General features: G+C 45.6%; 51 protein-coding genes. 41 read left to right on the top strand and 10 right to left on the bottom strand.

Annotated features, from left to right (window positions below; genetic code table 11):
• Positions 1–463 precede the first annotated feature (463 nt).
• Positions 464–652, bottom strand: a complete 189-nt coding sequence (rpmB, locus tag BAU14_RS03285) for a 50S ribosomal protein L28 (RefSeq protein WP_161868756.1) — start codon at positions 650–652, stop codon at positions 464–466.
• Positions 653–1,006: 354 nt separating this feature from the next.
• Here rpmB and BAU14_RS03280 point away from each other — a divergent pair, with 354 nt between their 5' ends.
• The 10 genes from BAU14_RS03280 (at position 1,007) to BAU14_RS03235 (ending at position 14,581) form a co-directional block, all read left to right on the top strand.
• Complete coding sequence (locus BAU14_RS03280; RefSeq protein ID WP_161898651.1) at positions 1,007–1,369, top strand: Asp23/Gls24 family envelope stress response protein; 363 nt, start codon at positions 1,007–1,009, stop codon at positions 1,367–1,369.
• A 92-nt stretch (positions 1,370–1,461) separates the two neighbouring features.
• Entirely contained in the window at positions 1,462–3,111 is a 1,650-nt protein-coding gene (locus tag BAU14_RS03275) for a DAK2 domain-containing protein (protein WP_420022074.1), read from the top strand.
• Positions 3,112–3,344: 233 nt separating this feature from the next.
• Positions 3,345–5,378, top strand: coding sequence for an ATP-dependent DNA helicase RecG (gene recG, locus BAU14_RS03270; RefSeq protein ID WP_161898649.1), 2,034 nt, complete (start codon positions 3,345–3,347; stop codon positions 5,376–5,378).
• Positions 5,379–5,634: 256 nt separating this feature from the next.
• Positions 5,635–6,651: a phosphate acyltransferase PlsX gene (gene plsX, locus BAU14_RS03265; protein ID WP_161898797.1), complete on the top strand. Its 1,017-nt coding sequence runs from the start codon at positions 5,635–5,637 to the stop codon at positions 6,649–6,651.
• 114 nt (positions 6,652–6,765) lie between these two features.
• The gene (acpP, locus tag BAU14_RS03260; protein WP_161898648.1) at positions 6,766–7,011 is read left to right on the top strand and encodes an acyl carrier protein; all 246 of its coding nucleotides are present in this window, start codon (positions 6,766–6,768) and stop codon (positions 7,009–7,011) included.
• Between the two features lie 780 nt (positions 7,012–7,791).
• Positions 7,792–9,792 carry a peptide ABC transporter substrate-binding protein gene (locus tag BAU14_RS03255; protein WP_202622157.1) on the top strand — a complete coding sequence of 667 codons (2,001 nt, stop codon included), beginning with the start codon at positions 7,792–7,794 and terminating at the stop codon, positions 9,790–9,792.
• Between the two features lie 309 nt (positions 9,793–10,101).
• Entirely contained in the window at positions 10,102–11,592 is a 1,491-nt protein-coding gene (locus tag BAU14_RS03250; RefSeq protein ID WP_161898646.1) for an ABC transporter permease, read from the top strand.
• Position 11,593: 1 nt separating this feature from the next.
• A complete protein-coding gene (oppC, locus tag BAU14_RS03245; protein WP_337248031.1) occupies positions 11,594–12,532 on the top strand; it encodes an oligopeptide ABC transporter permease OppC in 939 nt (312 codons plus the stop codon).
• 14 nt (positions 12,533–12,546) lie between these two features.
• Complete coding sequence (locus BAU14_RS03240) at positions 12,547–13,653, top strand: ABC transporter ATP-binding protein (RefSeq protein WP_161898645.1); 1,107 nt, start codon at positions 12,547–12,549, stop codon at positions 13,651–13,653.
• Positions 13,646–14,581 carry an ATP-binding cassette domain-containing protein gene (locus BAU14_RS03235; protein WP_161898644.1) on the top strand — a complete coding sequence of 312 codons (936 nt, stop codon included), beginning with the start codon at positions 13,646–13,648 and terminating at the stop codon, positions 14,579–14,581. Before BAU14_RS03240 ends, BAU14_RS03235 begins: the two co-directional genes overlap by 8 nt.
• 127 nt (positions 14,582–14,708) lie before the next feature.
• Here BAU14_RS03235 and BAU14_RS03230 read toward each other — a convergent pair whose 3' ends face one another.
• A complete protein-coding gene (locus BAU14_RS03230) occupies positions 14,709–15,152 on the bottom strand; it encodes a hypothetical protein (RefSeq protein ID WP_161898643.1) in 444 nt (147 codons plus the stop codon).
• Positions 15,153–15,476: 324 nt separating this feature from the next.
• Here BAU14_RS03230 and rnc point away from each other — a divergent pair, with 324 nt between their 5' ends.
• The 7 genes from rnc (at position 15,477) to gshAB (ending at position 26,589) form a co-directional block, all read left to right on the top strand.
• Entirely contained in the window at positions 15,477–16,166 is a 690-nt protein-coding gene (gene rnc / locus BAU14_RS03225) for a ribonuclease III (protein WP_161898642.1), read from the top strand.
• Positions 16,167–16,369: 203 nt separating this feature from the next.
• Positions 16,370–19,951 (top strand): chromosome segregation protein SMC, encoded by a 3,582-nt coding sequence (smc, locus tag BAU14_RS03220; protein ID WP_161898641.1) that lies wholly within the window; start codon positions 16,370–16,372, stop codon positions 19,949–19,951.
• Positions 19,952–20,104: 153 nt separating this feature from the next.
• The gene (locus BAU14_RS03215) at positions 20,105–20,932 is read left to right on the top strand and encodes a Cof-type HAD-IIB family hydrolase (protein ID WP_161898640.1); all 828 of its coding nucleotides are present in this window, start codon (positions 20,105–20,107) and stop codon (positions 20,930–20,932) included.
• Between the two features lie 32 nt (positions 20,933–20,964).
• Entirely contained in the window at positions 20,965–22,539 is a 1,575-nt protein-coding gene (gene ftsY, locus BAU14_RS03210) for a signal recognition particle-docking protein FtsY (protein WP_161898639.1), read from the top strand.
• 135 nt (positions 22,540–22,674) lie between these two features.
• The gene (locus BAU14_RS03205; RefSeq protein ID WP_161898638.1) at positions 22,675–23,349 is read left to right on the top strand and encodes a CPBP family intramembrane glutamic endopeptidase; all 675 of its coding nucleotides are present in this window, start codon (positions 22,675–22,677) and stop codon (positions 23,347–23,349) included.
• Between the two features lie 10 nt (positions 23,350–23,359).
• Positions 23,360–23,737 carry a hypothetical protein gene (locus BAU14_RS03200; protein WP_161898637.1) on the top strand — a complete coding sequence of 126 codons (378 nt, stop codon included), beginning with the start codon at positions 23,360–23,362 and terminating at the stop codon, positions 23,735–23,737.
• Between the two features lie 563 nt (positions 23,738–24,300).
• Positions 24,301–26,589 (top strand): bifunctional glutamate--cysteine ligase GshA/glutathione synthetase GshB, encoded by a 2,289-nt coding sequence (gene gshAB, locus BAU14_RS03195; RefSeq protein ID WP_161898636.1) that lies wholly within the window; start codon positions 24,301–24,303, stop codon positions 26,587–26,589.
• A gap of 259 nt (positions 26,590–26,848) precedes the next feature.
• On the opposite strand, the gene BAU14_RS03190 is transcribed toward gshAB, so the two are convergent.
• From BAU14_RS03190 to BAU14_RS03180, 3 genes are all read right to left on the bottom strand, one after another.
• On the bottom strand, positions 26,849–27,988 hold the full coding sequence (locus BAU14_RS03190; protein ID WP_161898635.1) for an LCP family protein: 1,140 nt from the start codon (positions 27,986–27,988) through the stop codon (positions 26,849–26,851).
• A gap of 199 nt (positions 27,989–28,187) precedes the next feature.
• On the bottom strand, positions 28,188–28,601 hold the full coding sequence (locus BAU14_RS03185; RefSeq protein WP_161898634.1) for a hypothetical protein: 414 nt from the start codon (positions 28,599–28,601) through the stop codon (positions 28,188–28,190).
• Positions 28,602–28,709: 108 nt separating this feature from the next.
• Positions 28,710–29,174 (bottom strand): YueI family protein, encoded by a 465-nt coding sequence (locus tag BAU14_RS03180; RefSeq protein WP_202622156.1) that lies wholly within the window; start codon positions 29,172–29,174, stop codon positions 28,710–28,712.
• Between the two features lie 194 nt (positions 29,175–29,368).
• Between BAU14_RS03180 and BAU14_RS03175 the strand changes: the two genes are divergently transcribed.
• The 10 genes from BAU14_RS03175 (at position 29,369) to BAU14_RS03130 (ending at position 35,570) form a co-directional block, all read left to right on the top strand.
• Positions 29,369–29,938 (top strand): GNAT family N-acetyltransferase, encoded by a 570-nt coding sequence (locus tag BAU14_RS03175; RefSeq protein WP_161898632.1) that lies wholly within the window; start codon positions 29,369–29,371, stop codon positions 29,936–29,938.
• A gap of 69 nt (positions 29,939–30,007) precedes the next feature.
• Positions 30,008–30,403, top strand: coding sequence for an iron-sulfur cluster biosynthesis family protein (locus tag BAU14_RS03170; RefSeq protein ID WP_161898631.1), 396 nt, complete (start codon positions 30,008–30,010; stop codon positions 30,401–30,403).
• Positions 30,403–31,329: a metallophosphoesterase gene (locus tag BAU14_RS03165; RefSeq protein ID WP_161898630.1), complete on the top strand. Its 927-nt coding sequence runs from the start codon at positions 30,403–30,405 to the stop codon at positions 31,327–31,329. Before BAU14_RS03170 ends, BAU14_RS03165 begins: the two co-directional genes overlap by 1 nt.
• A gap of 110 nt (positions 31,330–31,439) precedes the next feature.
• Complete coding sequence (locus tag BAU14_RS03160) at positions 31,440–31,661, top strand: DUF2829 domain-containing protein (RefSeq protein ID WP_161898629.1); 222 nt, start codon at positions 31,440–31,442, stop codon at positions 31,659–31,661.
• Positions 31,658–32,446 (top strand): 3-oxoacyl-ACP reductase, encoded by a 789-nt coding sequence (locus BAU14_RS03155; RefSeq protein ID WP_420022072.1) that lies wholly within the window; start codon positions 31,658–31,660, stop codon positions 32,444–32,446. Before BAU14_RS03160 ends, BAU14_RS03155 begins: the two co-directional genes overlap by 4 nt.
• Positions 32,443–33,015, top strand: a complete 573-nt coding sequence (locus BAU14_RS03150; RefSeq protein ID WP_161898628.1) for a nucleotidyltransferase family protein — start codon at positions 32,443–32,445, stop codon at positions 33,013–33,015. The genes BAU14_RS03155 and BAU14_RS03150 overlap by 4 nt, the downstream gene beginning before the upstream one ends.
• Positions 33,016–33,128: 113 nt before the next feature.
• Entirely contained in the window at positions 33,129–33,641 is a 513-nt protein-coding gene (locus BAU14_RS03145) for a QueT transporter family protein (protein WP_161898627.1), read from the top strand.
• Between the two features lie 249 nt (positions 33,642–33,890).
• Complete coding sequence (locus tag BAU14_RS03140; RefSeq protein WP_161898626.1) at positions 33,891–34,313, top strand: DUF4809 family protein; 423 nt, start codon at positions 33,891–33,893, stop codon at positions 34,311–34,313.
• Positions 34,314–34,439: 126 nt separating this feature from the next.
• Positions 34,440–35,042, top strand: coding sequence for a DUF1054 domain-containing protein (locus BAU14_RS03135; RefSeq protein ID WP_161898625.1), 603 nt, complete (start codon positions 34,440–34,442; stop codon positions 35,040–35,042).
• Between the two features lie 255 nt (positions 35,043–35,297).
• Entirely contained in the window at positions 35,298–35,570 is a 273-nt protein-coding gene (locus BAU14_RS03130; protein WP_161898624.1) for an HU family DNA-binding protein, read from the top strand.
• A gap of 273 nt (positions 35,571–35,843) precedes the next feature.
• Here the strand turns inward: BAU14_RS03130 and BAU14_RS03125 are convergent, their stop codons facing one another.
• Positions 35,844–36,395 carry a biotin transporter BioY gene (locus BAU14_RS03125; protein ID WP_161898623.1) on the bottom strand — a complete coding sequence of 184 codons (552 nt, stop codon included), beginning with the start codon at positions 36,393–36,395 and terminating at the stop codon, positions 35,844–35,846.
• Positions 36,396–36,695: 300 nt separating this feature from the next.
• Here BAU14_RS03125 and BAU14_RS03120 point away from each other — a divergent pair, with 300 nt between their 5' ends.
• The gene (locus tag BAU14_RS03120; RefSeq protein WP_161898622.1) at positions 36,696–37,127 is read left to right on the top strand and encodes a hypothetical protein; all 432 of its coding nucleotides are present in this window, start codon (positions 36,696–36,698) and stop codon (positions 37,125–37,127) included.
• Between the two features lie 78 nt (positions 37,128–37,205).
• Here the strand turns inward: BAU14_RS03120 and icd are convergent, their stop codons facing one another.
• Both icd and acnA read right to left on the bottom strand, forming a co-directional pair.
• Positions 37,206–38,474: an NADP-dependent isocitrate dehydrogenase gene (icd, locus tag BAU14_RS03115; protein WP_161898621.1), complete on the bottom strand. Its 1,269-nt coding sequence runs from the start codon at positions 38,472–38,474 to the stop codon at positions 37,206–37,208.
• A gap of 113 nt (positions 38,475–38,587) precedes the next feature.
• Positions 38,588–41,284: an aconitate hydratase AcnA gene (gene acnA / locus BAU14_RS03110; protein ID WP_161898620.1), complete on the bottom strand. Its 2,697-nt coding sequence runs from the start codon at positions 41,282–41,284 to the stop codon at positions 38,588–38,590.
• Between the two features lie 311 nt (positions 41,285–41,595).
• Between acnA and BAU14_RS03105 the strand changes: the two genes are divergently transcribed.
• The 3 genes from BAU14_RS03105 to BAU14_RS03095 all read left to right on the top strand — a co-directional run bounded on the left by BAU14_RS03105 (position 41,596) and on the right by BAU14_RS03095 (position 43,975).
• A complete protein-coding gene (locus BAU14_RS03105; protein ID WP_161898794.1) occupies positions 41,596–42,984 on the top strand; it encodes a citrate/2-methylcitrate synthase in 1,389 nt (462 codons plus the stop codon).
• 219 nt (positions 42,985–43,203) lie between these two features.
• Positions 43,204–43,683, top strand: coding sequence for a glutathione peroxidase (locus BAU14_RS03100; protein ID WP_161898619.1), 480 nt, complete (start codon positions 43,204–43,206; stop codon positions 43,681–43,683).
• A gap of 94 nt (positions 43,684–43,777) precedes the next feature.
• Positions 43,778–43,975 carry a hypothetical protein gene (locus BAU14_RS03095; protein ID WP_161898618.1) on the top strand — a complete coding sequence of 66 codons (198 nt, stop codon included), beginning with the start codon at positions 43,778–43,780 and terminating at the stop codon, positions 43,973–43,975.
• A gap of 1,048 nt (positions 43,976–45,023) precedes the next feature.
• Here the strand turns inward: BAU14_RS03095 and rpsD are convergent.
• Positions 45,024–45,635, bottom strand: coding sequence for a 30S ribosomal protein S4 (gene rpsD / locus BAU14_RS03090; protein WP_161898617.1), 612 nt, complete (start codon positions 45,633–45,635; stop codon positions 45,024–45,026).
• 235 nt (positions 45,636–45,870) lie between these two features.
• Complete coding sequence (locus tag BAU14_RS03085) at positions 45,871–46,386, bottom strand: topology modulation protein (RefSeq protein ID WP_161898616.1); 516 nt, start codon at positions 46,384–46,386, stop codon at positions 45,871–45,873.
• A gap of 362 nt (positions 46,387–46,748) precedes the next feature.
• Between BAU14_RS03085 and BAU14_RS03080 the strand changes: the two genes are divergently transcribed.
• The 10 genes from BAU14_RS03080 to msrB all read left to right on the top strand — a co-directional run bounded on the left by BAU14_RS03080 (position 46,749) and on the right by msrB (position 57,605).
• Complete coding sequence (locus tag BAU14_RS03080) at positions 46,749–47,546, top strand: formate/nitrite transporter family protein (RefSeq protein WP_161898615.1); 798 nt, start codon at positions 46,749–46,751, stop codon at positions 47,544–47,546.
• Positions 47,547–47,606: 60 nt separating this feature from the next.
• On the top strand, positions 47,607–48,260 hold the full coding sequence (locus tag BAU14_RS03075; RefSeq protein WP_161898614.1) for a DNA alkylation repair protein: 654 nt from the start codon (positions 47,607–47,609) through the stop codon (positions 48,258–48,260).
• A 119-nt stretch (positions 48,261–48,379) separates the two neighbouring features.
• Positions 48,380–49,156: an HAD family hydrolase gene (locus BAU14_RS03070; protein WP_161898613.1), complete on the top strand. Its 777-nt coding sequence runs from the start codon at positions 48,380–48,382 to the stop codon at positions 49,154–49,156.
• A 131-nt stretch (positions 49,157–49,287) separates the two neighbouring features.
• On the top strand, positions 49,288–49,710 hold the full coding sequence (gene mgsA, locus BAU14_RS03065; RefSeq protein ID WP_161898612.1) for a methylglyoxal synthase: 423 nt from the start codon (positions 49,288–49,290) through the stop codon (positions 49,708–49,710).
• A gap of 394 nt (positions 49,711–50,104) precedes the next feature.
• Entirely contained in the window at positions 50,105–50,902 is a 798-nt protein-coding gene (locus tag BAU14_RS03060; protein ID WP_161898611.1) for a TIGR00282 family metallophosphoesterase, read from the top strand.
• A gap of 5 nt (positions 50,903–50,907) precedes the next feature.
• Positions 50,908–51,297: a YlbF family regulator gene (locus BAU14_RS03055; protein ID WP_161898610.1), complete on the top strand. Its 390-nt coding sequence runs from the start codon at positions 50,908–50,910 to the stop codon at positions 51,295–51,297.
• A 243-nt stretch (positions 51,298–51,540) separates the two neighbouring features.
• The gene (mutS, locus tag BAU14_RS03050) at positions 51,541–54,105 is read left to right on the top strand and encodes a DNA mismatch repair protein MutS (protein WP_161898609.1); all 2,565 of its coding nucleotides are present in this window, start codon (positions 51,541–51,543) and stop codon (positions 54,103–54,105) included.
• 74 nt (positions 54,106–54,179) lie between these two features.
• Positions 54,180–56,273 carry a DNA mismatch repair endonuclease MutL gene (gene mutL, locus BAU14_RS03045; RefSeq protein ID WP_161898608.1) on the top strand — a complete coding sequence of 698 codons (2,094 nt, stop codon included), beginning with the start codon at positions 54,180–54,182 and terminating at the stop codon, positions 56,271–56,273.
• 68 nt (positions 56,274–56,341) lie between these two features.
• A complete protein-coding gene (locus tag BAU14_RS03040; protein WP_161898607.1) occupies positions 56,342–56,896 on the top strand; it encodes a Maf family protein in 555 nt (184 codons plus the stop codon).
• Between the two features lie 277 nt (positions 56,897–57,173).
• Positions 57,174–57,605 (top strand): peptide-methionine (R)-S-oxide reductase MsrB, encoded by a 432-nt coding sequence (msrB, locus tag BAU14_RS03035; RefSeq protein ID WP_161898606.1) that lies wholly within the window; start codon positions 57,174–57,176, stop codon positions 57,603–57,605.
• Positions 57,606–57,671: the final 66 nt, after the last annotated feature.

Genomic DNA, 57,671 nt, shown 5'->3' with positions numbered 1-57,671 from the left:
AAAATAATCCCACTGTTCAGTTTACCATATCAACAGCCGAAATTGAAAAAGCTGCGCTGGTTTACGCAACCCTTCTGAAAGCTTTCCAGCAAAGTATAAAAAATACTTCTTTCTGTGACTGAATAATTTGTGATAGTTATTTAATTTTTTTAAAAAGGAGAGAATTATGGGATATGTATGTATTTTAGATTAAAAAATATCTTGACTTTTAATTTTAGCTGTTGTATTTTAATAGTATAAAAAACATATTATTTTGCGCTGGCGAGGCGGCACATATACTGAAACTGTCGGGGACTTTTAGTCTGCGGCAGTTTTTTTATTAAAGACAACGCCGATTTTGCTGCGCCTGGTACTGGGGATGAACTAGTTTCATGTGGGTGGACAACTTCTCGATGACACGAGCAGACAGCAATAAATAATAAAAAAACCGCCTGCAGATGCAGACGGTTTGAAGGTCGTAAGATTAAACGCGCTCAACTTTTCCTGATTTCAAAGCACGAGCTGAAACCCAAACTTTCTTAGGTTTGCCATCGATCAATACGCGTACTTTTTGCAAGTTAGGTTTAACTGTGCGTTTTGTAGCGTTCAGCGCATGGGAGCGGTTATTTCCACTTTTTGTTTTACGTCCTGTAAAGTAACAAACTTTAGCCATGTTAATTGTTCCTCCTTTGCCTTGATGTCAGAGCGCATAAATTCGCTCATACCAAAAGAATTTATCACAATTCTCCAAGTTTTGCAAGAGGATTTTCTGTGAAACATTGACATTTACCGACAAACCATGTAAATTTAAGTCCGTCCTGTGACTGTTGTGCCCTAGAAAGACAGGGGGCTCGGCTTTTATTTAAGACATCCCTATGATAGAATACTATAGAAGAAACGGGCGCTTTTTCCTTTGAAAACAGTCTTTTGAGACTTTGTCATTTTTGAGGGTTGAAAAGGCGCATTTTGCAGTAAACTGATTTTTATCAGGCAATGATCAGAATAATTTCAGCAAGGGGGCTATTACATGGCTGTAAAAATCAAGACCCAAGCCGGGACCATCGAAATCACCAATGACGTGATCGCCACAGTAGTAGGCGGCGCGGCTACGGATGTTTTTGGGATCGTTGGCATGGCCAGCAAAAAGCAGATCAAAGACAACATCAATGAAATCCTGAAACGGGAAAACTACTCTCGCGGCGTAGTCGTACGTCAAGAGGAAAATGGCATTGCAGTAGATGTCTATACGATTGTCAGCTACGGTACGAAGATCTCCGAGGTCTCTCGCAACGTGCAGGAAAAAGTAAAATACAACTTGGAAACGATGCTAGGCGTGACGGCTAACTCCGTCAATGTTTTTGTCCAAGGGGTACGTGTACTGCCTGACTAGAGAGGCAGCCATCCGCCTGTTAGTGAGGGGGATGGATTTGAAGGAGGATTACTGTGAATCAAACGAATATCACTGCCGGCCAGTTCTCTGAAATGGTGCAGGCGGGCGCAAACCGCTTACAAGCAAATGCTGAGTATGTCAACTCATTGAACGTTTTTCCGGTGCCGGACGGCGATACCGGAACAAATATGAACATGTCCATGCAATCCGGTGCCAAAGCCGTGTCTGATTCCCCTTCTGAAAAAGTTGGCGAATTGGCGCAAGTTCTGGCACGGGGTCTTTTGATGGGGGCGCGGGGAAATTCCGGCGTTATCCTGTCACAATTGTTCCGCGGCTTTTCCAAGCAAGTCGTGACCGTTGATGAGCTGAATGCGACTCAACTGGCACAAGCCTTTACCCACGGGGTGGAAACAGCGTATAAAGCTGTGATGAAACCGGTGGAAGGAACTATTTTGACGGTTGCTCGAGTAGCAGCTGAATTTGGCGAGCGTAAAGCTGCTGAAACCGAAGATGTCATCGAAGTGATGAAGGCGGTTGTCAGCGGTGGTAAGCGAGCATTGGCTAAGACACCTGACTTGTTGCCGGTTTTGAAAGAAGTTGGCGTCGTGGACAGTGGCGGTCAAGGACTGCTTTATGTCTATGAAGGGTTCTTGGCAGCCTTGACTGGTGAATACCAAGCTGACGAAACCTTTGAACCAACACCGGCTGCAATGGAAGAAATGGTGAATGCCGAGCATCATCGCAGCATTCAAGGACAGTTAGCCACTGAGGACATCAAGTTCGGTTACTGTACTGAAATTATGGTGAAAATTGGTGAAGGCCCAACAGTCGATGACAATTTCGACTACGAAACCTTCCGTAATTATTTGAATGAACTGGGGGATTCACTGTTGGTGGTCAACGACGATGAAATCATCAAAGTCCACGTCCACACGGAACACCCGGGTGAAGTCATGAACTACGGCCAAAAATTTGGCTCACTGGTGAAAGTGAAAGTCGACAATATGCGTGTGCAGCACGAAACAATTTTGGAACATGACCAACAAGTGGAAGCTTTCACTGGTGACGCTGCACCAGCGCCACGTATTCCTTATGCGGTAATTGCGATTGCAGCGGGCAATGGGGTTGGTGAACTGTTCAAGAGTCTGGGAGCGAGCTACATCATCAATGGCGGTCAGACCATGAACCCTAGTACAGAAGATATCTTGAAGGCCATTGAAGAAGTCAATGCCGATAAAGTTATCATTTTACCAAACAATAAAAACATCTTCATGGCCGCTGATCAAGCAGCTGAAGTAGCTGAAATCCCGGTAGTTGTTGTGCCAGCTAAGACAATTCCTCAAGGGATGACTGCGATGCTTTCCTTCAACGAACAAGCGGATTTGGAAGCCAACAAAGAAGCGATGACAGAAGCCTTGGAAAGTGTTGTTTCCGGCTCTGTGACGCATGCGATTCGCAACACGTCTATTGACGGTATCGAAATCACAGAAGGCGACTTCATCGGTATGGTGGACAGCAAGATTGTGATTTCCGAAAAAGATCGGGTGCAGACAGCGGTAGATACATTGAACAAAATGCTCAATGAAGACACCGAAATCGTAACTATCATCTTTGGGGATGAAGCAAAAGAAAAAGAAGCACAAAGTATTGCAGATCAGCTGACTGCGGCTCATCCAGATTTGGAAGTAGAGATTCACCAAGGCGATCAACCGGTTTATCCGTATTTGTTTGCTGCTGAATAAGAAAGATTCGGTCGGGCCTTTCCAGGTGTGTTTGAAAACGCCCGGTCCGGACGGGAAATAATGCAAGTTTGTGGACCGCTGAAAGTCTCCGTCACATATGGAGATTTCCAGCGGTTTTCTGCATGAAGGACAATAAGGCCAGAAATATTTCAAGAAAACCTTATTTAAAAGCTACATATTGGTGGCAGGTATGGCGAAAAATTTCGTAAAAGAGAGTTAACGGAGGTGAGTACATGAGCGGCTTGGAACAATCTGTCCAGTATTTGAAAGGTGTCGGGGAAAAGCGCGCCCAGGACTTGGCTAGTTTAGGAATCGAGACAATCGGGGATCTGCTGGGGTATTATCCGTTTCGCTATGAAGATATCCAGGAACGGAGCATCGAAGAGATTGGTGATCAGGAAAAAGTGACGTTAAAAGGGGTAGTTGTCGCGCCACCAGTGGTCAGTCGTTTCGGGTATAAAAAATCTATGCTGAAATTTCGAATGATGCAGGAACACGCGGTTTTCAATGTTTCCTTTTTTAATCAGCCTTATTTGAAAGACAAAGTGGAGCTGGGGGAAGAGCTGGCAGTCTACGGCAAGTGGGACGCTAAGAAAAAAGCCATGACTGGCATGAAAATTCTCGGAAGCGGGCAGCAAGGGGAATTTGCCCCCATCTACCATGTTTCCCAAAAAGTGAAACAAAAAACCTTGGTTCCGTTGATTCGGCAAGCTTTTGAAGATTTCGGAAATGAGATTGAAGAAAATTTGCCCTTGTCTTTGCAGGAAAAATATCGGCTGTTGGATCGGCGTCAGGCGATGTATGCCATGCACTTTCCAGTGAATCCAGAGCAGCACCATCAAGCCAAACGCCGCGTGGTTTTTGAGGAATTTTTCTTGTTTCAGATGAAAATTCAAGGGTTGAAGCAACAGGAAAAAGCCGCCAATAATGGCTTGGCAATCGCCTACGACAATGAGAGCTTAAAACGATTTATCGCCACACTGCCTTTTGAATTGACGACAGCGCAAAAGCGGGTGACCAATGAGATTTGCAGCGATATGAAAAGTCCACAGCACATGCAACGACTTTTGCAGGGGGATGTAGGTAGTGGGAAAACTGTTGTGGCAGCGATCGTCTTGTTTGCGGCGGTGACAGCGGGTTTTCAAGGGGCCTTAATGGTGCCGACAGAAATCTTAGCGCAACAGCACATGGAAAGTTTGAATGGCTTGTTTGATCCTTTAGAAGTCCGGACGGCGCTGTTGACCGGTTCTACTAGTACCAAAGAGCGAAAAGCTTTATTAGCTGAGCTTGCTGCCGGTGAAATTGATATTGTGGTGGGAACCCATGCGTTGATTCAAGAAGGGGTCGACTTTAGTAATCTGGGGCTGGTGATCACCGATGAACAGCATCGTTTCGGCGTTAACCAGCGACGAGTCTTACGGGAAAAAGGCTGGCGCCCAGATGTACTCTTTATGACGGCGACACCGATTCCCCGTACATTGGCGATTACCGCTTACGGGGAAATGGATGTATCGGTTATAGATGAGCTGCCTGCCGGTCGGATTCCGATTGAGACTCGGTGGGTTCGCCCTAGTCAATTGGACAGCGTCTTAGATTGGAGCCGGCGGGAGTTAAAAGCTGGTCACCAGATGTATGTCATTTGTCCGTTGATTGAAGAGTCGGAAATGCTGGATGTTAAAAATGCCACCGAAGTGTATGAGCACCTGCAGAATTTTTTTGCGCCAGAAGGTTATGGAGTCGGCTTGCTGCACGGCCGCATGAAAAATGTCGAGAAAGACGCCATTATGGAAGAATTCAAAGACGGCAAAACGCGGATTTTAGTGTCTACAACAGTAATCGAAGTTGGGGTCAATGTTCCCAATGCTACGGTGATGCTGATCATCGATGCCGATCGTTTTGGACTCGCACAGCTGCACCAGTTGCGGGGGCGGGTCGGTCGGGGCGCAGACGCCTCTTATTGTATCTTGGTGGCTGAGCCGAAAAACGAATACGGGCAGGAACGGATGAAAATCATGACTGAGACCAACAACGGTTTTTTGCTGAGCGAAAAGGATCTGGAGTTGCGGGGGCCGGGAGAAGTATTTGGTTTTCGACAGTCCGGACTGCCGCAGTTTGTGGCAGGAGATCTGGTGGCAGATGCAAATATCTTGGAAGTCGCCCGGGAGGAAGCCGCAGCTGTTTGGCAAATGAAAAATTGGCAGCAATTGCCGGAATACCAAGGTTTGGCTAAAGCAGTGACTGCCCCTGATAAGCAATTTTTTGATTAGACAAAAGACCGCTTGTCAGTAAGGCATCGGCTATCGAAGAGTTCCTGTGTTTTTCAACGTTTTTTTCGTTAGCTGTGGCCGGTAGTTGACTGTCTAGGCTCGTTAACTAGGCGTGTAGCTGCTTTTTGCTGAAAGACTAGCTGTGGCAGCTGGTTGTTTTTTCAGAAGGGATATTGTAAAGTTGTGATAAGAATTTACTTGTACCTGTAGGACAAGTACTCCCGAGTCACGGGATGAGTGGAGGAAAACGACAATGATGAGAATCGCAGTGGACGCGATGGGTGGCGATAATGCACCGAAAGCTATCGTGGAGGGTGTCGTCTTGGCGAAGAAAAACTTCCCGGACATCGAGTTCCAACTCTACGGCAAAGAAGCCGAAATCAAAAAATACCTGGAGGATGAGGAAAACATCAAAATCATCCACACCGATGAAAAAATTAACAGCGATGATGAACCAGTTAAGGCAATTCGTCGTAAAAAAAATGCGTCAATGGTATTAGCTGCCCAAGCTGTTAAAGATGGGGAAGCCGATGCCGTCTTTTCAGCTGGAAATACCGGTGCGTTGTTAGCGGCTGGCTTGTTTATTGTCGGGCGCATCAAAGGAATTGAACGCCCCGGTTTGATGTCGACACTGCCGGTGATGGGTAAGACGACGGGCTTTGACATGTTGGATCTTGGGGCCAATGCCGACAATAAAGCTGAACACCTGCACCAATATGCAATTTTAGGTTCTTTTTATGCTCGGAATGTGCGGAAGATTCAAAATCCACGCGTGGGGTTATTGAACAACGGTACCGAAGAAACCAAAGGCAGCGAGTTGACGAAAAAGGCTTTCCAACTACTTGCTGACGAACCGGCAATTAATTTTATCGGCAACGTCGAGGCGCGGGAATTGTTGAACGGTGCAGCCGATGTGGTCGTTACCGACGGCTTCACCGGAAATGCGGTGTTGAAATCCATCGAAGGAACAGCCCTGAATCTGATGGCGCTTTTGAAAGATGCGATCAACGGTTCCGGTACCAAAGGGAAATTAGGGGCCTTGCTTTTGAAAGATAGCCTATATACGTTAAAGGATGCTTTAGATTATTCTCAATACGGTGGGGCAGTCCTCTTCGGCTTGAAAGCACCGGTGGTAAAAACTCATGGTGCGACTGGTCCGGAAGCTGTTGCCAATACCATCAAGCAAATCCATACCATGCTGGAAACAGACGTGGTAAAGGAGTTAGTGAAACAGTTTGAGAGCGTTCAGGAAAAAGAAATTCAGCAATCGTAATGAAATTTTTGTAACATTTTTGCAAAAATAGACTGGACAAATAATTTTAAAAAAAGTACAATGCTTTGTAGCTATCTTTTCTTTTGTTGGTCAAAAGCGTGGAGGTGAATGCAATTGACGCGTGAAGAAGTGTTTAAAAAAGTAGCAAACGTGATCGCCAATCACTTTGAGGTGGATGCTGATACAGTGACCGATCCCATGAGTATTAAAGACGATCTGAATGCTGATTCTATCAGTGTCATGGAATTTGTATTGGAGCTTGAAGACGAGTTCGGTACGGAGATTTCTGACGAAGATGCAGAACAAATCCAAACAGTTGGTGGCGCAGTAGATTACATCTATGGCCATTTGAACAAGTAAGTACACCGGAGCCGCAGCGATGCGGCTCTTTTTTCTAACACGAGGCGAGGGACTCCTTTAAGATTGTTCAGGCAGTCTCTAACTTGCGTCTGTAAATTTCACCACAGTTGTCAGAAGACAGAAAGATTTTTTGGAGATTGGTAAGTACCAGTTGTCAATTAATGGGCTTTTTGCCCGAACCGCCACTGGCACATGTGAGATTTCATGACGCCAAGTAAAAAAACGACACATTTGTTACTTGTGGGAAAGTCAGGTGGGATAATCCCCGCTGTTATCAGAAAATAACGACTTTCTGGAAATGACAGGCAGTGCCAAATCAACGGCTTGTGACTTTTTCAAGGATAAATTATGACTGTTTTTATAGACAGTTGGGCTTTTTTTTATTACAATAAGCCCTAGGTATTTTCGGAAAATTTGGTTTGTTCAAATAAAATCCCTTTATTAGAAAACCAGCTGTTTTCTGGGGAAGGAATTTTAGCGAAAATTCATTTTTTTGTTTTTGTCGGAGTGAAATGTAAGAAATCGTCAGGAATATTTTTTTCACGAGAAGATTTTAATAATTATAAAATCAAGGTTCTTCCCTCTTTTTGCAAGAAAAGGGCATGGAAACTTCCAAAAGAATTGTGAAAGCGCCTGATGTTTTTTTATCTCTCATTTGTCAGATAATTCAAAAATAATAGATTTTTCCATTTGACAAACCTACGATATTTCGATAATATCTCAATAATTTCATAAATTGGTTTGTTATGAAAAAGGAAAATTGGAGGTATGGACATGAAAATGAAGAAAGTGCTGGTATCATTGCTGGCAGCGACATTCGTGCTGGGCGCGTGTGGCGGTGGCGGTGGAAGCTCCAACAGTGGCGGTTCCGCTTCAAGTGGTTCTGGAGAAGGAGAAAAAGGGTCTGTAGATACGTATAGCTATGTTTTTTCTACAGATATTGAAACTTTGGACTACCTTTTCTCTCAACGGAATTCAAACAGCCAACATTATAGTAACTTTGTTGATGGGTTAATGGAATGGAATCCAGAAGGACAACTGGTTCCAGCCTTAGCTGAATCTTACAAAGTCAGTGATGATGGTTTGACTTACACGTACAAAATCCGTGAAGGTGTGCCTTGGGTGGACTCCGAGGGCAACGAATACGGTGCTGACGTAACTGCTAATGACTGGGTAGCTGGTCTAAAACATGCGGTTGAAAAGAAATCTGAAACATTGTATATCGTAGCAGACAGCATCAAAGGCTTGTCTGATTATATCGCAGGTAAAACGGATGACTTCTCTACAGTCGGCGTCAAAGCAGTAGATGCCCACACATTGGAATACACATTGAACAAGCCTGAATCTTATTGGAACTCTAAATTGACTTATGGGATTTTGTATCCAGCCAATGAAGAATTCTTGAAGGAGAAAGGTGACGACTTCGGTAAACCAACACCAGATTCTATCCTTTATAACGGTCCTTACATTTTGACAGAAAATACTTCAAAATCTGCAATCGAATATGGCCCGAACGAATCTTACTGGGATCAAGACAATGTTCATGTGAAAAACGTGAAATTCATTTACTTTGACGGCTCTGATCCAGACTGGTTGTTCAAACAATACGATGCAGGTGAATTTACCTCTGCTCGTGTGTATCCAAACTCTGCTGGTTATAAAGATGTAGAAGCGAAATACAAAGATTCAATTAACTTCTCTTTGCCTGGATCTTCCACATTCAACATGACCTTCAACTTCAATCGTCAAGCATATGAAAATACGTCAAAAACGACTGATAAACAAAAAGAAGATACTAAAAAGGCCATCATGAACTTGAACTTCCGGAAAGCTTTCCAATTTGCATTTGATAAAAAAGCTTACCGTGCTCAAAATGTCGGTGATGCAGGTGCTGAAAAAGCATTGCGTAATACCTTGGTTCCAACGGACTTCGTTCAAATCGACGGCAAACCGTTCGGTGAAGTCGTACAAGACAAAGTTCGCGCTGCTGATGCTGAAGCGTTTGGCGAAGTAAACTTGGCAGAAGGTCAAGACGGTACTTACAAACCAGACCTAGCTAAGAAATATATGGACTTGGCGAAGAAAGAATTGGAAGCTGAAGGTGTTGAATTCCCAATTCATTTGGACTTGCCAGAACAAGAAACAGCTGAAGTATTGGTAAATGCTGACAAATCTATGAAGCAATCTGTTGAAGCTTCTCTTGGTAAAGAAAATGTCGTAATTGACATTCAATTGTTGAATGAAGATGCTTACTATGCTGCGACTTACCAAGCAACTTCATCTGCTGCTACTGACTATGACATCTCTACTGCTTCCGGTTGGGGTCCTGACTACATTGACCCATCTTCTTACCTGAATATCTACAACTCTCATTCTGGTGACATGTTGACGACTTTGGGTCTGGATGCTGATGCGACAGTTCAAGGAGAAGATCCTGGTAAAGCAGCCAAAGAAGCTCTGAAATTTGAAGAATATGATCAACTGCTTGACAAAGCAGATGCCATCACTGATGATGTGAACAAACGTTACGAAGCTTATGCTAAAGCAGAAGCATGGTTGGTTGAAAATGTAATTCAAATCCCAATCTTTGCAAGCTTGGCAACTCCTAGCGTTTCTAACATCGTACCATTTACTGCCCCTTATGCTTATGCTGGTCTTGGTGACTACCGTTACAAATACATGGAGATTCAAGATTCCGCTGTTACAACGGATCAATGGAACAAACTCCATGATGAATGGGCAGCTAAACGTGAAGAAGCTGCTACTAAAGAAGCAAAATAATTTCTAAATGAATTACTCTGTCACCCTCGCAGGTGCTCAGCCTGCGGGGGGACTCGTTGTTTTCCGTCTAAATAGTTGATCTACTGGTACAAAAGGCTGCCGGCAATCGCTGTAAAGCCTTTTTTACTTGACAGTATGGGTCTCTTCCCAAAGCTGTCAAAATTGATTCGAAGTAAAGCGGACTTTAGCTGTTGGCGACCATGAAGACCGAAGTAGCACTGCTAGCAGCGTTACTGGAAGCTTGATAGCCGTTTACAGCTAGAGGACTGCTTCACTTATAGATGCAGTATAGAAAGTAGGAGATTTATCGTGAAAAGATACCTGTTTTTCCGGATCCTGAGATCGATCCTAAGTATCTTCTTAGTAACGACCTTGACTTACGGCGTGATCTACAGCTTGATCCCTCGAAAGACCATTTTTCAAAACGACGTCACTTATGGCAAATTGAAGTCCAAACCGGACGATATGAAAGACTATGAGAATACGGCGTTTAGCAAAATGGGTTATTTGGACTACTATCCTTCTAAGGAATTAGTAGCAGAAGTTAAAAAAGACAACCCTGAAGTAACTGCAGAAGTCAGTGATGCCAACACGAAAATTTACAAAGACTGGGCGCAGAAAAACGGCTTTAAATTGGAACAATATCCAGTCAGCAAAGGCTATTACGCTGTCAAAGAGCTACCGTTGTATACTCGTGTCTTCCGCTTTTACAAAAACATGATTCAGATTGATAATCCATGGAAAGTCAATGACCCCGATAACAAAGATATGAAACGGGGCTATAAGATTGAAAATGATCCGATGGTTGGCTGGGCTTTGGTCGGTTCTGGTACACAATACAAGTACCAAATCTACTTCAACAGCAGCTTCCCGTTCATCCATCAAAATATTATCAAGTTGAATCTAGGAACTTCTTATCCAACTTTCGCAGGCCAACCAGTAACTCAAGTCATTGGTGGTGGCCAAGGGAAGGCCGACTCAAAAGAAGTAACTTTTGAGACCGGACGCAAATCCAAAACGGCAGTGAATGTTTACTCTCGTCAATATCAAATGACTGCCAACTTGTCTTCGCGAGACAAAAATATGTACAAGGATAACTACACAATTACCGTTAATAACTATCAAGACCCTTCAATGATCGGAAACTCTATGCGTATGGGGATTATTGCCGTCATCGTCTCCTATGGCCTTGCTGTACCGATGTCGATGCTGATGTCTCGCTTCAAGGGCAAATTCCCAGATAAGGTCGGGATTGCTTTAGTAACGGTATTGATTTCCGTACCATCGTTGGCCTTCATCTACTTCTTCCGTTTTATCGGATCTAGTGTATTCAACTTGCCAGATCTATTTCCAACTTTAGGAGCCAGTGATATTCGCTCGTATATTTTACCAACCGTCATCTTAGGTCTCTTGGGCGTATCTGGTATTGTAATTTGGTTGCGTCGCTACATGATTGATCAACAATCGGCGGACTATGTCAAATTCGCTAAAGCGAAAGGTCTGAGTTCTGGTGAAATCACCCGCAAGCACATCTTCAAAAATGCGGCAATTCCATTGGTGAATGGGATTCCATCAGCCGTGATTGGGACCATTGCCGGTGCTACTATTACTGAAACAGTCTTTGCTGCACCTGGTATGGGTAAAATGTTGCCGGATGCCATTAAATCCCACAACAATCCAATTGTTATCGGATTGGTCTTCATCTTTACGACTATTTCGATCTTCTCAATCCTGCTAGGGGACATCGCCATGACCATGGTGGACCCTCGTATCAATCTGTCAGAGAAAGGGGGCAAGTAAGGTGGAAGTACAAAAAGACGATCTTCAACAAAGCGATTTTAGTTTCGTCAAAATGGACGAACACGCTTCAGAACGAATCGATGCCCCAGTATATTCTTATTGGCGGGCAGTGGGACGCAAATTCTTTTCCAGCAAAGTGGCCATTTCCATGCTAGTCTTGATGATTGCCATCTTTCTGATGTCCTTTATTCAGCCGCTAGTTTCTGGCTATGACTACATGAGTGTCGAAGGAATTAACGACTTTGCCAAGCGCTACAATCCACCGAGTGCCCAATATTGGTTTGGGACAGATGCCAATGGCCACTCTTTGTTTGATGCCGTATGGGCTGGTGCTAAGACCTCTATTTCCATCTCAGTAATCTCGACTTTGGTATGTACTATCATCGGGGTTGTTGTCGGTGCGATTTGGGGAACTTCTAAAAAGATTGACCGTTTTATGATTGAAATCTACAACATCTTTTCAAATGTACCGCAACTGTTGATCATCATGGTCTTGTCTTACGCATTTGGTAGCGGGTTTTGGAACCTGATCTTTGCCATGTGTCTGACCAGCTGGCTCGGAACAGCGTACTTCATTCGTGTTCAAGTAATGATCATGCGGGATCGAGAATACAACTTGGCTTCCCAAACTTTGGGAACACCAACGATGCGGATGATTTTCCGTAATATTCTGCCTTACCTGACTTCAGTTATCGTAACCGATGTTTCCCGGACATTGCCGTCATTTATCTCCTATGAGACTTTCTTGTCCTTCTTGGGAGTTGGTTTGAGCGCCAATGTACCATCATTAGGGAAGCTGATTTCAAAATACACTGCAAATATGAGCAACTATCCGTATCTGTTTTGGATCCCGGTAGCCGTGCTGGCCTTGGTATCAGTTTCACTGTATATCGTTGGTCAAACATTGGCTGATGCCGCAGATCCGCGGACACACATGTAAGAGGAGGAGACGACATGGAAAAAGCAACTGTATTGTCCGTTGAAAATCTCTCCGTCGGTTTTACCGTCCGCAATCGTGAACTAAAAGCAATTCGTAATGTTTCTTTGGAAATCAAAGAGCAAGAAACGCTGGCAATCGTAGGGGAATCCGGTTCTGGTAAGTCAGTTTTAACCAAGACTTTCACTGGAATGTTGGAACAAAACGGCAAAATCACCAACGGTACGATCAAATATCATGACAAAATTTTAAGCGACCTGAAAAAAGATAAGGAATGGGAAGGAATTCGTGGGAGAGAGATTGCCACGATTTTCCAAGATCCTATGACTTCACTGAATCCAATCAAAACCATCGGCTCACAAATTTCCGAAGTAATCATCAAGCACCAAGGAAAAAGCGCCAAAGAAGCCAAAGAAATGGCTATTGATTTGATGAAACGCACCGGTATTCCCAATGCGGAAAACCGCTACAATGAATATCCTTTCCAGTATTCCGGTGGGATGCGTCAACGGATTGTTATCGCCATTGCACTGGCTTGTCGGCCTAAGATTTTAATCTGCGACGAGCCGACTACTGCCTTGGACGTAACGATTCAAGCTCAAATTCTGGATTTGATCCGGGAACTGCAAAAAGAATACCAGTTTACTACAATTTTTATCACCCATGACTTAGGTGTGGTGGCAGCCATCGCTGATAAAGTGGCAGTAATGTATTCCGGCCAGATCATCGAGACTGGTACCGTGGAAGATATCTTCTACAATGCTCGTCACCCATACACTTGGGCTTTGTTAAGCTCACTGCCTCAGCTGAGCCAAAAAGGCACAGAGTTGTACTCTGTACCGGGGACCCCGCCATCTTTGTACAAAGACATTGAAGGGGATGCTTTTGCACCACGTAATCCATTTGCCATGGAAGTCGACTTCAAGAAGGAACCACCGATGTTTCAAGTCAGTGAGTCTCACTTTGCGAAAACTTGGCTGATGGATCCACGAGCGCCGCAAGTGGAAAAACCGCAAGCAATCCAAAACCTGCATGAAAAACTGGTTGCACTACAAGAAGAGATTGCACCGGAAGACTATGATGCCCAAGATTTGGCAGAAGATGGAGGTGTGACAGTTGGTTGATCGAAATGATGTATTACTGTCCATCAAAGACCTGGAAATCACATTTGGTGAAGGCAAGAATCGCTTTGTCGCAGTACAAGATGCCAACTTTGATATCTACAAAGGAGAAACTTTCTCTTTGGTAGGTGAGTCAGGTTCTGGAAAGACGACAATCGGTCGGGCAGTCTTGGGATTAAATCCTACTTCCAACGGGGAAATCATCTTTGAAGGAAAAAAAATTAACAAGAAACTAACCAAGCAAGAACAAGACGATGTCATTCGCAAAGTTCAAATGATTTTTCAAGATCCCTCAGCATCTCTAAATGAACGGGCGACGGTTGACTATATCATTTCTGAAGGGCTGTACAATTTCCACCTCTTTGATTCAGAAGAAGAGCGTCGGGAGAAAGTAGAGCGCATCATTGAAGAAGTGGGACTGTTGCCGGAACACTTGAATCGTTACCCTCATGAGTTCTCTGGTGGTCAGCGCCAACGTATCGGGATTGCCCGGGCGTTGGTGATGGAGCCGGAATTGGTAGTTGCAGACGAACCAATTTCAGCCTTGGACGTATCGATTCGCGCACAGGTTTTGAACCTGTTGAAAGAATTCCAACGAGAAAAAGGTGTCACTTACTTCTTTGTGGCCCATGACTTGTCGGTAGTCCGTTTCATCTCTGATCGGATCGCTGTTATTCGCTCCGGCCGGATTGTTGAGTTGGCGGAAGCTGAAGAGCTTTTCCGCAATCCGCTACATCCTTACACCAAAGCATTGCTCTCTGCAGTGCCGGTGCCGGATCCAATCCTGGCTCGTAAAAAAGAACTGCATGTCTACAATCCGGATATGCACGACTATTCCGTCAACAAGCCGAGCTTTGTTGAAGTTATCCCTGGTCATTACGTTTACGGTAATGAACAGGAAATTGCTGGGTATCGAGAAGCTGTGAAATAATCAGCCTCTATTCACATACCACTTTCTATACCAAACTATTTAGAGGCAAAACAGGCAGATACCATTTTGGTACCTGCCTGTTTTGTAGTTTCTGCAAAAAAATTCATCTGAGCCCAAAAGTTTGTAATTAAGAAGGCAGTTTGGTGGAAGCGTTGAAATACCCTTGAGTCAACCAGCTGCTGCCGAAAACTAAAAAAATGGAAAGTAGAAAGCGGGGCAGCAGGTTTTCATCGTAAGGCGGCACCAGGGGCAACAAATAGCCCAAAATCAGCAGTAAGATAAAAACGTTCAGAATTCGGTATCTGACAGCTAAGACGAAGAGCGCAGCGGACGTTAAGAGTCCAACAATGAGCAACAAAAGCAAGGGTAGATTTTGAAGCTGCAGTTCATTACCGGTCAATCGCAGGTAGCCAAAGGGGGATTGGTGGGGATTGACCGAATTGAAGATTTTCTCCTCGACTCGTGTTTGGAAGAATAGGAATAGGCCACAGAGGATACTGTAGCTGAGGCCCAACAAAAACACCAACCGCGTCGCTAGAAAGGAAAGGGCAGAATGCAAACCTTGACGCATGGGCAACACCTCCTAGAGGGTATTTTTGATGTATTTTACTCTGGAAAAACAAATCAGACAAGAGGCTTTGGCTTACTTTTCTCTAAGCTCGGCAAAATGTATCATTTCAAGTAATAAAAACGTCTGAAAAACCGGCCTTTTGGAAAGAAAAGGAGGCGACAGAGGCAGCCAGAAGGACGCAAAAATCAAATGGACTTCCTGAAAGCGCTGAAGTGTTGAAAACCTGTGGATAAATGTTTAAAGGTTTGGCTTCTGAGATTTTATTTATGTCGGAAAAACAGTATAATGAAACAGTATTGAATAAATTAGAGGGACTGAAGACTAATGGACAATCAGTTGGCAAATCTGCTTAAAGAAAAATTCGGGATCGTATTTAGCGACATCAATCTCGTTGATCAGGCCTTCACCCATTCTTCTTATGTGAATGAGCACCGTAACCTGCATCTGTCAGACAATGAGCGTTTGGAATTTTTGGGGGATGCTGTTCTGGAATTGCTGGTATCCCAATACCTGTATCGGGAATTTCCCCAACTGCCGGAAGGAAAACTTACCAAGACCCGTGCAGCAATCGTCCGTGAAGAAAGCTTGGCCCAATTTGCCAAAGATTGTGGCTTTGATCGGTTCGTGAAACTGGGCAAAGGGGAAGAAAATTCCGGCGGACGCACGCGTCCCGCACTGTTGTGTGATTTATTTGAAGCTTTTTTAGGGGCTTTGTATTTGGATCGGGGGCTGGAAGCAGTTCTGCACTTTTTGGAAACAGTGGTTTATCCACAAGTGCAAGCCGGTGTTTTTTCACATGAGCGGGATCATAAGACGCGTTTGCAAGAAGTGTTGCAGCGTTCTGGTGATGTGTTGATCGATTATCGACTAGTGAGAGAGGAAGGACCTGCCCACGAGCGAATCTTCCATACAGAAGTTTATTGCGACGGAGAATTGATCGGTGAAGGTCAAGGCACCTCCAAGAAAAATGCTGAGCAGTCTGCCGCTGCCAATGCATTGCAGCGGCTAGCTTAAAGTAGCCAGTCGCTTGACTGTAAACAGCCAAGACGCCTGTTAAAGGACTTATTTCGACATGTGCCATCGAACCCGTCCCAGTCAGTTACAGCTGCTGTTCTCGGTCAGACAATGCATTGCTCCAATCACAATGCATTGTCTTTGGACTGAGTCGTTTTTTGCTGCAGCTTTCGTGACGGGTTTATTGAGAGGGGAAACTATTTGTGTATTTGAAGAAAATCGAGATCGCCGGCTTCAAGTCTTTTGCCGACCGGACGGTGATCGATTTTGAGAACAGCGTGACAGCTGTGGTAGGGCCAAATGGGTCCGGTAAAAGCAATATCACTGAAGCCATTCGCTGGGTCTTGGGGGAGCAGTCTGCCAAAAGTTTGCGGGGTGGCAAGATGCCGGACATTATTTTTGCCGGCTCTGATTCCCGCAAAGCACTGAATATCGCCGAAGTGACGGTAGTGCTGGACAATAGTGACCACTACTTGCCGCTGGATTTCACGGAAATCAGTGTGACCCGCCGCTATCGCCGGACTGGTGAAAGCGACTTTTTTATCAACAAACAAGCTTGCCGTCTAAAGGATATCACGGACTTGTTTCTGGATTCCGGCTTAGGAAAAGAATCCTTTTCCATCATTTCCCAAGGGAAGGTGGAGGCGATCTTTGCCAGTAAGCCGGAAGACCGGCGGGGGATTTTTGAAGAAGCAGCGGGTGTCTTGAAATACAAGCAGCGTAAGAAAAAGGCTGAACAGAAGCTGTTTGAAACCGAAGACAACCTCAGTCGCGTCCAAGACATTGTTTATGAGCTGGAAGATCAGCTGGAACCTTTAGCAGAACAAAGCCGGACAGCTACCGCCTATTTGGGGTTAAAAGAAGAATTGACCCGAGTAGATGCAGCTTATGCGGTGACCGAAATCCAAAGCGCCAAAAAGATCTGGGATGAAACAGAGCAGCTGCTGGATCAACTGGACGGCCAGCTGCGTGAAATCAGCACAACTATCACAGCCGGTGAAAAGCTGTTAGCTGAAAAGCGGCAAGAACGCACACGTCTGGACGAGTGGTTGGAAAGCGGCAATCAACAGCTGTTAGCGGTGACTGAAGCCTTAAAACAGGCGGAAGGACAGCAGGAGTTGCTGAAAGAGCGCTCCAAAAATACCCTGCAAAGCTCGCGGGAATATCGTAAAAATATCGAAGAAGCTGCCCAACGAATGGCTGATTTAGAAGAAGACAAAAGCGCCCTTATCAGTCAGCTGTCAGAAAAAAATCGGCAACACCAGCAGCTGGAAGAAACGATTCGCACCACTCAGGCCGAACTGGCAAAGTATCAAAAGTCCACCAAAGAAGTTTTGGAGGAGCTACGGGGCCAATATGTAGACAAGATGCAAGAGCATGCCAATATCGGCAATGACTTGAAATACTTGGAACGACAATATACACAAGAATTGGCTAAAAATCAGAAGGCGCTGCAAAAGCAAGGAGAGCTGACAGCTGCCATTCGTTCTGGTCAGGAACAAAAAACTGCATTAACGGCCGAGGTCAAACAGGCGCAAAGTCATTTGGAAGCGCAGCGGAAGGAATATGTATTGCTGCAAGACCAAGTCCAGACGGTGAAGACTGAGTTTGACAGTGAGCAAAAGAAAATGTACAGCCTGATGAGTCAGGTGCAGCAGGTTCGTGCCAAAGAAAAGAGCCTGCAAGACATTCAAGACAACTATACCGGCTTTTATCAAGGGCCCCGAATGGTATTGCAGCACAAAGAACGTCTTCAAGGCGTCGTAGGGGCAGTGGCTGAACTGATTGAGGTACCAAAGGATTATGCCGTAGCCATCGAAACCGCACTAGGCGCTAGTGCACAGCACGTCATCGTAGAAACGGAAAAGGATGCCCGGCAAGCCATCACCTTCTTGAAGGAACAGCGAGGCGGACGGGCGACCTTCTTGCCTTTGACGACAATCCAAGCTCGGAACGTCGCAGGAGCTCAACTGAATGCCGCCAAACAGGTGGCAGGCTTTTTGGGTGTTGCTTCGGAAATCGTCGCCTTTGATTCCTCCTTGCGAAACATTATGGAAAACCTTTTAGGGGGAATTTTATTAGCAGAGGATCTCCAAAGTGCCAATGCCATTGCTCGTGCGGTTCATTATCGTTACCGGGTAGTGTCCTTGGAAGGAGATGTCATGAATGCTGGGGGCTCCATGACTGGTGGTGCCAATAAAAAAGGCGGACAAGGCAATCTGTTTTCCCAAAGCAATGAGCTGGCTATCTTGAAAGAGCAGCACCAGCTATTGGATCAACGGCTGCAAACTACCGAAAAACAAGTGTCCCGCCTGGAAACTGAAACCAGGGAAAAACAGGCACGCTTGGAAACCTTGAGAGAAGAAGGGGAAGCAGCGCGTCTCAAATTGCAGGAACTGGAAAATCAACTGCAAAACAGAACCGTCGATCTGACACGCTTGGAAAAAGAGCATAGTATTTTTGCCTTTGAAAATCGGGAAGTTCAGGCCTTTTTGGAAGAATACGAAGAAAAGAAAGCGGGCTATCTTCAGGCGCAAGCAGAAGTTGAAGCGGCTCGGCTGGCAATCAATGAGGAGATTCAAGAGATCAACCGTACAGAAGATCTCATCGAAGCAAAGCGGGCAGAAGTCGGTGACGCACTGGCAACTCAGCAGGCAGAACTGGCTGTCTTGAATCAACAGATTGTACATGTCAAAGGACTGATCCAAGACAAACAAGCAGACCTGACAACCGCAGAAGCACGACACAGCAGCCTAAAAATGCAGCTGGCAGCATTGGACAGTGATTTTTCCAATCATGAGCTGTCAGAAGAGTCACTGCAAAAACAAGTTGTGGAATTTAGCGCAAAACGAGAACAGTTGCAGACTGAATTGACGGCCAAGCGGCAAGCCCGTTTGGAATTACAGAATCAGATTACCGCTGGCGATACAGATTTGAGCGAAAAAAATCAGCAACAAAAGCTCCTGCTCTCGCAAAAAACTAAAGTCGAAGTAGAAAAAAACCGTGCAGACATCCAATTGGACAATCTGCTGGCTCACCTGCAGGAAGAATATGCCATGAATTACGAGTTGGCGTCAGCCACATATGGTGTCGTGGATGATACAGAGGCTGCCCGGCAAAAGATTCAATCTTTGAAGCGGGAAATCGAGGGATTGGGTCCAGTGAATCTCAATGCTATCCAGCAATATGAACAAGTAAAAGAGCGCTATGACTTTTTGACCAGCCAAAGAGATGATCTGCTACAAGCCAAAGAGCAGCTCTTTACGACCATGAACGAGATGGATGAGGAAGTGAAAATCCGTTTCAATGAAGTATTCGAAGCCATTCGGGACAAGTTCAAGGAAGTCTTTCCCAATATGTTTGGTGGCGGGCGTGCCGAGCTGGTCTTAACTGATCCTTCCGACCTGTTGAATACCGGTATCGAGATTGAAGCCCAGCCACCAGGCAAAAAACTGCAAAGTTTAAGTCTGTTATCCGGCGGCGAACGGGCATTGACGGCTATTGCTTTGCTGTTTTCTATCATTCAAGTGCGACCAGTACCGTTTTGTGTGTTGGACGAAGTGGAGGCTGCTTTGGACGAAGCCAATGTTACTCGTTTTGGTCAGTACCTCAGCCGCTTCCAAAATGATACCCAGTTCATCGTGGTTACTCACCGCAAAGGCACAATGGAAGCTGCCGATGTTTTGTACGGCGTAACCATGCAGGAATCCGGCGTGTCCAAGATTGTCTCGGTACGTCTGGAAGATGTCAAAGAAGGTGGCCGAATCGTCGCTGCCGGGGAATAAAATTGTGAGGGAGTTTTTCTGCGAGTTGATCGGTGAATTCGACAAAAAGGCTACAAGCAGCAGAATCTCAGTCAAGTAGCTTTACAGCAGATTATAGCTGTGGCCGCAGCAAAATTTCTCGAATGCTTCGTGTTATTGTCAGGAGGAAAAAGATTGATTAAACTTGTCGCCATCGATTTGGATGGTACGTTGTTAAATAGTAAAAAAGAAATCACTGCAGAAAACAAACGAGTATTGGCAGCGGCACAAAAAGCCGGTGTCAAAATCGTGATTTGTACCGGACGGCCACTGCGGGCGATTCGTCCTTATCTGGAAGAATTGGATCTGAAAAATCCCGGGGATTATGCCATCACTTTTAATGGTGGTCTGGTGCAAAAAAATGATACCGGTGAAGTGATTGAAAAAGCAGCGTTGTCTTTTGCAGAAGTTCAAAGGTTGATTCAAATTGCAAAAGAATTGGCCCTGCCGCTGGATGTCGTCTCCGATGAAGTCGTCTGGTCACTGCCAACAGCGCCTGACCACCTGTCTATCTATGGCCAGTTAAACCCGCTGTTAGACGTGCGACCGGCCGGCTATGAGAAGCTAGACCCGGAGGCATTGTACAATAAAGCAGTAGTGGCTTACCCACAGGCGTATCTCGACCAGCAGATTGCTAAGATTCCTGAAAGTGTCAAAGCCGAATTTGAAGTTATCAAAACGCGGGAAGTCTTGTTGGAATTTATGCCAAAAGGAATCACCAAGGCCTATGGAATCGACTTATTGGCAGGAGATTTAGGAATCACAGCCGCCGAAGTCATGGCGATTGGAGATGAAGAAAACGATTTGCCGATGATCGCTTATGCCGGTATCGGAGTTGCGATGGCTAACGCTGTCCCGGCTGTCAAAGCAGTCGCTGATGTCATCACGGCTTCCAATGAGGCTGACGGTGTGGCCAAAGTCATCGAAAAATACGTCTTACAAGCCGGTACTGCCGGCAACTAATTTTTCACCAGACCATATAAGGAGGGAAAGCAATGGGCTTTTTCGATAAGATCAAAAAGGCGCTCATGGGCAAAGAAGAGCCGGAGCAGCCACCGGTAGTACCGGAAGAAGCGCTCGATGAACAAACAACCGACGAGCAAACAAACACGCAGCAATCTGAAACAGAACAATCAGAACCTGAACAACCGGAGACAAAGCCGGCAGAAGCTGCCCCTACTCCTGCTGAAGCCTCCTCTGAAGAGACCGCTGAAGTAAAGAAGGCTGAAACAGAATCTGAAGTTGAAACAACGACTGTCGCTTCACAAGACGTTTCGACTCACCAATTGACTGACACTATTGCGGAAAAAGCAGTTCCAGCTGACGAAGCAACCGAAGAGCTGGAGAATGCCACACCTCTTGAGGTTGAGGCGCAAGACACACAGGTGCAGACAGTCGATCAAGAACAAGCAGCAGCGACAGAAACCGTCAGCCAGGAAGAACTGACAGTGGCAGATCAAGCTGAGGACCGGCCACAAGTTGCTGAAACTGACGTGCAAGAACAAGCTGCCTCAACAGTCAACTCAGAAGCCGAGCTTACGCCGACTTTTGATGCAACAGCAGAAGCGGAAGCAGTGATCCAAGAGGCTGAAATGGCGCCACCGGTTGCTCCGATTGAACCGCAATCGCAAGCAACTGTTGAGGAAAAGTACGACAAAGGGCTGAAAAAGAGCCGTAAAACGTTTGGTCAGCGGCTAAATGAATTGTTTGCCAATTTCCGCAGTGTTGATGAAGATTTCTTTGAAGAAGTAGAAGAAACCTTGATTGGTGCCGACGTTGGCTTTGATGCAGCCATGCGGATTGCTGATGAAATGCGCCAGGAAGTCAAATTGCAAAACGTCAAGAAACCAAAAGATGTACAAAACGTCATCATTGAAAAACTGGTGAATCTGTACGACGAAGCTGGCGAAGGGGAAAATCACGACCTCAATATCCAACCCGAGGAGCTGACAGTGATGCTCTTTGTCGGTGTCAATGGTGTAGGGAAAACCACCAGCATTGGGAAACTGGCTTACGAATACCGTATGGCAGGAAAAAAAGTCTTGATGGCGGCAGCCGATACTTTTCGTGCCGGGGCGATTGATCAATTGGTTGTTTGGGGTGAGCGGGCTGGTGTAGAAGTCGTGCGCCACAATGCGGGTGCCGATCCAGCAGCTGTTGTGTACGATGCGGTGGAAAAAGCCAAAAATGAACACTACGATATCTTATTGGTGGATACTGCTGGCCGTTTGCAAAATAAAGTCAACTTGATGAAAGAGTTGGATAAAATCAAACGAGTTATTCAGCGAGAATTGCCAGAGGCGCCTCATGAAGTGCTCTTGGTGGTGGATGCTACGACCGGCCAAAATGCAATGGTTCAGGCTAAGCAATTTAAAGAAACCACCGATGTTTCAGGAATTGTTTTGACCAAATTGGACGGAACCGCAAAAGGTGGGATCGTGTTGGCGATCCGCAATGAACTCCACCTGCCGGTAAAACTGGTGGGCTTAGGCGAAGGCATTGACGATTTAGAGCCATTTGATCCGAATCAATTTGTGATTGGCCTGTTTAAAGGCTTGATCCAAGATTAGCAGGCGTTCTGAAAAAATACGGTACTTTTAAAATAAAGGTCCCAAGCAACCAGCAATGTCCGCAACACAGAAGCTTTTTCAAGTTTATAAAGCGGAAGTTTGGTGAAGGGACCAAAAAAGGAGGCTGGTGATACAATGACTAAACGACAACCGTTGATTTGGCGCATCCTGTTCTTTGCTGGTTTTGTCTTTTTACAAAACCTCTCTACGCTGGCTCTGATGGCAGATCAGCTGTTAAATACCAACTTGTCACAAGGCGCGTTTGCACTGATTATTGTCGTGGTTTTCTTAGCCGTGATGATGTATTTTATCCGTGTCTATCAACGACAGATCCAAGAGTACAATCCCCGCGGTTTCGGCAGGGAGCTTGCCATGAAAGGCAAGATCAAGTGGATTTTACTGACGGTTGCTGCAGTTTATCTTTTCTTAATCCTGGTGACTCCGCTGATGCCAGGAGAAGCAGATAATCAGCAAAATATCGACCAGCTGTTTCGGGTGCATGTTTTGGGGATTACGCTGTACGGAGCTATTTTAGGCCCAATCATCGAAGAGTTGCTCTATCGCGGAATCTTCATGAATTATTTCTGGAATGAAAATGACCGCAAGCACGATATTTTAGCGGTAGTGACTTCAGGCTTGATCTTCGGACTGTTGCATGAGCCGGCAATTTCCTTGTACCTGCTGGTTTATTCCGTGATTGGTATCTTTTTTGGGATACTTTATCTGAAGACTAAGGATATTCGGTGCAATATGATCGCCCATATTTTGTACAACAGCATTACATTTATCGTGATGTTCACGGCACTTTAAGGAGGAACCAATGAACAACAAACGACTCTGGCTGTCGACTTTGGTGGCGGCACTCTTGTTGACGGTGATTTTAGGAATCACACCGGTAAAAGAGGTTGTTTATTCAGATAGCTGGCCCCGTAAAATCATTGGAATCCTGTTATTTGCGGCGCTGCTTTTTTTCTGGTGGCGAGGGCTGCGACAATCCCGCAGTTTTCAACGAGATTTCCAATATTACGTCAAGACCTATGAATTAACACCGGAAAAGCTGGCCCGTCTGACGGGTTTTACGAAATATGATTTTTCCTATGATGGGGATGAGCTGCTCTTCATGAATAGTACACCGGAAAATCGCAAGCGGCTGATGACAACTCTCCAAACTCAATTTGGCCCTGTTCCGGAAAAATAAACTTTCGATTCAGTTTACTTGTTGGCGGTGCCTTGACCAAGGCTGCTTATTAACCGAAAGAACAGACAAGGAATTGTGACATAAATCGTTTTTTAAGTGGTAAATGGCGGAGGTTTCACCAACTGAGCGAGAAAATAGCTGTTAGCAAACCGTTACGACAATCCTTGTGTCAAAGTCCGTAGAAGGATGTATAAAGAGAAAGAGTGAAGGATGCTGACTGCTCTTGACGAAATCAAGGTTAGTCAGCGTTTGAAGTTTTTAACAATGAAAAGCCGACTATCTTCCAATGAGTTTTAATGGAAGATAGTCGGTTTTTGAGGTCTCACGGTTGGTAGTGTTAGTTTTGGAGAACGGTGACTAGCTGATTATAAATAAAAATAGTACCCATTGATTTTTAAATGTTTTACTTCCCCTGTGAAAACGTCAATGAAAAATTATGAGACATGGAGCAGAGCTGTTCAGTTTCCACCAAATTTCCTCTATAATAAGCAAGACGATGCTTTCGTAAAGCGGCTTTTTTTGCTGAAGGGACATCTATTCGGGACAAAGAGAAGGGACAGGTTATGAACTTACAAACAATGATGCAGACACCGCGGGCTCGAGCAAATATGCTGGCGGCTACATTTGGCTTGGAACGAGAAGGGCAGCGAGTTGATCTGACGACTGGCAAACTGGCAGCTACGCCCCATCCAACAGCTTTAGGCAATCGCAAATACCATCCTTATATTCAGACTGATTTTGCCGAGACACAATTGGAACTGATTACCCCGGTGACTCACACTCCCAAGGAATTGCTGGACTGGTTAGCGGCACTTCATGATGTAGCCTACCGTTCGATGATACCTACTGAAACCTTGTGGCCGCTGAGTATGCCTCCTGCGCTACCGGAAAATAATTGCAGTATCAAGCTGGCAGAGTTGGATAATTTTGAGGATGTCTTATATCGTCGTTACTTGGCTCGCCAGTACGGTCGTCGCAAGCAGATGGTTTCTGGCATTCATTTTAATTTTGAATTCGGTGGCGAGTTAATGGCAGCCTTATTTGAACAACAAGAGGAGATTGCTACGCTGCAAGAATTCAAAACAGCACTGTATCTGAAAGTGACTCGTAACTATCTTCGTTATCGTTGGTTGATTACTTATCTTTACGGAGCCAGCCCTGTAAGCGAAAAAAATTATTTCATGGATGATCCGGCTCCCGCAGAACCAGTACGCAGTATTCGCAACAGCGCCTATGGTTATCGAAATCACGGAGATGTAGTCGTTTCCTATGCAAGTCTGAAACGTTATCTAAACGACATTGCCCGCATGGTGGAGATCGGTCGATTGTCTGAAGAAAAAGAATTTTATGCGCCGCTGCGGTTGCGAGGAGGAAAAAAAGTCCAAGATCTCGCGGATCACGGCATTCGCTATATCGAATTGCGCAATATCGATCTGCAGCCTTTTGAGGCGTATGGATTTTCTGAAGACGAGGCTCGTTTTTTGCAAGTCTTTTTGTTGTTGATGTTGTGGCTGCCAGAAGAAGCAGCGGCAGAAGAATGGGTAGCAGAAGGTGACCGACGCAATGATCAAGTGGCTTTAGAAAATCCAGAAGCGCCCACTGAGTATCTGGCAGAAGGGGAGTGGCTGCTGTCGGAGTTGCAGCGGATGATTGTTGCTCTACAACTGCCGCTACCAGAGGGTTTTCTTGATTTTGCCGTGACACGTCTAGCCCAGCCGGAAACAACACCGGCAGCGCAACTGTGGTCGGCTGGTCAAGTGACTTCCCAACAGGCAGTGGCAGTCGAACTAGCCCAGCGCAATCACGAAAAGGCTTGGGCGCGACCTTATCAATTGGCAGGATTTACCGGGATGGAGCTGTCCACCCAGATTTTCATGTTTGATGCTATCCAAAAAGGGGTAGGTGTGACTGTATTGGATCAGGCAGATCAATTTTTGAGATTGGATTTGTCAGGTCATAGAGAATATGTAAAAAATGCCAACATGACGGCCAAAGACACGTATATCGTGCCCTTGATGATGGCCAATAAAACGGTCACTAAAAAGGTCTTAGCCAAAGCCGGCTATCGGGTACCCGGCGGTGGTGAATATGCCAATCTCCAAGAGGCATTGGCTGATTTTCCGCGATATGCCGGACAAGCGATTGTAGTAAAACCTAAAAGCACGAACTACGGCTTGGGGATTTCTGTCTTCAAGGAGCCCCCTGCCAAAGAAGACTATCAAACTGCAGTGGCCATTGCCTTTGCCGAAGATGATGCCATCTTGGTAGAAGAGTTTCTGGCAGGAACCGAGTATCGCTTTTTTGTATTGGATGGTGAAGTGGAAGCAATCATGTTACGGGTTCCTGCCAATGTGGTAGGGGACGGTCACCAGACCATTGCCCAATTAGTCGCAGAAAAAAATACAGATCCATTACGAGGAACCCACCACCGTTCACCATTAGAATTGATTCAACTGGGGGAAATCGAAAAGTTGATGCTAAAAGAACAGGGGTACGAGCCAACGTCTATTCCTAAAGCTGGTGTTACTGTATACCTGCGGGAAAACTCCAATATTTCCACCGGTGGCGATTCAATCGACGTGACCGACCAATTCAACGAGGACTACAAACAAGTTGCTGTAGAAGCGGTAGCGGCCCTTGGTGCAGCTATCAGCGGCATCGACCTGATTATTCCTGATAAGTCGCGACCAGCTGCTGAACCTGGTGCTTACGGTATCATCGAAGCCAATTTCAATCCGGCAATGCACATGCATGTCTATCCTTATGCCGGTCAAGGACGACGTTTGACGATGGCGGTTCTGAATTTTTTGTATCCGGAATTGGCAGAGTTGAATCGTGACCAATCAAACTAACATCAGAGCAGCAACATCAGGAATTTCCATTAGAAATTAGTGGTGGTCCCTTGTCTTTTTGGTTGCTAGCATTTCAAATCGTTCTGTTGGCTTTTAGGCGGCTGATAAAAAGGTTGCCACAGGTGAATGTGAATAAGTCGGCAGCACTTATAGAACTCCAAAAAAAACCGCAGATCAACTGCGGTTTTTTTTGCCGGTTTCCGAGAATACAGAGGAAAATCTTAAAAATTTTACCCTGTATTCTGTCGGAAAAGACCGGTTATTCGTTTGTAAAAGTATCGGAGCTCTCGGTGGACTGAGAATCAGAGGTTTCTGATCCAGAGTCTTCGGAAGAATCACTTTTCGGACGTTGACTTGGGTAGCCTTCAAATGCTGGAGCAAACTGAATATTCGCCGTACGTTCAGGTTCATCCCAACCGGCATCGGGATCCATAGTGCTATCATCATATAGGCGCTGTTCTGGATCATTAATCAAGGATAAGCTTTCTCGCAAGTCTAAGTTCAATTGATCCCGCATACGGTTTTGGGCTTCCAATGTCCCGTAATAAGGCGGAATCTGATAGTAGCCCCCGTTTAGCATGTATCCTTGCCCGCCGATTTGGACAGGTTCAATGTTGGTGAGAGCGTCTTGATAATTGGCGGCGATATCTAACATCTGATTCCAGCTCAAATCTGTCGATACATTGTCTCCCAAAGCATCCAAAACTTTGGTGTAATATTTAACGGTATTGACGCTGGCCAGTTTTTCAACAACTTTGGTCAAGACCTCTCGCTGACGCGCTTGCCGACCCATATCGCCGGTGCCGTCATCTTTTCGCATGCGGGCATAGGCCAACCCTTTTTCGCCGTCTAAGGTGATTTTACCAGCAGGTACGTGGATACCATCTAAGGTAAAGTCAATTTTGTTATCGACTTCGATACCACCGACTGCATCAATCAAATCTTTAAGTCCTTGCAGATTGATGGTGGCATAGTGATTGATCGGAATGTCGAGAAAATTCTCCAAAGTATCAATAGCCATGGATACACCGCCGTAAGAATAGGCTGAATTCAGCTTATCATGGCGATCTTTGCCGACGATTTCAATCAGGAAATCACGATCGACACTGGTGATGGTGGTCGTTTTCTTTTGGGGATTGATGGTCACTACCATCGTCGTATCCGAGCGTCCTTGATCTGTTCGACCCAAGCCGCCAGAGTCAATCCCTAACAGCATGATGGAAAAAGGCTCGGCTGCTGAAGTATCAACAGATTTGTTGCCGTTGTTCAATGGTTTATACATCTTATCGGCAGCATTGCGGGCTTGATTGGCAGCATACATTCCCAAACCGCTGACAACTGCAACCACTAAGGTTATAATCCCAAAAATGACTAGGATCGTCTTTTGCACTTTACTCATAGGTCACCTCGTAAAAAGATTTCTTTCTGAAGTTTACTCTTTAAACCTCGAAACGCTAAACAACTTTTGCATTTATCTGTAAATTTAGAGAAAAATTAAAAAATCTGTTGTCAAAAGACGTTTTTTCTTTGTGGACACAACGCGCAAAAAAGGGCTCCGCAACTCTCGGTGAGCCGAGAGGACGGAGCCCCGCCAACAATCAGTATTCGAACTCTTTGATTTCGATGGTTTGCTTAGTTTCGCAGACTTGCAAGCCGGTGGTGGCTTCCCACCAGGACTTCATTTCCTTTTCGTAAGTGGTAGGGAAAGAATCAACGATATCCAAAAGCGGAGTATCATTAATTTTGGCATAAGGAAAGTTTAGCGTCAAATTGTATTTCAGCTCTGTCAACAGGCTGTAATACTGAAACATCTGGTAATTCATCTCTTCCGGGTCCTCTGCTGCCAGAACTTTCGGGGCCCGATCCAACATAAAGCCAAAGCTGCGCATCATGAACATAATCCCATCCAAGTGCTCTGCTTGGATGTAAGAGGCATCTTTCAAGATATCGATGTGGGTATCCAGTGCCAAAAGCAATTCATCTTTCAATGTTTGATAATCTGGTGTAGCCATAGATAATTCCCCCTTGTCGGCAGTCTGACAAGAGCTGGCAACTACTATTGCCCATATCCCGTAAAAGAGAACACCCTTTCAAGCTGTCGAAAATTAATTTTTTATTTGTTATTGATCATTTGGGTGAAACAGCCGGTCAAAGAAACCAGGCTTTTTCTTCGTTGACTTTGCTGATTCCGCCTCTTTTTCCGGATATTTCTGGTCGATATCAATCACGGGCTCATTGACGGCTTCTTTTGAAACGACCAAAAGACCGAGACTATCCGGATTCGTTCCAACAAAATCATTGACGATGGTAAATTTATGTCCGGATTTCGTGAGCAGCTGGATGTATTCCCCCTGCAGCGTTTCTGAGAGTTGCCCATTCATCAAAACTTGTGCATCGGGATCTTTTGCCAGCTCCCTCCGCAGATTGTCCTGATTATCTTTTTCTTTCATCTGAGCCAAAGTCATGCTCAAATAGCAGCGTTCACGAAACGTCCCCATATATTTATGTTGTTCATCAGGATTCACCAATGGCTGGCCGTACATGCCCTTGTCCAAATGTTTTTGCATCTCATCAGTCAATAACATCACTCCTCGCGTCTTCCAATCGACTCGGGCAAACCCGAAAAATCGCTTTCTCTGTTTGATTATATCATGCCGGCAAAAAAAACACAGGGGCAGAACTGTACTTATATTGGGAGAAGAATAGTAAAAGCTGCTATTTTTCAATTCCTTTTCTGGTTGCGCTATAATAGGATGATAGTAAACGGGGAGGAAAAAGAATGGATTATAAACAACAGATTATGCTAGGGTTTGCGGAAAATACGCGGTTAGAGACGGAGCGATTGATTTTGCGGCCGTTGACGTTGGCGGATGCTCAGGATATGTTTGAGTATGCTCAGGATGCGGAAACGACAGAGCACGTATTTCCTCAACATCAGTCATTAGCTGAAACTCGCGAGATTGTCGCCGGTGTTTTCATGGCAGATCCTCTAGGGAAATATGCATTGGAAGAAAAAGCCAGTGGCAAGATGATTGGGACCATTGACCTACGGGTGGATCCAGTCGCGATGCGAGGCGAGATTGGCTATGCGCTGAATAAGAGCCGCTGGGGCCAAGGTCTGATGCCGGAAGCAGCGATGGCGATCCTGGCTTTGGGCTTTGATACATTGAAGCTGGTACACATCCAAGCCTTCCACAATTTGGCTAATGAAAAGTCGGGGCGGGTCATGCAGAAAATCGGTATGAAAAAAGAAGCTGAGCTGCCATTGTCTCGTTTGTGGAAGGGAAAACCAGTCGGAGAAGCCATGTATGGCATCACCAGTGCCGATTGGTTTAAGCGAGTGATGTAATAAAATTAAAGGCAAACACGGCAGCCTTTGTTGAAAAAGGCACCAAGTTTCAAGAAAGAAGGGCTCTCTATGAAATTGAGTATCGAGCCAAGTGTTCGAACATTAATTGAAAAAAAACTTATGCCGGAAGATCGAATGTACCTGGATTTTGAAGATGGGGACGGCCCGTTTGCCAATACCGGTCTTTCTTGTCGGCTGGATTTGAGTTTTCGTTTTATTATAACCCCTGAAAACTATCCTGCTGCAGGCTTGGAAGTTTATGATGAAACATTGGCGACAGAAGTAGGGGCAGTCAAGCTTAAAAAGAGTTCAGAGGTCTATTTGGATCAAGAAACCCGGCTCGTATTGGGAAGTACCGGCGCACTGCAGCTGCGTGGTGCTTCGGGAATTTTGGCTGACAACATTCCTATTTTACGTATCCAACAGCAGCTGGCAGGTAGTCATGATTCAGTTGGCGGCTGCTGATGAGACGGCTAGCGTTAATCAGTGACCTGCATGCCGATATCAATCGTTTTTCTGATGATGAGCTGGAACTGTTAGCCCACATTCTGAAGCAGGCAGAGGTGGATCATCTGCACCTGGCTGGTGATATCGCCAACAAAACGGCCCGTGCCTTAGCCATTGTGGACTTTTTTCGGACCCGAGGACTAAATACCACCTTTAATTGGGGCAACCACGAAATGGCAGACCTTACAGAAAAAACAATTGAAGCTTATCCCAGTCCGGCATTTTTGAATTTGCAGACGTGGCCTTTGACTGAAGAGACTGTCCTTTTGGGGTACAACGGCTGGTATGACTACTTGTTTGCTGCCGATTATAACCCTGAGAAGATTCGCCAATTAAAACAGCTGTACTGGTACGACCGGGTAATTCCCAGAGAAGGCAGTGATCCTGAGGTGGAGGCGCGATTGCGGGGACGACTGAAGCTAGTCTTGGATCGGCTGCAAATGGACAATAAAAAGGTAATCCTCGCCACTCATTTTGTGCCCAAGCGGGAATTTATCGTCTACCAGGAAAAGCCGGAATTTCTCCGATGGAATGACCTAAATGCTTTTTTAGGTTCTGCTGAATTAGGGGAATTGTTGGATAGGTATGATAACGTGACAAATTGTGTTTTTGGTCACACCCATCGTCGCTTTGCCGATCATTTATTGCAAGGAACCCGCTACAGCTGTCGGCCACTGGGCTACTTTTTTGAATGGGAGCTCACCAAAGCGTTTGTTTTTGAAAATGAACTGGTGACTGAATATCGTCCCGCTAAGCTGCGCAGTGTGTTGAAAAAACATCAGGAGGCGTTTGCTGCCTACCGCAAAGAACACTTGGCAGAAGAATTTCGCAAGGGAATGACCATTATCGACATTCCGGAAGCCGCCATAAAAACAGTCCGCTGACAGATAAATTACCCTCTGGTCAGTGGGCTGTTTTCGTCTTATAATGAAAAGGCTTTGGCAGCAAACTTGATGCAGCTGCCTATTGAAATCTGGTGAAAGAAGGAATGAAAATGACATTTGAAGAGATTCTGCCACATTTAAAAGCTGGCAAAAAAATCCTCCGCAACGGCTGGAGTGGTTTTGAACTGTATGTCACCCTCGTGTCCGGAGAAGTTTATGACGGGGCGCCGGTGACCCCTTATTTTTTGATCAAAACCAGTGATGAAGGCTTCTCCAGCTTTGCGCCGACTGTTTGTGACATCTTAGCTGACGACTGGAAGATTGTTCCATGACAACACAGAAAATGATGGATTCTCGTTTTGCGGAGGCTGTCGTATTGGTGACCGGGGCGGCTTCGGGAATTGGACAAGCGCAGGCTGTGGCGTTTTTAGCGGCGGGTGCCCGCGTATTTGCGGTGGATATCAAAGAAGAATTTGCCTCGTTGACAGCCGCTGCTAAAAAGAGTGGGTCTGAAGCGTTCAGCCGCTTGGCATTTTTTACTGCGGATGTCGCCCAAAAAGAGCAGTGCTTGGCAGCAGTAGCCAAATGTCGAAAAACTTTTGGCGGGGTATCAATTTTGCTAAACACTGCGGGCAAGCTGGATGGTTATAAAAACATTTTAGAAACTGACGATGAGCTGTGGCGAGATATTTTACGAACTGATTTGGACAGTATGTTTTATTTGACCAAAGCACTATTGCCGGATATGTTGGCAGCCGGCAGTGGTACAATCATCAATATGGCGTCAGTTGCCAGCTTTGTTGGCGGAGGCGGCGGGATTGCCTATACGACAGCTAAGCATGCTGTTGCTGGTTTCACTAAGCAGTTGGCGCTGGATTATGGCGCAGCTGGCATCCATGTATTGGCCTTGGCGCCGGGAGCCATCCGGACACCTATGAATGCCGCAGACTTTGCTGGTGATGGGGCGTTAGCCAAATGGGTGGCGCAAGAAACGCCGTTGAAGCGGTGGGCGGAGCCGGAAGAAGTGGCGGAAGTGACCTTGTTTGCGGCGGGAAGCGGAGCCCGTTATATGCAAGGAAATATCATCGAAATCGACGGAGGTTGGTTGCTGAAATGATAAGAAGATTGACAGAGGCGCAAGCAGCATCATGGGTTGCTGCAGACTTAGAGTTGATGACGATTTTGCGGATTGTATCCCAATGGCAGCTGCCAGATTGCTGGTTGACAGCGGGGATGCTGCGCAATTTTTTGTGGGATCAACTGGCAGAGGCAACGGTTCTTCATTCAGCCAATGACGTAGACGTTGCTTTTTTCGATCCCAATCTTGATTATGAAACCAGTGAAGCACTAGGCCGACAATTGGCAGCTATGTGGCCAAACTATAATTGGGAAATCAAAAATCAAGCCCACATGCATACCCATAATTTTCCTGATGAATCACCTTATAGAGATACCTTGGATGCTGTTAGTAAATATCCCGAGACCTGCACAGCTCTCGCCTGTCGTTTGAATGAAGCGGGGTATCCAGAACTGCGGGCATTGTGGGGCTTAGAGGATCTAGCCGCTTTTGAAGTTCGACCGACACCGCATTTTTCACGTTCTCCTCGGCGTTTGGCAGTCTATAACCAGCGGGTTGCTGGTAAAAATTGGCAGGAAAGCTGGCCGCAATTGACGATCCACTCTTGAAAGAACAGAATGCTTTCAGTTATTATAATTACTAGCGGTCTGTCCGCACTGCACCACTTCAATCCTTTGGGTGCAGCTTATTACCGGGAATATCCCGCAAAGGAGAATGATAAATGAATCATCCTGAAAAATTGCGTTCAGAATCTGTCTGGACCACACAAGAATTGACCAAAATGGCATTGGTAGCGGCCCTATACGTGGCGGTGACTTTCGCTTTACAACCAGTTGGCTACGGTAATATTCAGTTTCGCGTGGCTGAAATGTTCAACTTTTTAGCGTTGTACAATAAGCGCTACGTCTGGGGAGTAACGATTGGCTGTGCGATTGCCAACCGGGCATCTCCTAATGGCCTTCTTGATGTGATCGTTGGCAGTGTCTGCACGTTTTTTGTGCTGCTTTTGTGTCGCTACCTGACCCGTAAAATCAAAGACATGAGAATCAAAATTGCAGTTACCACCGTCATTTTTGCAATTTCGATGTTTACAGTCGCCGCGCAACTGACAATCTTGTTTCAAGCGCCGTTTCTTTTCAACTGGTTGACTATCGGGATTGGGGAATTGCTTTCCATGGCCATCGGTGGAATCGTCATTTATGTAATCAGCAAAAAAATCGACTTAACGGCCTAAATGTCGCGTTTTAATCATAGTAGTTAAATATTCGTTCACAGTGGTGTCTAGATTGAAGGACGCCACTGTTTTTTTGTGAAATAAACGCGCTCGGATAGTTGCCAGGCATGATGCAGCCATATTTTTAGAGACGGTAAACCGGTTGTCAGGTGCGCTTTCTTTTTTTAAAAGAAGCGGTATAATGGGGGCAAACGGCTGCTCGACGGATTTGTATCAGAAATTGCAGCCAATTATGAAGGAGTTTTTATGATGAAAGCTACAATTAGCGGACAAAAACGAATTGCTGAAGGCGGCTGCAACGCCTGTACAGCCTTTGCTTTAAATGTTTATCACTTAACTTTTTCCGATGGGACTTGTGTTTCCTTGGAACGACTGGATGTTCCTACCATCGTTATGGCCTTCGCACAGCAGCAACGCTGGCAACAAGCCTTTACCATGCTGGATATGACAGAAGAAGCCATGCTTTACAAAAAAGCAGGCGAAACCGTAACCGAACAAGATGATTCTGCGACTGTCAGCTATCAAAAAGGCTGTGAACGTCTCAAAGTCGCCAAAGAATACTGTGAACTGGCTGATCTGTATCAAAACGTCAATCACGTATTGACCCGCTTTTTCAATATGGAGGAAGTAGACTTCGACTATGAAGTGATTGAACGCGAACCAGTGATCTGACTAGAGGTTTTTATCAGCAACAGCAATCCGGTATGAAGGCCTTTGTTTTAGTAATGCGTGCCAGAGGTGTCCCGTCGACAGATATGATACACTGGATGAAAATGACGAAAAGGTAGGAAGTTAGCGATGTTTGAGGAAAGTTCTTTTGATGTATTTCAGGTCCCGGGGTTAGAAGCGCGGATGGCTGCGATTCGCAGTGAAATCCAGCCGGTGTTTCAGCAAATCGGGGAGGCGTTAGTTCGGGAACTGGAAACCGCTTTGGATCGGACCTTTTACCTGCATATCGCGCAGCATCGCCGGCGTAGTGTTCATCCACCGGAAAATACCTGGGCCGCTGTCGGAGAAGGAAAGCGAGGCTACAAAATGGCCCCGCATTTTCAGATTGGGATTTGGCCGGAGTATGTGTTCATGTGGCTCTCCATTATCGATCAGCCCAAGGGGCAAAAAAGCTACGCCGAAACCCTTTTGGCAGCACTGCCTGAGATTAAAGCATTGCCGCAAGATTTTGTAATTAATAAAGACCACACAACGGCCCCCTACTTTCCTTTAAGTGAGGCAAAGCCAGCTCTGGAACGTCTGGCAAGCGTTAAAAAAAGTGAATTTCAGCTGGGGCGGGTCATTCCGCGAGAAAGTACTTTGTGGCAGAATCCAGAAAACGCACAGGAAGAAATATTGGCGACATATCGTCAGTTGTTGCCTTTTTATGAGTTGCTGACTAAAAAGTCTTAAAAACATTGATTTAAAGGGAATCGTTTGCAAAAACACTTTTGAAAGCAGATGCTACCAGGGTTATTTTGAAGATCGTTGATGTGGCGGGCTTTTCGCCGATTAAAAAAAACGATAAAAATACAGAAAAATTTTTTAGTATTATTTTATCGAAAGCTTGGAAAGGGTTTTCTGTTGCGCAGTTATAGGGTTTTTGCTAGAATAATACGTAGGGATTACACAAAATCCTAATTATTTTATTCCTGGGAGGAATTAAACATGAACAAAGCAGAATTGATCTCCGCAGTTGCAGAAAAATCAGGTTTGACTAAAAAAGACGCTACCGCAGTTTTGACTGCCATTATCGACACTGTTGAAGATACCTTGAAAAAAGGCGACAGCGTTCAAATCATGGGCTTTGGTACTTTCGAAGTGCGTCAACGCGCAGCTCGTAAAGGTCGTAACCCTCAAACCGGGGAAGAAATCGAAATCAAAGCATCTAAAACACCAGCTTTCAAACCTGGCAAACAGTTGAAAGACGCTGTCAAATAACATCTGAATATAAAACAACCCGCAGCTTTTTGATAAGCTGCGGGTTTTTATTTGTAGCCGAACAATCGCACTGTCGCTGTTCTCCAAAGTGAACAATACCAAACATGAGCCTCTAAAAGCCAAGTCGCTTCCACTGTTTTTAATAGAAGTGACTTGGCTTTTTATTGTTAAAAATTTCAAACACAGACTCTCCTTGATTTCATCAAGGAAAATCTGCGCTTCCCAAAGTGAACCAAATTTTTGTGATGGAAGCTCACTTTTAGGTGTGTTATTTTACTTTGCCGGTGTCAAAAAGCGCTGTGGCAGCCGACCGACAATCAAGACGCCGATAACTGCTGCGGCTACAGCTTTCAATATGCCGGGGAGGATAAAAGGAATCACCGCGGCGTTTAAAGCGGCACTAAAGGTCATGCCGGTCCCAAAGTGCATCCAGGCTGCGCCGAAAAGCAAAACAACCGCAGCACCTGCCAGATTAGCGATGATGCTCCACAAAAAGTTGAGCTTCGTCTTTGCAAGGATGCCGCCGGTCACTAGTCCGTTAAAAATAAATCCGATTAGAAAGCCGCCAGTTGGACCTAAGAGGGCACCGATTCCGCTAGCACCGCCTGCGTAAACCGGAATTCCAATCAATCCCAACAACAAATAAATAACAATCGCCCAAGTACCGGTTCTCATACCTAAAATCGTGACAGTCAGTCCAATAATGAAGGTCTGTAAAGTAAAAGGGACAACCGTGATAGGCAATGTGATGACAAATTGAGATAGGATCCCAATGATGGCGGCAAAAACGGCAGCCAATATTTGTTCTCGTAATGAAATGCGCATAATAATTCCTTCTTTCGTAAACTCTTATTTTTATTTTGGTTAACGTCTGTATGGTAGAATTATATCGTTTGGTTAACTGTATGTAAACAATAAGTTTACGAATGTGCAAAAAAGAGAAGCCCCTAGATATTTCTCAACGGGATTGAACTATCTTAATTTGCATATAAAGTGATTTTAATCGTCTATTTTAGATTTTTCTGATATCATTTTATTAAATGTTGGTATTTTTTACGTTGAAATTTCATTTAATGGCTATTGGTTGAAGCGGATAATTGTAGTTAGTGATTTGGGAGGGATTGGGTGCTGTTAATGATGTACCGGGTGATTCTAGTGATGAATTTAGCGGTCAGTACAGGTTTTACTTTCGGTGATGCCCAGGCAGACTTTTTTGGATTGTACCCCTGGGCTTATTATTTGAAGCTGTTTTTACTGCCTTTCTTTTTACTCCTCCTGTTGTTGAATACGATTCGGCATCGGACCTTAACCAGTCGCTTTTTATTTGCGGCGGCCTACTGTGTGGCCTGTCTCTTGTCCACTGAAATTATGGTTCATCCAGAACGGTATCCGGATTTTTTTCTTGGAGAAGGCGGCGTTCAGATTGGCTGTTATATCGCTGAAGTCATTTTGGCGGCCGTCCTTTTGAAGAATGAATTTCATACGGAGTTTGCGCTAACGCCGGCTATCAAAAAACAGACTTCCGGTAAACTACCGGTTGAAATCGATAAAAAATAAAGATCCAGTGCTTTTGCGGGTGGCTTGCGACCATTGCGAAATCACTGGATCTTTCATTTTTGGACTACAGGTGTCTGATTACTGAGCGGTGATAATGTCGGTCAGGAGTTGACCGAATTCACCAGTGGAAACTTCTGTTGCATCAGTCATGGAATGGGCAAAGTCAGCAGTGACCTTTTTGGCTGTCAGGGCTTCTTCGATTGCGGATTCTATCAATTGGGCAGCTTTTGTCCAACCCAGATACGCCAACATCATGCTTGCTGATAGCAGCAGTGAACAAGGGTTGGCCTTTCCTTGACCGGCAATGTCCGGGGCGGTGCCGTGAGTTGCTTCAAAAATGGCGTGACCGGTTTGGTAATTGATATTGGCACCTGGGGCGATCCCAATGCCCCCCACTTGAGCGGCCAACGCGTCGGAAATGTAGTCGCCGTTTAGATTGCAGGTAGCAATTACATCGTATTTTTCTGGATACAGCAGGATTTGCTGCAACATATTGTCGGCGATGACGTCATTGATGATGATTTTTCCGGCAACTTTGGCATCTGCTAAAGCTTGGTCGGCGACTGCCTGACCTTTCTCGGCAACCAGTGTATGGTAGTTATGCATAGTGAAAGTCTGCTGTGCATAAGCACTCTCAGCCAGCTCATAGCCCCACTTTTTGAAGCCCCCTTCAGTAAACTTCATGATATTGCCTTTATGGACTAAGGTCACAGTGGAACGGTCGTTTGCTAAGGCGTAATCAATGGCAGCACCAACCAAACGCTGGCTGCCTTCTTTTGAGATGGGTTTGATCCCGATAGCGCTCGTTTTTGGGAAACGAATCTTTTTGACAGCAAATTGCTCTTGCAACATTTGGATAAGTTGATTGACCTCTGGGCTATCCTTTTCAAATTCGATACCGGCATAGACGTCTTCAGTGTTTTCACGGAAAATCACCATATCGGTTTTTTCAGGTTCCTTTAAAGGGGAGGGAACGCCGGTAAAATAGCGCACGGGACGGACACAGGCGAATAAATCTAAATCTTGGCGCAAAGCAACATTCAAGGAACGAATGCCGCCGCCGATGGGTGTGGTCAATGGCCCTTTTAGCGCTACTTTGGCTTCTGTGATGGCAGCTAATGTTTCTTTTGGTAACCAAGCACCGGTTTCTTTAAAGGCTTTTTCTCCGGCCAGCACTTCCCGCCACTGGATTGTTTTCTCCCCTTGATAGGCTTTGGCTACTGCGGCGTCGATGACTGCTTGTGAGGCTTCCCAGATTTCAGGGCCGATACCATCGCCGGCGATAAAAGGAATTGTCGGCTGCTTTGGAACTAAGAGTGTTTCGTTTTGGATCGTAATATAAGTCAAATGGGCTCCTCCGTTCAGGAAAGTAGTGTAAGGAAAGGACTTGCTGTAGATCTGTCGGCAAGTCCTTTCGTGTCATGCTTCGATAGAGCTGTGGGCATTGCTAAGCTGCTGATTTAAGCGCCAAATTTTTTCCGAATGACCATCGGCAGGATTCCTTGGTTTTTCCAGTAGCGGATATCTGCCGGTGCATCAAAACGCAGCTTGGCTTGAAAATCTTTGCGGGTACCATCTGGGCCAGTCGCTGTCACAGCTACGAATTGCCCGACTTGTGGGTCTTCCGGCAGGTGGATGTCGAAGGTTTCAGCGCCGATCAGCCCCAGCGTTTCAGCAGTTTCTCCAGGGAGGTATTGCAGTGGAATGATTCCCATCATGGCCAAGTTTGAGCGATGAATTCGCTCGAAGCTTTCAGCTAAGACAGCTTTGACACCTAAAAGCTGAGTGCCTTTTGCCGCCCAGTCGCGAGAAGAACCCATGCCGTAGTCTTTACCTGCCAAAACAATGGCGCTCTTACCAGCGGCCTGGTAGCGCATCGCCGCGTCAAAAATCGACAAGGTTTCGCCGGTAGGGTGGTATTTGGTAACTCCGCCGGAAGAACCGGGAACCAGTTGGTTTTGCAGGCGAATATTGGCGAAGGTTCCCCGCATCATAATGTCATGATTGCCTCGGCGGGAACCATAAGAGTTGAAATCCTTTGGTGCGACTCCCCGCTCTTTCAAAAAACGACCGGCAGGCGAGTCAATGGCGATATTTCCTGCCGGAGAGATGTGATCAGTTGTCACTGAATCTGCTAATTTTGCCAGCACAGTCAAGCCTTCCAACGCCCCTTGTTTCGGAAGCTCACGGGTCAATCCGGTAAAGAAAGGCGGATTGGCAATATAGGTAGAGGCCTCGTCCCAGCCAAAGCAAGCCCCGGTAGTTGTTTCAATTTCATTCCAACGCTGATTGGCATCAAAGACGTGGGCATAAGTTTCTTTATAAGCTTCAGGACCTACATAGCGGTCGATCACAGTGTTAACTTCGTCAGCAGTCGGCCAGAGATCTTGTAAATAGACCTTGCTGCCGTCTTTAGCCACCCCAATTACGTCTTTGGTCAGATCAGTCAAGATACTGCCGGCCAAAGCATAAGCAACAACCAACGGCGGCGAAGCCAAGTAATTGGCCTTGATTAAAGGATGAATGCGTCCTTCAAAGTTGCGGTTTCCGGAAAGCACAGAAGCCACCAGCAGATTTTCCTTTTCAATCGCTTCGGTGATTGGATCTGCCAATGGTCCGGAGTTACCGATACAAGTAGTGCAGCCGTAGCCGACATTGTAAAAGCCTAATTTTTCCATATAGGGCAAAAGGCCGCTGTCTTCCAGATAAGTCGTCACAATCCGCGAGCCTGGGGACAATGAGGTTTTGACGTAGGCAGGAACTTTTAAGCCTTTTTCAACAGCTTTTTTGGCCAATAAACCAGCGCTGATCATGACGAAAGGGTTGCTGGTGTTGGTACAGCTGGTGATGGCCGCTAGTGCGATGTCGCCAGTCTTAATCTGATCAGGATAAGTCAGATCAGGATTTTTTTCTTGCCAGAGGATGTCCGCCTTTTTGGAAAATTCCGTTTCCGGTAAACCAAAGCCTTTTGGACCCACCGGCGCGGTAACGGATGCGGTGAAATCCTCTGGAACGTTGGCTAAGGAAATACGATCTTGTGGACGTTTTGGGCCAGCCAATGCCGGGAGCACGGTGGCAAGATCCAGTTGAATCACCTTTGTATAGGTAGGAATTTGCTGGGCGTCGTAAAACAAGCCGTTCGCTTTGGTATAGGCGGCGACGGTTTCGATGAGTTGGGGGTCACGGCCGGTGATGCGCAGGTAGTTCAGTGTTTCTTCATCAATGGGACAAAAGCCGCAAGTCGCACCATATTCAGGAGCCATATTGGCAATCGTTGCTCGATCAGACAAGCTCAATTTTTGGTAACCGGTGCCGAAGTACTCCACAAATTTACCCACGACTTTTTCTTGCCGCAAAAGCTCCGTCACTGCCAATGCCAGATCGGTGGCAGTCGTACCCGTGGGTAGTTCCCCAAGAAATTCAACCCCGATGACTTCAGGCGTTGGGAAATAAGAAGCTTCACCTAAAATTGCTGCTTCGGCTTCGATGCCGCCAACCCCCCAGCCGAGAACCCCCAGACCATTGATCATAGTGGTGTGGGAATCAGTCCCTTGCAGCGTGTCGGGAAAGATGACTGTTTCGCCGGTAGCTGCTACTTTTTTAGTGAGAATCACATTGGAAAGTTTTTCGATATTTACTTGGTGAATGATGCCGGTTTCTGGCGGGACGACTTCAAAATCATTGAAGGACTGTTGAGCCCACTTCAAAAACTGATAGCGCTCGTGATTGCGCTCAAATTCACGCTGCGTATTGAAAGCCAATGCGCCCGGATTACCAGAGCAATCCACTTGGACGGAATGATCCACCACCAATGTTACCGGAATCTCCGGATTGATTGCTTCAGCGGTTCCACCCAAAGAAACCATTGCATCCCGCATAGCCGCTAGATCCACCACGGCAGGAACCCCGGTAAAGTCTTGCAAAATCACCCGTGCCGGTTTGAAGGGAACGACACCAGTGGGCGCTTGCGCTTGCCAATTGGCCAATTCGCTGATGATCTCGTCAGTAATTTCTTCGTCTCTATTACGAGCGACAGACTCAAGAAGTACCCGAATAGAATAAGGTAAAGCGTTCAAATCGGCAGAAAAATCGGCGCTGACCTGTTTCAAATCACAGTAAAGTAAATCGGTTGCAGCTAATGTATTTTGCCATTTCATGAGCGTAGACTCCTTTCATTGTTGGCAGAGGGAGAATCTATGAAAGAAAGCTTCCATAGAAAAGTTACTATTCTTTCAAGGATCATTTTTTGACACCTGCAGTCGTGCCGCAAAATATCGAACAATCCGTGCCCCAAAGCCAAACTCCCCAAATATGTCAGTTGGAATAATTATACATTCTTGTTGTATAAAAGTAAATAGTCAAAATATTATTTCTTTTCAGTAAAAATGGTGATATAATTACCAGTAATACAATTCGCTAACAGAATAAAAGTTATTTTGGATAAAGAGGGGTGTTTTACGTGAGCTTGATGGAAAAAAATCTGCTGGACTACCCGAGTCTGGCTGCACGATGTGAAGAAGTTGATTGGATAGATGTGAATAATTATACAAAATATAACGTCAAGCGAGGACTGCGCGACAGCAATGGTAAGGGCGTTCTCGCTGGTTTAACAACAATCTCAACAATCTATCCCCAAAAAATCGTCGCTGGTAAACCAATCCCGGGTGTAGGAGAATTGCGGTACCGCGGCATTGACATCAACGAGCTGGTGAAGGGATTTGTTGGAGAAGGCCGTTTTGGTTTTGAAGAAGTTGCATTTTTACTCCTTTTTGGTGAGCTGCCAACGCCGGCAGAATTAGCTGACTTTCGCAAGCTATTAGCGGAGAAACGTACGCTTCCTACCAATTTTGTGCGAGACGTGATTATGAAGGCACCATCAGCTGACATTATGAATAATCTTTCCCGTAGTCTTTTGACATTGGCATGTTACGATGACCGACGGGATGATGTGAGCATTGAAAACGTCCTGGAACAGAGCTTGATGCTGGTTGCCGTTTTTCCGATGTTGGCCGTCTATGCTTACCATGCCTACAATCATTATGAGATGGACGAAAGTATGTACATTCACCGGCCTGATCCTTCCTTGAGTACCGCAGAAGCCATCTTGACCATGTTGCGCCCAGACAAGAGCTACACCAAACAAGAAGCTCAAACATTGGATATGTCCTTAGTTCTCCATATGGAACACGGCGGCGGGAACAATTCGACCTTTACCACTCGAGTTGTGACTTCCAGTGGAACCGATACGTATTCTACAATCAGTGCCGCACTAGGTTCGTTGAAAGGACCTAAACACGGTGGGGCCAACATCAAAGTCACCCAGATGATGGAAGATTTGAAAGCCAACGTAACGGATACGACAGATGAGACTCAAGTGCGACAATATCTGGAAGACATTCTGGATAAAAAGGCTTTTGATGGCAAAGGTCTGATTTATGGCATGGGCCACGCTGTGTATAGTGACAATGATCCGCGGGCAGCAATCTTTAAAGCCTATGTCTCAAAATTAGCTGAGGAAAAAGGGCCGGAAGAACAAGCGGAGTTCCAGCTATACACACTAGTAGAAGAGCTGGCACCGAAGATTATCGGTGAAAAGCGCAAGATCTTCAAAGGAGTTAGCGCTAATATCGACTTTTTCAGCGGCTTTGTTTATGCGATGCTGGGATTGCCTCGTGAATTGTATACCCCCATGTTCGCCATCGCCCGTATCGTGGGTTGGTCGGCCCACCGAATTGAGGAATTGATCAACACACAAAAAATTATTCGACCGGCGTATATGGAAGTTTCTGACGATCGAGAGTATGTCGCTTTGGGAGAACGAACAGACAGTTGTGATGAAGCCTCTTGTGCCGGATAAGCTTCTAAAAAAGCGATTACCAATCCAAAAAAGTCTGCCGCAGTGAATCAATTGCGACAGGCTTTTTTTATAAGAGTTAGCGTCACTGGCAGCTGCACCAAGTTACAGGTTGGATTCTTTGTATTGTTCGTCTGACTTCGATACAATTCAGAAAAAGGCTTCTTTTTCCGAAAATTGGTTTGGAAGAGAAGGTATCGTAGTCAGAAAGGTGGAAATAATATGACAATCTATGATTTTAAAGTAAAAGATGCAAAAGGGAACGAAGTCGAACTGTCGGATTACAAAGACAAGGTGCTGCTAGTAGTGAATACAGCGACCGGTTGCGGCTTTACACCACAATACGAAGGGCTGGAAAAACTCTACCGTGACTATCAGAAGCTGGGGTTTGAAATCTTGGACTTCCCCTGCAATCAATTCGGTCATCAAGCCCCTGGAACCAATGAAGAGATTCAGGAATTTTGTCAACTAAAATACCAAACCAGCTTTAAAACATTCGCCAAAATTGATGTCAATGGCGAAAATGCCAGCCCTTTGTATCGCTTTTTGAAGGGAGAAAAAGGGGGCATCATCGGCAGTGCCATTAAATGGAACTTCACGAAGTTCTTAGTAGACAAAGACGGCAATGTAGTCGATCGGTTCGCCCCACAAAAAACGCCGGAAGATTTGCGTCCGGCGATTGAAGCGCTACTGGAAAAGTAGTTTAACGACTGGCAATTTCAGTCTGCCTTTTGCTGGAAAATAGTCAGCGCTTTGGTAATTGCAAATGCTAAAATGGTATACTGGAGTAAAGGAAATGGGGGAGCCAAATGATGACAGAGAAAAAGTGGCGGCGTTTGTTTATAAGTCTGGCGATAGGGTTGGTGCTGATTTTGATACTAGCCGTGGGAAATCAAGTAACTGGACACGGGGATTCCAACAAGGCAGTTTTCATTTCGGCGTTTGTCGCCAGCGGGTTGCTCAACTGGTACCTAATCAAAGAACTGCGGATTAAGAGGTAAGCGGTAAAGTAGCAAGCACGAAGAAGTGGTGCTTCGCTAAACAAGACCAGCATGCAGACTACTCACCGAGTTTGGTGGGTAGTCTTTTTGAATATGGAGTGGATTATATATTAATCAGGAACTAAGACAATTAAAATAAACTAACAATCCATAGATATAAATAACATGCCTGCTTATAAATGGTTTTGAAGCAGGCATGTTTATATTTCGGAACTTCTTGCAAGAAGAGGTCTTTTAAAATCCGTAGCTAAGGACATCGCCTGCCTAGAGTACGCTAGCTTTTTATACTATTTTTTAGTTTGCCTGGAAAAAGCCAAAAAAAATAATAGTATAAACAACATGATGGCTTTTCCGACTGTCAGACCAGACCGATAAATTTGAATAATTGTACCGGTTGTAAAGCAGATTAAGAAGAATAAGTAAAAAGCATCGTTCGCATTTTTGGGCTTGTATTTAAGAATATAGTTCAGCAATTTAATCACCTCGTTAGACTAGGGCAACTCTCAATTCAAACCTGTCACTAAATTCATTCATCTTAGCCAGACTTCAGGCGAGTCCTTTAATAGGTGAGACAATACCTGATGTAGTTGAAAAATAGTTGGGGTCAAACTAGAAGTCGCTTGAATCATTTCCGAAATATTGAGGGCGCATAGAAAATTGTTAGTCTTTTATTAATAGGGTTAGCGTTAAAGGTAGGTTTACTAATGCAAATTCTAGCATAGTTTCAATGGGTTCTGATAGTGTTTACTATCCTCAATACAGTAAGTGGGAATATCGATACGTTTTTACAGCCGAACAGGCAGGAAAGAAGTGTAAATGTGAGGGGAATCTTCGTGTTGAAATTGAGACTAACTACCTATAAGCAGGTTGATGAAAATATATCTTAGAACACAGTGAAGGACTCTCTACCTTATAATCAAGTGATTATTTGGAATCGTGTTTAAGGTATTTTCTAAGGTAGTTTCGCCTTAATTAGATCTATGAGAAACAAAAAAAGCCCAAACCCTTGATATACAAGAGCTTAGGCTTAGTGTGACGAGATTACATCAATTTGTTGTAGAATTCAACGATGAATGATTCGTCTACATCTGGAGTCATTTCGTCGCGTTCTGGCAAGCGAGTCAGTGAACCTTCCAGTTTTTCGTCGTCGAAGCTTACGAACGCTGGGCGGCCGATTGTTGCTTCGATGGCTTCTTTGATAATGATCAAGTTTTTAGATTTTTCGCGAACGGAGATCACTTGACCCACTTCAACGTGGTATGAAGGGATATCAACGCGTTTGCCGTCTACTAAGATATGACCGTGGTTAACCAATTGACGAGCTTGACGACGAGTAGTTGCCAAACCAAGACGGTAAACCATGTTGTCCAAACGTTGTTCCAACAAGACCATGAAGTTAACACCGTGTTTGCCTTCTTTGATCTTGCTTGCTTTTACAAACAAGTTACGGAATTGACGTTCGTTCAAACCGAACATATGACGCAGTTTTTGTTTTTCAGTTAATTGCAAGCCGTATTCAGATTTTTTACCACGGCTGTTTGGTCCGTGTTGACCTGGTGGGAATGGGCGACGTGCCAATTCTTTACCAGTGCCGGACAGAGATACGCCCAAGCGGCGAGATTGTTTCCAAGATGGTCCAGTATAACGAGACATTTAAGATTCCTCCAAGTAATTTAGTTGGAGTAAAATAATCCGATGAAAAATTCATATCCGTGCAGTTCATTCTTCAACGTTCACCTTTTCGCAGCCGCGGGTACTGGTTGAACTGAATAAGTCAGCGATGAACTGGTGACGAGCTATTACTTTTCTGCTGCATTATTTTACACAAAGAGTAGTATACGACAACAAAGGGGTGTCCGTCAAGTTGGCGATAGCGAAAAGGGCAACGTCATTTCATATTTTCAAGTGCCAGTTTCTGAAGAACTTGACGGCTATTGCGGGCTTCAAGTAGTCGAAAGTTGTCTTGTGATTCTGCCAGTATGCTAGCGACGTTTTTTCCTTGTTTTGCAGGGAAATGCCAAATGTATGTTAAAAATTCTAGATCCAACACATCCGGATTGGCGCCGGGAGCTTTTTTTCCGCGAAAGGTAAGGTAGCGTTTGATGACTCGATAGATGGCAGTTAGGCGGGAGACTTTCAGGTAAATGACCAAATCAGCCCGCTGCAGTCGTTGCGCTAACAAGGAGTCGTAGTTGCCGTCAATCAGCCAGGATTTTTCGGCCAAGATGGGAATCAACTTTTCTTGCAGTTGCGAAATTGTAATCGTCGTTTTGTCATCTTGCCAAAAGAGTTGGTCTAAGCGAATCAGAGGCAGCTGCCAGCGCTGGGCTAATTTTGTCGCCAAGGTTGACTTGCCAGCTCCCGGAGAACCGATGATCAGAACCCGTTGATAATGATGAGACATGGAATCAGCCTGCTTTCTTTCATTTTATATAGTGTAAAGGTGAAGCGATTAAGAAGAGAACTTTTCCAGTTTAAAGAATTCAGCTGCCAATCGGGTAAGAAAGACTTAAGACTTTCATAACAATTGTCACAGGGAAAAAGGGGTTGATGAATGAGAAATGATGAAGGAGAGCCTTTTGGTTATCGGATTTTGTAAAAGTCGTCGGTGATTGTTCCTTTCAGAAAAAGGATGACAATTGTTGCGTGTTTTCATTCATTTTCAAAAATCACTTTACAAAACAAGGATCCCTCATTACAATAATGAAGTATTATGGACTTTTTTTGGATTGCAGTTGAATACATATCAAAAGGAGAAGAGAGAAGATGAATCCGGTATCACCATTATTTGAAAAAATCGATACGTCCATCGAAAAGAAGGTCGACCTGATCCAAGGTAGTTATCTTCGTTATGCTGTGCGGGCAATGCTGGCCTGCTTGTTTTTGACGTTGGGCACGGCTGTGGCTTTTGCAATTGCGATGAAAGGGGAGCACATCACTCCCGGATTAGGTAAAATGCTCTATGCCTTCATGTTCAGCTGGTCGCTGGTCATGATTTTGTATCTGAATGCTGAGTTGGGCACTTCCAACATGCTTTATATGACAGTTGGTGTCTATCGCAAACGGTTGAGTGTTCCGTTGGCTGCGAAGATTTTGTTTACCTGTATTCTCTTCAACCTGATTGGCGGGGTACTTTTTGCTGCCTTGGTGGCACAAACGACACCTTTCCAAGGCTTGGAGCCGGATAACTTCTTCTTTACTTCTATTCAGGCAAAATTAGCCAAATCGACATTGCAAATCCTAGTAGAAGGGATGTTTGCCAATATCGTCGTTAACACCGCTGTTTTGGTGTCCATGCGGATGAAAGACGATGCTGGTAAAGTAGCGGCAATCATCTTTATCATCTTTATTTTCGCTTTTCTTGGTTACGAACACGTTATCGCCAACTTCCCAGCTTTCACATTGGCGTTTATTGCCTCTGGTGGTTCTTTGGACGGAATGACGGTTGCCAGTGTCCTCCACAATCTGTTCTTTGCACTGATTGGTAACTATATTGGTGGTGGCTTGGTCATGGGCTTGGGCTACGCTTGGCTCAACAATTCAAAATCAACATATGTAGATTAATCAAAGTAAGCGGCGGTGGGTCATCGTCGCTTCTTTTTCGTATTGAAGAGGGATGAAAAAATGACAGAAGAGTGGCAGCGTTTTTTACCTTTTGAGCCGGAACAAGCAGCGGCGATGGCGGCTTATATGAAAAATCGCTTTCCTTTTTGCGGCGTGCAGGCTCCAGAACGGCGGCGCTTGGCTCGACCGTTGTTGCAGGCTTCTCGCCAGTGGAAGTTTGACCAATTGCAGCGAGGTATCGAGTATTTTTATGGGCAACCGGAGCGGGAGTACCATTATATTGCTATTGAATTGGCAGAAAAAAACAGCGGGCGCCTGACACGTCAGGAGTTGCAGGAGCTGTTGCCATTGGTGGCACAAAATCAATGGTGGGACAGTATCGACACCTGGCGCAAAGTATACGGCGACTGGTGCAGCCGACACTTAGAAGAACTGCCGGAAATCTGGAATTGGTTTTTTGATCACCAAGATTTTTGGCTGCGGCGTATCGGTATCACCTTGCAATTGAAGTTCAAAGGGCAAACAGACACGCATTTATTGACACGAGCAGTGGAAGCTGACCTGGCTACGGAGGAATTTTTTATCCAAAAGGCAATCGGTTGGGCGCTGCGGGAATACAGTAAAACGGATGCCCAATGGGTCGTAGATTTTATTGCAGCCCACCCGCAAATGAGCAGTCTGGCCCGCCGTGAAGCCGGCAAGCACTTGCTGTAATGGGTGAAGCAGCTGTGTTTTACGATGCTGACGGATTTGAATAAGTAGGATTTTACCGGTGGCGGTGTTCATCGGATTTCACAATAAAAAATGAGAGAAAGCGAGTTATCACGACAACCATGAGACGCAAACTGATCGCATTTGACATTGACGGAACGTTACTAGGAACAGACAAGAAACCTTTGAAGAGCACCATCAAGGCTTTACGAGAGTTAAAAAAGGCCGGCCATCTGGTGACGATTGCTACGGGGCGCAGCCGATTTTTGGCACGGGAAATTATCCGTGAACTGGATTTTGAAAATTATATCGTCTGCAACGGCTCGGCGGCCTTTTTGAACCACAATCAGATCTTTAAGCAGCTGTTAGATCAAACAGAGTTGGATCGGCTGGTTTTGGAAGCCAATGAAGCGGGCATCGATACGGCATTCATCGAAATGGATCGGGCTCGCCGAATGACTTCTAACAACGTAGGAACGATGGCTTCGGCGATGATGTCTTTTGGAGCGGATCTGCCAGAATTGGATGACCAATTTCCGGAAGAACAGGAAATCTATCAGGCGCTGGCTTTCTTCACGGAAAGCTACGACCAGCAGTTTGCTACGGCGTTTCCCCGTTTCCGTTTTGTTCGCTGGCACGAAAACTGTGTAGATGTCCTGCCGCAAAATGGTTCAAAGGCTGCAACAATCCAATTTTTAGCAGAGCGGGTGGGGATTCCACCTCAGGATATCATTGCTTTTGGTGATGGGAACAACGACATCGAAATGCTGAGTCAGGCTGGTGTCGGCGTGGCTATGGGAAATGCGACGCCGCAGGTTCAGCAATGGGCGGACTTGGTGACGGATGATTGTGACAGTGACGGGATCTGGAAAGCACTTAAAGTTTTGAAATTAGTATAATAAAAATGGTCCGCTGCTTTCTATTTGAAATCGGCGGATTTTTCTTTGACCCCATTGCTTTACATGGTATCTTTTAACAAGAAGGCCCCTGTGAAAGCAAAAATTTGCGGCAGGGAAGAGGAGGTAAAAAAATGAAAATTGCATTGATTGCCCATGACCGAAAAAAAGATTTGATGGTTCAGATGACCACAGCCTACAAGGAAATTCTGACGGAACATCAGTTGTACGCTACCGGAACTACTGGACTACGGATTCAGGAAGCAACTGGGTTACCGGTTCATCGCTACAAATCCGGCCCACTGGGAGGCGACCAGCAGATTGGGGCGATGATTTCTGAAGATGACCTGGATATGGTGATTTTTTTGCGAGATCCTTTGGCCGCACAGCCCCATGAGCCGGACGTGACGGCGTTGATTCGCCTGTGTGATGTCTATGAAATTCCACTGGCTACCAATATCGGCACTGCTGAAATTTTGATTCGTGGCCTGCAAGCGGGGTTTGCAGATTTCCGTGAGATTGTCCATGAAATGGAGCATAAACCGTTATCTTTTTAAAAAATTATCAGGGCTGTGGATCAATCATTGCTAAGTGATAAATGCCGAAGAATTCATTAAGCAAGAAAATGCTAACAGCTAGTTGCGACAATTATGCGCCAGAATCCGCAGCAGAAACTTGACCTTACGGATAAGAAAAGTCAGCCTTTGAAATGTTTAACGGTGAAAAGCCAAGGTGCTTCTGTTTTTTTATGGAAGTGGCTTGGCTTTTGCAGCTCCCTTTTGGTATTGGCTGCTTCAGAAGGCGGTGACAGGGAGACGGCGAAGTTGCTGTAGGGCTGTCTCTTAGTCGAACTTATATTTCAGATCAAGAGCCTAGGACCCGACAGGCTTTTTTTTATGCAAAAAAACGTCTATAATAGGAAAAGACAGTTTTAAGAGAGAAGGAAAAAGTGTGCGGTTATTGTTTATCGGAGATGTAGTGGGTTCATTGGGTAGGGAAACGGTGACAGAGTATCTGCCTCGTTTGAAAAAGAAATATCGGCCGCAAGTGACCATTTTAAATGGCGAAAATGCAGCCAGTGGTCGGGGAATCACCGGCAAAATCTACAAGAAGTTCTTGCAAGATGGTGTCGATGTGGTGACGATGGGAAACCATACGTGGGACAACCGCGATATTTTTGAGTTCATCGATGACGCCAAAAAAATGGTTCGGCCCGCGAATTTTCCTGAAGGCACACCGGGTCAAGGAATGGTGTTCGTCAAAGTGAATGCCATTGAGCTGGCGGTAATCAATCTGCAAGCGCGGGCCTTCATGACTGATTTGGACGATCCTTTCCGCAAAGCCGAAGCCTTGGTGGCCGAAGCACGGGCACGGACGCCCTTCATTTTCGTTGATTTTCACGGGGAAACCACCAGTGAAAAACAAGCGATGGGATGGTTTTTGGATGGTCAAGTGTCAGCAGTCGTCGGGACACACACCCATGTGCAGACCAACGATGCTCGCATTTTGCCGCAAGGAACGGCTTACCTTTCTGATGCCGGGATGACTGGTCCATATGATGGTATCTTGGGGATGAAACGCGAGGCGGTTTTGGAGAAGTTCTGGACAGCGCTACCGCAGCGTTTTGAAGTAGTAGAAAAAGGACGCAGCATCATGTGTGGCTGTGTTATTGATATTGATGAAAAGACGGGCCGTGCCAAAATGATTGAGACGATCCAGATTTCTGAGGATCGGCCGTTTACGGAGTAGTGACCATGAAAGACTTATTGGAACAAGATCAAGACGTGAGGCAGGCGGTTGAGGAGTTGAGCCGGCTGCTTTCAGATTTGCCTCAAGTAAAAGAATTTCAGACGTTGTCTGAAAAAGTCGCCGCCAATGAAAAATTGACTCGGCTGGAAGAAGCCATTAAAGCAGCGCAAAAAGACGCGGTGCAATTCGAATATTACGGCAAGCCGCAAGCCAAGCAAGCCGCCTTATCCGAAGCCGACCGATTGACAGCAGAGTACGACAGTCTGCCGTTGGTGATTGCTTATCGAGAGAAACTGTTGGAAGTCAACGATCTTCTGCAGTACGTGACAGACGGGATTCAAAGAGGGGTGGAGACACTTCTGGAATCAGAACCAAAGAAGGATATAGACAAGTGATTATGGTTTAACAGGAGGAAAGGATCGAATGAAGCTCTCAAAACAAGCGACACTTGATAAAAGTCATTGAGTAAGTCGCCCTGTATGACCTTATCTTTAGGTAACTGCCCAACGTAATCATCACCGTCTATTTCAACAATGTTATCGCCACGATTTGTTGGAACCACTAATCATCGTAAAAATGCCGAACGCAGTAAATTTATCACATATCTATCAGTTGTTAGTTTAGAAAGGAACACAATCATGCCTCAAAAAACCAAGCACACCCCTATGATGGAACAATACCTCAACATCAAATCCCAGTATCAGGATGCTTTTTTGTTCTACCGTCTGGGGGATTTCTATGAGATGTTTTACGAGGATGCCATCAAAGCTTCTCAGATTCTAGAATTGACGTTGACCAGCCGCAACCGCAATGCTGACGATCCGATTCCGATGTGTGGGGTGCCTTATCATGCGGCACAAGGGTACATTGATACGCTGATTGAGCAAGGCTACAAGGTAGCAATCTGTGAACAGGTAGAAGATCCGAAAACGGCTAAAGGAATGGTAAAACGGGAAGTGGTCCAACTGGTGACACCAGGGACAGTGATGGATTCAAAAGGACTTTCCGCCAAAGAAAACAACTTTTTGACGGCAGTAGGCTATGATCAAAAGCACTACGGATTTGCTTATGCTGATCTTAGTACCGGTGAATTCAAAACGGCACTCTTAGAAGATGAAGATGCCATCATCAATGAATGTTCCGCATTGCAGACCAAAGAAATCGTCTTTGTTTCTGACGTGCCGGACACTGTTAAAACAGCCTTAAAAGAACGTTTGGGACTCGTCTTTTCAAAGCAGGAAGAGCTGTTAGAGACAGCTGAATGTCAATTTTTGACCAGCGAACTCAACGATACATTGGAAAAAGAAGTGGCAGGAAAACTGTTGAGTTATCTGTCGATTACGCAAAAGCGCAGCTTGGGACATATTCAAAAGGCGGAAGAATATCAGCCAGATCACTTTTTGAAGATGGACCATTACTCCAAATTTAACCTGGAATTGGCCCGCTCGATTCGTACGGGGAAAAAACAAGGGACGCTTCTGTGGTTATTAGACGAAACGAAGACCGCTATGGGGGGCCGTCTGCTGAAACAGTGGCTGGATCGGCCATTGATCCAGGAAAAACAGATTGTCGCTCGGCAAGAGATGGTTCAGTCCTTACTAGATAGTTATTTTGAGCGAATGGATCTGCAAGAAACACTGACTAAGGTTTATGATCTGGAACGTTTGGCAGGACGGGTAGCTTTTGGCAATGTCAATGGCCGAGATTTGTTGCAGCTAAAGACCTCACTTATGCAGGTTCCTCAAATTCGAAAATTATTGGAAGGCATCAATCAAGGACAATGGAATCAGCTGCTGCTTGCGATTGAACCTTTAGAAGATCTGGTGGCATTGATCGAAGCTGCCATCAGTGAAGATGCACCGCTTGCTGTCACCGAGGGCAATGTCATCAAAGACGGTTTCAATTCCCAACTGGATCAGTACCGTAGTGCCATGAGAAATGGGAAGCAATGGTTGGCCGAGCTGGAAGCCTCCGAGCGGGCAGCAACAGGAATCAAAACATTGAAAGTCGGCTTTAACCGAGTCTTTGGCTACTATATTGAAGTCACCAAAGCCAACTTGGCCAATCTGGAAGAAGGGCGCTATGAGCGTAAACAGACTTTGGCTAATGCGGAGCGTTTCATCACCCCTGAGTTAAAAGAGCTGGAAACACAGATCTTGGAAGCAGAAGAAAAATCCGTCGACTTGGAGTACCAACTGTTTTTAGCTGTAAGAGAAGAGGTCAAAGCTGCAATCGACCGGTTGCAAAAGCTGGCGAAGTCTCTCAGTGCAGTGGATGTTTTGCAGAGCTTTGCGACGATTTCCGAGCGCTACCAGTACGTTCGTCCAGTATTAAATAAAAACCGCAACTTGAAGATTGTCGAAGGTCGCCATCCAGTGGTGGAAAAAGTGTTGGGTCATCAAGAATATATCCCCAACTCCATAACGATGGATCCCAAAACCTTGATTTTATTGATTACTGGGCCTAATATGTCCGGGAAAAGCACGTATATGCGGCAACTGGCATTGACTGTAATCATGGCACAGATGGGCTGTTTTGTCCCGGCACAAGCAGCAGAGATGCCGGTTTTCGATCGTATCTTTACTCGAATTGGGGCCAGTGATGATCTGATTGCCGGTCAGTCGACTTTCATGGTGGAAATGATGGAAGCCAATCAGGCGCTGCGTCATGCAACACCGGATAGTCTGGTGCTGTTTGACGAGCTGGGACGGGGAACCGCGACGTATGATGGCATGGCTTTGGCACAGTCCATCATCGAGTATATTCACGATAATGTGAAGGCCAAGACGCTGTTTTCTACCCATTACCACGAATTGACGGTGTTGGATGAGGCTTTGCCGAAGTTGCGCAACGTGCATGTAGGAGCAGTAGAAAAAGATGGTGAAGTCGTATTTCTTCACAAGATGATGGAAGGGCCGGCCGACAAGAGTTACGGTATCCACGTAGCCAAAATTGCAGGCTTGCCGACGCCGCTATTGGAACGAGCAGCGACTATCTTAAAAGCGCTGGAGGCCGAACCGAAAACGCTGGAAAGCAATGAATTTCGCTCTGTTTCAGAGGATGATCCCCAGCAGATGTCTTTGTTCAGTGAAGTTTCGACAGAAGAGCTTTCTGTGATTGAAGCGCTGAAGAAGATTGATCTTTTGGATACAACGCCGCGAGACGCACTGAATATTTTATATGATCTGCAAAAGCGGATCTGAGGATTGTTTGCTTTGGGGAATGAGGTGCAATCGGCCCCACTCCCCTGATTATTTTTGAAAAGGAAGGCATCCATATGGGAAAGATCCAAGAACTATCGGAACGCTTAGCCAACCAAATTGCGGCTGGTGAAGTGGTGGAACGACCTGCCTCGGTAGTCAAAGAGCTGATAGAAAATGCTATTGATGCAGGGGCGGATCAAATCGATATTTTCATTGAAGAAGCCGGTCTGCGAAAAATCCAAATTACCGATAATGGTGAAGGAATTGCAGATGATGACGTGGAAAATGCCTTCAAGCGTCATGCAACCAGTAAAATCCATAACAGAGACGACCTGTTTCGCATTCGGACTTTGGGGTTTCGTGGGGAAGCACTGCCAAGTATCGCCTCAGTTTCTCAAGTCACGTTGGAGACGGCAGTCGCTGGGACTACTCAAGGAACGCTGCTGCGGCTTAAAGGTGGAAAAGTTGAAGCCCATGAGCCAGCTCCTCTGCGTCAGGGCACGAAGATTACAGTAGAAAACTTGTTCTTCAATACCCCGGCTCGGCTGAAATACGTCAAGACATTACAAACGGAGTTGGCCAATATCGGGGATATCGTTAATCGCTTGGCACTGAGCCATCCGAAAATCGCTTTTCGTCTTGTCCACGAAGGCAATAAGATGCTCGCTACGGCCGGCAATGGTGATTTACGGCAGACGATTGCCGGTATCTTCGGCTTGGCAACTGCCAAGAAAATGTTACCCATCCAGGCAGAGGATCTGGATTTCAAAATCAGCGGCTTTGTCTCACTGCCAGAAGTTACCCGGGCCAGCCGCAACTACCTTTCCACCATCATCAACGGCCGTTACATCAAAAACTATGCCCTGAACAAAGCAATTGTCAATGGCTACGGCTCTAAGCTAATGATTGGCCGCTTTCCGATTGCCGTCATCGAGATCAGCATGGATCCTTTGTTAGTAGATGTCAATGTTCACCCGACAAAACAAGAAGTTCGCCTTTCAAAAGAAAAGGAACTGACGGGACTGTTGTCCAAAGCGATTGAGGATGCGCTGCGGGAAGAAAACCTGATTCCAAATGCTGCCGACAATCTGGGGTTCAAAAAGAAACTGCCCCGTCAAGCGCCTGAAGAACGGCCGGAACAATTGGCCATGGATCTACCAAATGCTGACGGCGGCATCGGGGCTAAAACGGGTTTGGCTTTTGATGCCCGAACTGGCAGTTTCTATGTGCGGGAGACTTCTCCACAACCTGTGGATGGATCTGTGGACAACAGTGTGGAAAAGACTGGGGATAACCCGAATTTCTCTTCACAAACCAACGAGAAGGTGGCGGATGATTTCGATGTCATTCCCGTAGAAACAAAGGATTTTGTGGATAATTCGCATGTGAAAGAACCATCATTGCCAGCTTTTGATAGTTATCCACAGGAAACCGCTGCTGAAAAGGAAAATTATTGTGAAGCGGAAGAAAAAGCCCATCCAGAGTTTGATTTTGGGAAAAAAGATGGCGAAAAGATGTTGGAACGGGCTCTTCAAGAAGAAGAAAAGCCCCATAAAGAACGTTTTCCACAGTTGGAGTATTTTGGGCAGATGCACGGGACCTATCTTTTTGCACAGAGTCAAGAAGGGTTGTACATCATTGATCAGCACGCCGCACAGGAGCGAATCAAATACGAATATTTCCGTGAGAAAATCGGGGAAGTATCAGAGGATTTACAGGAGTTATTAGTACCGATTGTGTTGGATTATCCAAACAGCGACGCCTTAAAGCTGAAGGAAAAGCTGGAGCTATTGCAGGAAGTGGGTATTCATCTGGAAGAATTTGGTGCCAACAGCTTCATTGTTCGAGCACATCCTACTTGGTATCCTGCTGGGGAAGAAGAAAGCATCATTCGAGAAATGATTGATATGTTGCTGACTACCGGCTCGGTCAGTGTGAAAAAGTTCCGGGAAGCCACCGCCATTATGATGAGCTGCAAGCGGTCAATCAAGGCCAATCATTATTTAAATGAGCTGCAGGCACGGGTGCTGTTAGAGGATCTTGCCAAATGCGAAAATCCTTTCAACTGTCCCCATGGCCGCCCCGTATTGATTCAATTTACCAACAGCGATATGGAAAAAATGTTCAAGCGAATTCAAGATCCTCACCGTACCAAAGACAGTATCTGATGAAGAAAGCTGACAAAGAGACAAGAAATAAAGCGGGCGGATTCAGCTCGAAAAAAGGAGAATCAAAGATGGCAATCATTTTAGCTTCCCAATCGCCACGGCGCAAAGAATTATTGGCACATCTGATTGCTGATTTCAAAGTGGAACCGGCAGACGTAGATGAGACTGTTCACGAAGGCGATCAACCGGAAGAGTATGTCATGAGTATGGCGAAAGCCAAGGCAAAAAAAGTGGCAGAGGCTCATCCCGATGATTTGGTGATTGCTTGTGACACGATTGTAGTAAACCATGGCCAGATTTTGGGAAAACCCTCGGATCGAGAGGATGCTTATCGCATGCTGGCGGGAATGAGCGGCGGCATGCACCATGTCTATACAGCTGTCGTAATCAGAAGGGGACATCGAATCGCTCAGGCCCTTGTTCCGGCAAAAGTGCTGTTTTTTGAGCTGACTGAAGCAGAAATCAATGATTACTTGGATAGCGGGGAATACACAGATAAAGCCGGTGCTTATGGTATTCAAGGCCGGGCGGGACTCTTCGTCAAAAAAGTCGACGGCGATTATTACAGTATTGTCGGCTTTCCGGTAGGTGTCGTCAACCAGATGCTAAAACAGTTTAACTAAGCGCAGTGCTGCAGATTGTTGGCTTTTGCCCACTGGTGAAATTCGTTCTATTTTGATAAGGTAAAACGATAGGACTGTTTATGAAAGGACTTCAGGTGCTTTCATAAACAGTCTTTTTCAACTTTTTTCACTGTTTGAAACAGTTGCCAATAGGAAAGCCGCTGTGAGGATGCTGTGCTTATTTTTCTGTTGAGATGTTGGGTATTTTAGTGCCAAGCAGAGAATGTGCCACTGGAGGATAGACCTCGTATAATGAACTCAGAAAGGTCGTGAGTACATGACGGATAAAGAAGAATTGCGGCAACGTTTGACACCGGAAGAATTTGCCGTGACCCAGGAAAATGCCACAGAGGCTCCTTTTACTGGTAAATACGATGATTTTTACGAAAAAGGGATTTATGTGGATGTTGTTAGTGGGGAGCCATTGTTTGCCTCAGCGGATAAATATGATGCAGGTTGTGGTTGGCCGGCCTTCACTAAGCCAATTTCTCGCCAAGACATCCAAGAAAAAGCTGATTTCTCCCATGGCATGCATCGGGTAGAAGTTCGCAGCAAGGCAGCCGATTCTCATTTGGGACATGTCTTTTCAGACGGACCGGCTGATCAAGGGGGATTGCGCTATTGTATCAATTCTGCCGCTTTGCGTTTTGTGCCACTGGCTGAGATGAAAGCTGCTGGCTATGACGAGTACCGCAACTTGGTAGAATAGGAAAGATTTAGCCGCTCAAAAAAGCAGTGTCCAATGATGGACGCTGTTTTTTTAGTGAAGGAGAGA

The sequence above is a fragment of the Candidatus Enterococcus leclercqii genome (assembly GCF_009933135.1).
Taxonomy (GTDB): Bacteria; Bacillota; Bacilli; order Lactobacillales; family Enterococcaceae; genus Enterococcus_C; species Enterococcus_C leclercqii.
The sequence above is the reverse complement of the archived record's forward strand: the minus strand, read 5'-3'. Positions and strand labels throughout refer to the sequence as shown.

Coding starts and splice junctions, on each gene's coding strand:
- rpmB (WP_161868756.1), bottom strand. CDS start 652: ATGGCTAAAGTTTGTTACTTTACAGGACGTAAAACAAAAAGTGGAAAT.
- BAU14_RS03280 (WP_161898651.1), top strand. CDS start 1,007: ATGGCTGTAAAAATCAAGACCCAAGCCGGGACCATCGAAATCACCAAT.
- BAU14_RS03275 (WP_420022074.1), top strand. CDS start 1,462: ATGGTGCAGGCGGGCGCAAACCGCTTACAAGCAAATGCTGAGTATGTC.
- recG (WP_161898649.1), top strand. CDS start 3,345: ATGAGCGGCTTGGAACAATCTGTCCAGTATTTGAAAGGTGTCGGGGAA.
- plsX (WP_161898797.1), top strand. CDS start 5,635: ATGAGAATCGCAGTGGACGCGATGGGTGGCGATAATGCACCGAAAGCT.
- BAU14_RS03255 (WP_202622157.1), top strand. CDS start 7,792: ATGAAGAAAGTGCTGGTATCATTGCTGGCAGCGACATTCGTGCTGGGC.
- BAU14_RS03240 (WP_161898645.1), top strand. CDS start 12,547: ATGGAAAAAGCAACTGTATTGTCCGTTGAAAATCTCTCCGTCGGTTTT.
- BAU14_RS03230 (WP_161898643.1), bottom strand. CDS start 15,152: ATGCGTCAAGGTTTGCATTCTGCCCTTTCCTTTCTAGCGACGCGGTTG.
- rnc (WP_161898642.1), top strand. CDS start 15,477: ATGGACAATCAGTTGGCAAATCTGCTTAAAGAAAAATTCGGGATCGTA.
- ftsY (WP_161898639.1), top strand. CDS start 20,965: ATGGGCTTTTTCGATAAGATCAAAAAGGCGCTCATGGGCAAAGAAGAG.
- BAU14_RS03205 (WP_161898638.1), top strand. CDS start 22,675: ATGACTAAACGACAACCGTTGATTTGGCGCATCCTGTTCTTTGCTGGT.
- BAU14_RS03200 (WP_161898637.1), top strand. CDS start 23,360: ATGAACAACAAACGACTCTGGCTGTCGACTTTGGTGGCGGCACTCTTG.
- gshAB (WP_161898636.1), top strand. CDS start 24,301: ATGAACTTACAAACAATGATGCAGACACCGCGGGCTCGAGCAAATATG.
- BAU14_RS03190 (WP_161898635.1), bottom strand. CDS start 27,988: ATGAGTAAAGTGCAAAAGACGATCCTAGTCATTTTTGGGATTATAACC.
- BAU14_RS03185 (WP_161898634.1), bottom strand. CDS start 28,601: ATGGCTACACCAGATTATCAAACATTGAAAGATGAATTGCTTTTGGCA.
- BAU14_RS03180 (WP_202622156.1), bottom strand. CDS start 29,174: ATGTTATTGACTGATGAGATGCAAAAACATTTGGACAAGGGCATGTAC.
- BAU14_RS03175 (WP_161898632.1), top strand. CDS start 29,369: ATGGATTATAAACAACAGATTATGCTAGGGTTTGCGGAAAATACGCGG.
- BAU14_RS03170 (WP_161898631.1), top strand. CDS start 30,008: ATGAAATTGAGTATCGAGCCAAGTGTTCGAACATTAATTGAAAAAAAA.
- BAU14_RS03165 (WP_161898630.1), top strand. CDS start 30,403: ATGAGACGGCTAGCGTTAATCAGTGACCTGCATGCCGATATCAATCGT.
- BAU14_RS03160 (WP_161898629.1), top strand. CDS start 31,440: ATGACATTTGAAGAGATTCTGCCACATTTAAAAGCTGGCAAAAAAATC.
- BAU14_RS03155 (WP_420022072.1), top strand. CDS start 31,658: ATGACAACACAGAAAATGATGGATTCTCGTTTTGCGGAGGCTGTCGTA.
- BAU14_RS03150 (WP_161898628.1), top strand. CDS start 32,443: ATGATAAGAAGATTGACAGAGGCGCAAGCAGCATCATGGGTTGCTGCA.
- BAU14_RS03145 (WP_161898627.1), top strand. CDS start 33,129: ATGAATCATCCTGAAAAATTGCGTTCAGAATCTGTCTGGACCACACAA.
- BAU14_RS03140 (WP_161898626.1), top strand. CDS start 33,891: ATGAAAGCTACAATTAGCGGACAAAAACGAATTGCTGAAGGCGGCTGC.
- BAU14_RS03135 (WP_161898625.1), top strand. CDS start 34,440: ATGTTTGAGGAAAGTTCTTTTGATGTATTTCAGGTCCCGGGGTTAGAA.
- BAU14_RS03130 (WP_161898624.1), top strand. CDS start 35,298: ATGAACAAAGCAGAATTGATCTCCGCAGTTGCAGAAAAATCAGGTTTG.
- BAU14_RS03125 (WP_161898623.1), bottom strand. CDS start 36,395: ATGCGCATTTCATTACGAGAACAAATATTGGCTGCCGTTTTTGCCGCC.
- acnA (WP_161898620.1), bottom strand. CDS start 41,284: ATGAAATGGCAAAATACATTAGCTGCAACCGATTTACTTTACTGTGAT.
- BAU14_RS03105 (WP_161898794.1), top strand. CDS start 41,596: ATGGAAAAAAATCTGCTGGACTACCCGAGTCTGGCTGCACGATGTGAA.
- BAU14_RS03100 (WP_161898619.1), top strand. CDS start 43,204: ATGACAATCTATGATTTTAAAGTAAAAGATGCAAAAGGGAACGAAGTC.
- BAU14_RS03095 (WP_161898618.1), top strand. CDS start 43,778: ATGGGGGAGCCAAATGATGACAGAGAAAAAGTGGCGGCGTTTGTTTAT.
- rpsD (WP_161898617.1), bottom strand. CDS start 45,635: ATGTCTCGTTATACTGGACCATCTTGGAAACAATCTCGCCGCTTGGGC.
- BAU14_RS03085 (WP_161898616.1), bottom strand. CDS start 46,386: ATGTCTCATCATTATCAACGGGTTCTGATCATCGGTTCTCCGGGAGCT.
- BAU14_RS03080 (WP_161898615.1), top strand. CDS start 46,749: ATGAATCCGGTATCACCATTATTTGAAAAAATCGATACGTCCATCGAA.
- BAU14_RS03075 (WP_161898614.1), top strand. CDS start 47,607: ATGACAGAAGAGTGGCAGCGTTTTTTACCTTTTGAGCCGGAACAAGCA.
- BAU14_RS03070 (WP_161898613.1), top strand. CDS start 48,380: ATGAGACGCAAACTGATCGCATTTGACATTGACGGAACGTTACTAGGA.
- mgsA (WP_161898612.1), top strand. CDS start 49,288: ATGAAAATTGCATTGATTGCCCATGACCGAAAAAAAGATTTGATGGTT.
- BAU14_RS03055 (WP_161898610.1), top strand. CDS start 50,908: ATGAAAGACTTATTGGAACAAGATCAAGACGTGAGGCAGGCGGTTGAG.
- mutS (WP_161898609.1), top strand. CDS start 51,541: ATGCCTCAAAAAACCAAGCACACCCCTATGATGGAACAATACCTCAAC.
- mutL (WP_161898608.1), top strand. CDS start 54,180: ATGGGAAAGATCCAAGAACTATCGGAACGCTTAGCCAACCAAATTGCG.
- BAU14_RS03040 (WP_161898607.1), top strand. CDS start 56,342: ATGGCAATCATTTTAGCTTCCCAATCGCCACGGCGCAAAGAATTATTG.
- msrB (WP_161898606.1), top strand. CDS start 57,174: ATGACGGATAAAGAAGAATTGCGGCAACGTTTGACACCGGAAGAATTT.